General features: G+C 34.9%; 55 protein-coding genes and 1 pseudogene (1 of these 56 running past the window's edge). 7 read left to right on the top strand and 49 right to left on the bottom strand.

The window, feature by feature from the left end:
• The 18 genes from E4T68_RS00270 to E4T68_RS09890 form a co-directional block, all read right to left on the bottom strand.
• A protein-coding gene (locus E4T68_RS00270) for a cobalt-precorrin 5A hydrolase (RefSeq protein ID WP_228099192.1) crosses the window boundary here: on the bottom strand, positions 1 to 801 show its 5' portion. The gene continues 258 nt to the left of window position 1, outside the view; 801 of the gene's 1059 nt are visible here — the first part of the coding sequence; its start codon is at positions 799 to 801; its stop codon lies off the left edge, out of view.
• Positions 794 to 1564: a cobalt-precorrin-4 methyltransferase gene (locus E4T68_RS00265; protein ID WP_135122953.1), complete on the bottom strand. Its 771-nt coding sequence runs from the start codon at positions 1562 to 1564 to the stop codon at positions 794 to 796. The genes E4T68_RS00270 and E4T68_RS00265 overlap by 8 nt, the downstream gene beginning before the upstream one ends.
• Before the next feature lie 21 nt (positions 1565 to 1585).
• The gene (locus E4T68_RS00260; protein WP_135122951.1) at positions 1586 to 2146 is read right to left on the bottom strand and encodes a decarboxylating cobalt-precorrin-6B (C(15))-methyltransferase; all 561 of its coding nucleotides are present in this window, start codon (positions 2144 to 2146) and stop codon (positions 1586 to 1588) included.
• Positions 2136 to 2753 carry a cobalt-precorrin-7 (C(5))-methyltransferase gene (locus E4T68_RS00255; RefSeq protein WP_167753747.1) on the bottom strand — a complete coding sequence of 206 codons (618 nt, stop codon included), beginning with the start codon at positions 2751 to 2753 and terminating at the stop codon, positions 2136 to 2138. The genes E4T68_RS00260 and E4T68_RS00255 overlap by 11 nt, the downstream gene beginning before the upstream one ends.
• Positions 2744 to 3871 carry a cobalt-precorrin-5B (C(1))-methyltransferase CbiD gene (cbiD, locus tag E4T68_RS00250; protein ID WP_135122947.1) on the bottom strand — a complete coding sequence of 376 codons (1128 nt, stop codon included), beginning with the start codon at positions 3869 to 3871 and terminating at the stop codon, positions 2744 to 2746. The genes E4T68_RS00255 and cbiD overlap by 10 nt, the downstream gene beginning before the upstream one ends.
• 14 nt (positions 3872 to 3885) lie before the next feature.
• Positions 3886 to 4569: a cobalt-precorrin-8 methylmutase gene (locus E4T68_RS00245; RefSeq protein ID WP_135122945.1), complete on the bottom strand. Its 684-nt coding sequence runs from the start codon at positions 4567 to 4569 to the stop codon at positions 3886 to 3888.
• A gap of 29 nt (positions 4570 to 4598) precedes the next feature.
• Positions 4599 to 5282, bottom strand: a complete 684-nt coding sequence (locus E4T68_RS00240; protein ID WP_135122943.1) for a cobalt-precorrin-8 methylmutase — start codon at positions 5280 to 5282, stop codon at positions 4599 to 4601.
• Positions 5283 to 5293: 11 nt separating this feature from the next.
• On the bottom strand, positions 5294 to 6244 hold the full coding sequence (gene cbiB / locus E4T68_RS00235) for an adenosylcobinamide-phosphate synthase CbiB (protein ID WP_194185062.1): 951 nt from the start codon (positions 6242 to 6244) through the stop codon (positions 5294 to 5296).
• Positions 6244 to 7608, bottom strand: coding sequence for a cobyrinate a,c-diamide synthase (locus E4T68_RS00230; protein ID WP_135122939.1), 1365 nt, complete (start codon positions 7606 to 7608; stop codon positions 6244 to 6246). Before E4T68_RS00230 ends, cbiB begins: the two co-directional genes overlap by 1 nt.
• 644 nt (positions 7609 to 8252) lie before the next feature.
• A complete protein-coding gene (locus E4T68_RS00225; protein WP_135122937.1) occupies positions 8253 to 8693 on the bottom strand; it encodes a barstar family protein in 441 nt (146 codons plus the stop codon).
• Between the two features lie 60 nt (positions 8694 to 8753).
• Positions 8754 to 9191 carry a barstar family protein gene (locus E4T68_RS00220; RefSeq protein ID WP_135122935.1) on the bottom strand — a complete coding sequence of 146 codons (438 nt, stop codon included), beginning with the start codon at positions 9189 to 9191 and terminating at the stop codon, positions 8754 to 8756.
• A 60-nt stretch (positions 9192 to 9251) separates the two neighbouring features.
• Positions 9252 to 9692, bottom strand: coding sequence for a barstar family protein (locus E4T68_RS00215; protein WP_135122933.1), 441 nt, complete (start codon positions 9690 to 9692; stop codon positions 9252 to 9254).
• A gap of 14 nt (positions 9693 to 9706) precedes the next feature.
• A complete protein-coding gene (locus E4T68_RS00210) occupies positions 9707 to 12076 on the bottom strand; it encodes a LysM peptidoglycan-binding domain-containing protein (RefSeq protein ID WP_135122931.1) in 2370 nt (789 codons plus the stop codon).
• Between the two features lie 629 nt (positions 12077 to 12705).
• A complete protein-coding gene (locus tag E4T68_RS00205; protein ID WP_167753746.1) occupies positions 12706 to 13545 on the bottom strand; it encodes a LysM domain-containing protein in 840 nt (279 codons plus the stop codon).
• 1558 nt (positions 13546 to 15103) lie between these two features.
• Entirely contained in the window at positions 15104 to 15568 is a 465-nt protein-coding gene (locus E4T68_RS00200; protein WP_135122927.1) for a SprT family protein, read from the bottom strand.
• On the bottom strand, positions 15558 to 17771 hold the full coding sequence (locus tag E4T68_RS00195) for a Tex family protein (RefSeq protein ID WP_135122925.1): 2214 nt from the start codon (positions 17769 to 17771) through the stop codon (positions 15558 to 15560). The genes E4T68_RS00200 and E4T68_RS00195 overlap by 11 nt, the downstream gene beginning before the upstream one ends.
• Positions 17772 to 17802: 31 nt before the next feature.
• Positions 17803 to 18528, bottom strand: a complete 726-nt coding sequence (locus tag E4T68_RS00190) for a metallophosphoesterase family protein (protein ID WP_135122923.1) — start codon at positions 18526 to 18528, stop codon at positions 17803 to 17805.
• A gap of 287 nt (positions 18529 to 18815) precedes the next feature.
• Positions 18816 to 18950: a hypothetical protein gene (locus E4T68_RS09890; RefSeq protein ID WP_255518849.1), complete on the bottom strand. Its 135-nt coding sequence runs from the start codon at positions 18948 to 18950 to the stop codon at positions 18816 to 18818.
• Here E4T68_RS09890 and E4T68_RS00185 point away from each other — a divergent pair.
• The 3 genes from E4T68_RS00185 (at position 18939) to guaC (ending at position 21680) form a co-directional block, all read left to right on the top strand.
• Positions 18939 to 19436: a divergent PAP2 family protein gene (locus tag E4T68_RS00185; RefSeq protein WP_370543833.1), complete on the top strand. Its 498-nt coding sequence runs from the start codon at positions 18939 to 18941 to the stop codon at positions 19434 to 19436. The genes E4T68_RS09890 and E4T68_RS00185 overlap by 12 nt on opposite strands.
• 152 nt (positions 19437 to 19588) lie before the next feature.
• Positions 19589 to 20560 carry an NAD(P)/FAD-dependent oxidoreductase gene (locus E4T68_RS00180; protein WP_135122921.1) on the top strand — a complete coding sequence of 324 codons (972 nt, stop codon included), beginning with the start codon at positions 19589 to 19591 and terminating at the stop codon, positions 20558 to 20560.
• Positions 20561 to 20693: 133 nt separating this feature from the next.
• Positions 20694 to 21680 (top strand): GMP reductase, encoded by a 987-nt coding sequence (guaC, locus tag E4T68_RS00175; RefSeq protein ID WP_135122919.1) that lies wholly within the window; start codon positions 20694 to 20696, stop codon positions 21678 to 21680.
• 716 nt (positions 21681 to 22396) lie between these two features.
• On the opposite strand, the gene E4T68_RS00170 is transcribed toward guaC, so the two are convergent.
• The 5 genes from E4T68_RS00170 to E4T68_RS00150 form a co-directional block, all read right to left on the bottom strand.
• On the bottom strand, positions 22397 to 23884 hold the full coding sequence (locus E4T68_RS00170; protein ID WP_135122918.1) for an LCP family protein: 1488 nt from the start codon (positions 23882 to 23884) through the stop codon (positions 22397 to 22399).
• 21 nt (positions 23885 to 23905) lie between these two features.
• Complete coding sequence (deoC, locus tag E4T68_RS00165; RefSeq protein ID WP_135122917.1) at positions 23906 to 24574, bottom strand: deoxyribose-phosphate aldolase; 669 nt, start codon at positions 24572 to 24574, stop codon at positions 23906 to 23908.
• Positions 24575 to 24718: 144 nt separating this feature from the next.
• Positions 24719 to 25465: a 16S rRNA (uracil(1498)-N(3))-methyltransferase gene (locus E4T68_RS00160; RefSeq protein WP_135122915.1), complete on the bottom strand. Its 747-nt coding sequence runs from the start codon at positions 25463 to 25465 to the stop codon at positions 24719 to 24721.
• 13 nt (positions 25466 to 25478) lie between these two features.
• Complete coding sequence (gene prmA / locus E4T68_RS00155; protein WP_135122913.1) at positions 25479 to 26420, bottom strand: 50S ribosomal protein L11 methyltransferase; 942 nt, start codon at positions 26418 to 26420, stop codon at positions 25479 to 25481.
• 10 nt (positions 26421 to 26430) lie between these two features.
• Positions 26431 to 26865 carry a hypothetical protein gene (locus E4T68_RS00150; protein WP_135122911.1) on the bottom strand — a complete coding sequence of 145 codons (435 nt, stop codon included), beginning with the start codon at positions 26863 to 26865 and terminating at the stop codon, positions 26431 to 26433.
• Between the two features lie 569 nt (positions 26866 to 27434).
• On the opposite strand from E4T68_RS00150, the gene thrC reads away from it, so the two are divergent.
• A complete protein-coding gene (gene thrC, locus E4T68_RS00145; protein WP_135122909.1) occupies positions 27435 to 28910 on the top strand; it encodes a threonine synthase in 1476 nt (491 codons plus the stop codon).
• A gap of 133 nt (positions 28911 to 29043) precedes the next feature.
• On the opposite strand, the gene E4T68_RS00140 is transcribed toward thrC, so the two are convergent.
• The 5 genes from E4T68_RS00140 to E4T68_RS00120 form a co-directional block, all read right to left on the bottom strand.
• Positions 29044 to 29460, bottom strand: coding sequence for a hypothetical protein (locus tag E4T68_RS00140; RefSeq protein WP_135122907.1), 417 nt, complete (start codon positions 29458 to 29460; stop codon positions 29044 to 29046).
• A 24-nt stretch (positions 29461 to 29484) separates the two neighbouring features.
• A complete protein-coding gene (locus tag E4T68_RS00135) occupies positions 29485 to 30378 on the bottom strand; it encodes a haloacid dehalogenase-like hydrolase (protein WP_135122905.1) in 894 nt (297 codons plus the stop codon).
• On the bottom strand, positions 30375 to 31115 hold the full coding sequence (locus tag E4T68_RS00130) for a copper homeostasis protein CutC (protein WP_135122903.1): 741 nt from the start codon (positions 31113 to 31115) through the stop codon (positions 30375 to 30377). Before E4T68_RS00130 ends, E4T68_RS00135 begins: the two co-directional genes overlap by 4 nt.
• A 165-nt stretch (positions 31116 to 31280) precedes the next feature.
• Positions 31281 to 32087, bottom strand: coding sequence for a tRNA pseudouridine(38-40) synthase TruA (truA, locus tag E4T68_RS00125; protein ID WP_135122901.1), 807 nt, complete (start codon positions 32085 to 32087; stop codon positions 31281 to 31283).
• 230 nt (positions 32088 to 32317) lie between these two features.
• Entirely contained in the window at positions 32318 to 33631 is a 1314-nt protein-coding gene (locus E4T68_RS00120) for an FAD-containing oxidoreductase (RefSeq protein WP_135122899.1), read from the bottom strand.
• 708 nt (positions 33632 to 34339) lie between these two features.
• Between E4T68_RS00120 and E4T68_RS00115 the strand changes: the two genes are divergently transcribed.
• Positions 34340 to 34984: a hypothetical protein gene (locus E4T68_RS00115; RefSeq protein WP_135122898.1), complete on the top strand. Its 645-nt coding sequence runs from the start codon at positions 34340 to 34342 to the stop codon at positions 34982 to 34984.
• A 452-nt stretch (positions 34985 to 35436) separates the two neighbouring features.
• Here E4T68_RS00115 and proS read toward each other — a convergent pair whose 3' ends face one another.
• The 6 genes from proS to E4T68_RS00085 form a co-directional block, all read right to left on the bottom strand.
• Entirely contained in the window at positions 35437 to 36876 is a 1440-nt protein-coding gene (proS, locus tag E4T68_RS00110) for a proline--tRNA ligase (RefSeq protein ID WP_135122896.1), read from the bottom strand.
• A gap of 357 nt (positions 36877 to 37233) precedes the next feature.
• Entirely contained in the window at positions 37234 to 37875 is a 642-nt protein-coding gene (locus E4T68_RS00105; RefSeq protein ID WP_135122894.1) for a redox-sensing transcriptional repressor Rex, read from the bottom strand.
• Between the two features lie 824 nt (positions 37876 to 38699).
• Positions 38700 to 39560, bottom strand: coding sequence for a DNA damage-inducible protein D (gene dinD / locus E4T68_RS00100; protein WP_135123022.1), 861 nt, complete (start codon positions 39558 to 39560; stop codon positions 38700 to 38702).
• A gap of 46 nt (positions 39561 to 39606) precedes the next feature.
• Positions 39607 to 40284 (bottom strand): GIY-YIG nuclease family protein, encoded by a 678-nt coding sequence (locus E4T68_RS00095; protein WP_102889166.1) that lies wholly within the window; start codon positions 40282 to 40284, stop codon positions 39607 to 39609.
• Positions 40285 to 40329: 45 nt separating this feature from the next.
• Entirely contained in the window at positions 40330 to 43476 is a 3147-nt protein-coding gene (locus E4T68_RS00090) for a type I restriction endonuclease subunit R (RefSeq protein ID WP_135122892.1), read from the bottom strand.
• The gene (locus tag E4T68_RS00085) at positions 43476 to 44768 is read right to left on the bottom strand and encodes an FRG domain-containing protein (RefSeq protein ID WP_194185060.1); all 1293 of its coding nucleotides are present in this window, start codon (positions 44766 to 44768) and stop codon (positions 43476 to 43478) included. The genes E4T68_RS00090 and E4T68_RS00085 overlap by 1 nt, the downstream gene beginning before the upstream one ends.
• A 198-nt stretch (positions 44769 to 44966) precedes the next feature.
• Between E4T68_RS00085 and E4T68_RS00080 the strand changes: the two genes are divergently transcribed.
• Positions 44967 to 45506, top strand: coding sequence for a restriction endonuclease subunit S (locus E4T68_RS00080; protein WP_245175675.1), 540 nt, complete (start codon positions 44967 to 44969; stop codon positions 45504 to 45506).
• Here the strand turns inward: E4T68_RS00080 and E4T68_RS00075 are convergent.
• The 14 genes and pseudogenes from E4T68_RS00075 to E4T68_RS00015 all read right to left on the bottom strand — a co-directional run bounded on the left by E4T68_RS00075 (position 45503) and on the right by E4T68_RS00015 (position 56322).
• Entirely contained in the window at positions 45503 to 46051 is a 549-nt protein-coding gene (locus E4T68_RS00075) for a restriction endonuclease subunit S (RefSeq protein WP_135122888.1), read from the bottom strand. The genes E4T68_RS00080 and E4T68_RS00075 overlap by 4 nt on opposite strands.
• A gap of 14 nt (positions 46052 to 46065) precedes the next feature.
• A complete protein-coding gene (gene xerA, locus E4T68_RS00070) occupies positions 46066 to 47049 on the bottom strand; it encodes a site-specific tyrosine recombinase/integron integrase (RefSeq protein WP_135122887.1) in 984 nt (327 codons plus the stop codon).
• A gap of 118 nt (positions 47050 to 47167) precedes the next feature.
• Positions 47168 to 48397 (bottom strand): restriction endonuclease subunit S, encoded by a 1230-nt coding sequence (locus E4T68_RS09975; RefSeq protein ID WP_209305040.1) that lies wholly within the window; start codon positions 48395 to 48397, stop codon positions 47168 to 47170.
• On the bottom strand, positions 48387 to 49919 hold the full coding sequence (locus E4T68_RS00055) for a class I SAM-dependent DNA methyltransferase (RefSeq protein WP_135122885.1): 1533 nt from the start codon (positions 49917 to 49919) through the stop codon (positions 48387 to 48389). The genes E4T68_RS09975 and E4T68_RS00055 overlap by 11 nt, the downstream gene beginning before the upstream one ends.
• Positions 49920 to 49922: 3 nt before the next feature.
• Entirely contained in the window at positions 49923 to 50132 is a 210-nt protein-coding gene (locus tag E4T68_RS00050) for a helix-turn-helix transcriptional regulator (protein ID WP_135122883.1), read from the bottom strand.
• Positions 50133 to 50322: 190 nt separating this feature from the next.
• Positions 50323 to 51591, bottom strand: coding sequence for a relaxase/mobilization nuclease domain-containing protein (locus E4T68_RS00045; protein WP_209305041.1), 1269 nt, complete (start codon positions 51589 to 51591; stop codon positions 50323 to 50325).
• Positions 51592 to 51627: 36 nt separating this feature from the next.
• The gene (locus E4T68_RS09490) at positions 51628 to 51783 is read right to left on the bottom strand and encodes a hypothetical protein (RefSeq protein ID WP_209305039.1); all 156 of its coding nucleotides are present in this window, start codon (positions 51781 to 51783) and stop codon (positions 51628 to 51630) included.
• 538 nt (positions 51784 to 52321) lie between these two features.
• A pseudogene (locus tag E4T68_RS09715) lies at positions 52322 to 53326 on the bottom strand (VapE domain-containing protein).
• Positions 53327 to 53576: 250 nt separating this feature from the next.
• Entirely contained in the window at positions 53577 to 54509 is a 933-nt protein-coding gene (locus tag E4T68_RS00030; protein ID WP_135122881.1) for a DNA primase, read from the bottom strand.
• 107 nt (positions 54510 to 54616) lie between these two features.
• Entirely contained in the window at positions 54617 to 54862 is a 246-nt protein-coding gene (locus E4T68_RS09710; protein ID WP_371682783.1) for a hypothetical protein, read from the bottom strand.
• Positions 54863 to 54900: 38 nt separating this feature from the next.
• Entirely contained in the window at positions 54901 to 55062 is a 162-nt protein-coding gene (locus E4T68_RS09705) for a hypothetical protein (protein ID WP_228099188.1), read from the bottom strand.
• Positions 55034 to 55903, bottom strand: a complete 870-nt coding sequence (locus E4T68_RS00020) for a site-specific integrase (RefSeq protein WP_245175674.1) — start codon at positions 55901 to 55903, stop codon at positions 55034 to 55036. The genes E4T68_RS09705 and E4T68_RS00020 overlap by 29 nt, the downstream gene beginning before the upstream one ends.
• Complete coding sequence (locus E4T68_RS09700) at positions 55904 to 56137, bottom strand: Arm DNA-binding domain-containing protein (RefSeq protein ID WP_228099186.1); 234 nt, start codon at positions 56135 to 56137, stop codon at positions 55904 to 55906.
• Positions 56137 to 56322 carry a transcriptional regulator gene (locus E4T68_RS00015; RefSeq protein WP_066713487.1) on the bottom strand — a complete coding sequence of 62 codons (186 nt, stop codon included), beginning with the start codon at positions 56320 to 56322 and terminating at the stop codon, positions 56137 to 56139. The genes E4T68_RS09700 and E4T68_RS00015 overlap by 1 nt, the downstream gene beginning before the upstream one ends.
• A 177-nt stretch (positions 56323 to 56499) precedes the next feature.
• On the opposite strand from E4T68_RS00015, the gene E4T68_RS00010 reads away from it, so the two are divergent.
• On the top strand, positions 56500 to 57060 hold the full coding sequence (locus tag E4T68_RS00010; RefSeq protein WP_135122879.1) for a helix-turn-helix domain-containing protein: 561 nt from the start codon (positions 56500 to 56502) through the stop codon (positions 57058 to 57060).
• A 143-nt stretch (positions 57061 to 57203) separates the two neighbouring features.
• Here the strand turns inward: E4T68_RS00010 and E4T68_RS00005 are convergent.
• A partial coding sequence (locus E4T68_RS00005) for a transposase (protein WP_167753745.1) occupies positions 57204 to 57671 on the bottom strand: 468 nt, incomplete at its 5' end.

The following is a 57671-nucleotide window of genomic DNA, read 5'->3' as shown; positions in this document are numbered from 1 at the left end:
GCTGGCAATTAAGCCAATTTCTCGGGGACTAATTTTTTGTTGTTCACAAAACAGCTCAAAGTTTGCTTTGAACACTTGACTGTCAACCTGTTTGCGTGCTCCCACGCCTAAAACATACGGACGCGGGTATATCACCACCATGTTTTCACGATGCGCATGCTCTGATTGCGTAGTCAACATAATAAACGGTGCTCTGCTTTGGATAATGTTAGGAATATCTTCCTCTTGAATAATGCTCAATCCTCTAAAATCATTAACCCATGGCTTTTCTTGGTAAAAATAAACAGTTTGTTTCCCTGCTAAGTAGCCATTGAAAGCCAAAAGTAACGGTCTAAGTTCATCTCTCCACCCGTTAACAGACTTAGCAATCATATCTAAGGCTTGCACATCATGTACATCTGTAGCAGTCGTGATAACTGGATTAGCGTCCATCAGTGTGGCAATGTTTTGTGTGATTTGATTTGCTCCACCCATGTGTCCACTTAATAAACTAATCACATTTTTTGCACGTTCGTCCATAACAATAACTGCTGGATCAGCCAATTTATCGTGTACGGCAGGGGCTATAGAACGAATGACTATCCCCGTTGCCATAATACAAATAAGCACATCCACACTTTGAAATAACTCTCTTATGGCTTCAATCGTTTTCCCCTGTAAAGCAGTGACTTGATTATCTGCAATTTTAGCTGTCGTATAAACTGTACATCTTGCTTCGTTCAATCTGCTTTTCAGCGTTAAAGCAGTCTGCTTTCCATACTCTGTTAATGCTACAATAGCAATATTAGGACTATTAGTCATTTGACTCCACCTGTGTTCTATATTCATGAGAGAAACCTGCATGATATAATTTAGAATAATGGAATTCCTCGCCTAAAAAGTCACCAACTAAAATAAGTGCTGTCTTTGTAATTTGTGCTTCTCTCACACGTTCAGCAATAGTTTCTAATGTTCCAAATACTTTTTTCTCTTCTGGCCAAGTTGCCTTATAAATGACTGCTGCTGGCGTTGTTGCAGGGTATCCACCTGCGATTAATTCCTCTACAACTGCCTCAATACCATGTACTGACAAGAAGATGGCCATAGAGGTTTGATGTTGTGCATAACTACGTAATGATTCACGATCTGGAACTGGAGTACGCCCTGCCATACGTGTAACAATCACACTTTGAGATACTTCTGGTACAGTGTATTCAACACCTAAACTTGATGCAGCACCTAAAAATGAACTAACTCCTGGTGTACAATCAAACTCGATATGTCGCTTTGTCATTTCTTCAATTTGCTCACGAATTGAACCATAAATTGAAAAATCCCCTGTTTGCAAACGTACAACTTCTTTATTCTCTTTGACACCACGTTCCATAACATCTACAATTTCAGTTAAATGCATGCTTGCACTATTGTGTAATTCAACTCCCTCTTTACAATATTGCAATAAATCTGTATTAATTAATGAACCTGCATAAATGACAATATCAGCATCAGCCAACAGTTTATAGCCTTTCAATGTGATTAATTCAACATCTCCCGGTCCAGCACCTACAAAATGCACTTTAGTCATGATTTTCCTCTCCTTATCACTTTATAATGGTTTCTCACACGTTATAATAATTGTTGGATTTTGTGGTTTAAAGTAATGTCCTTTTCCTAATTTTGTCCAACGACCAGCTTGAACAGTAATCATATCTAACTCACCCCAGCCTAGATTTTCCAATAAAGGAGCTGCCTCTAAAGCATTTTCTAGTAAGATAAAGTTAAATACCATGCGTCCACCAGGTAATAAATGTTCATCACACCAATTGACAATATCTTCTAAATTACCTCCTGTTCCACCAACAAAAATGGCATCAAAGGTTTCGTTCAACTCAATCGGTGCATACCCTTTAATTAACTCGATATTCGATAAGTTGAAATGCTCGATATTTTGTTGCATAGCACCTACAGCATCTTCACTCCGTTCAATTGCTGTTATCTTTAAATTAGGATACGTAATCGCTGCTTGTAAACTTACACTACCTGTACCTGAACCAACATCTAACATATTTTTTGCTTGATGCAAACCTAGTTTGTCTAAACTAATAGCACGGACTTCTTCTTTAGTCATTGGAACTTTTTCTACTCTAATAAACTCATTATCCTTCATTTACAATCACCACCACATTCATTTCATATTGTCTATTCTCTACTTCACTTGCCTCTAATTGACTAATTCGCTCATCAGGATAGCTTAAATTCTCGCCAATATACACTGTGCGTTTCAAGCCTCGACGTATAATTTCTTGAGCAATTTGATATGGTCCAATTTGCTCATCAGTAACCATAAACACTTTATCTAATGACATAATTAAATCAAAGTTTGGGGTTTTAGCATGACTACTTGTCAAAAATGCATCATTCATCGGTAAAGCAATTTTACTTGCCATATATTGCATAGAACTAATGCCCGGCATTACTTGGACACAACCGGCAAATTTTTGACTCAACCATTTTCCTAACCCATAAATAAACGGATCGCCTGAAGCTAACAGCACCAATTCATCTTGGTTTACATCATACGAACGAATTAATGTTTCCAAATCTCCAAGTTTTTTTGGTGCAATCACACCTTTATGATGAAATTTTTCTGGAACACTTTCAATTTGACGTTGTGCACCAATAATTGCACATGCCTTTTCCATAACATCATCATTCCCACGTAACCCATATTTAACATCTCCTGGCCCAATGCCAATGACATATATCATGCCCATTCCTCCTTAATTTCCTCGAGGGTTTTGGTAGAGGCTAAATATTTTTCAGATGAAAACAATGCCACATCCACTTCAACTTGAGGTTGTCTATATTTTAATAATTTTTCACTACGTAATTTAATTTTATTGGCAATAATGGTATACAGTTCGTCATAGCCATTTTGTTCAATTAACTCTCCTGCCGATTCAGTCGTTAAACACCCATTAACTTGTTGTAACAATTCCAACGGTGCTCCCATTAACGCTAAATTAGCCACTAAAATTTCCATACGTGCATCGGCATCTTTACTGTGTGTTGAAAAAATACCTCCCGCCACTTTAACTAGCTTTCCTAAATGACCTACGATAAGCACTTTTGTAAATCCTATACGTTGAACTTCTTTTAAAACATGCCCAATAAAATTACTCATATTGACAATACGGTGTTTGGCAATCCCAATTGTATTTGTTGCAAAATCTTCACCAATATTGCCCGGTGCTAACACGACTGAACGGTATCCTTGATCATAACGCATAGATAATTCAATCGTAATGGCTGCTTTCCAGCTATCCTCTGACATTGGATTAACAATGCCTGTTGTGCCTAAAATAGAAATTCCTCCAACAATACCCAAACGAGGATTATACGTGAGTAACGCTCTATCTTCTCCTTCTGGTGCCCACACAATTACCTTAGCACCACAATTATCTCCAATCAACTCTCTAACAGATTGTTCAATCATACGTCTAGGTGTTGGATTAATAGCTGCCATGCCGATAGGATTTGCTAGTCCTTTTTGTGTCACACGTCCTATTCCACGTCCACCATCAATACTAATTTCCGTCTGTTCTGGTAACAAGGTAACGGTTGTATAAATCAACATGCCATGTGTTGCATCGGCATCATCCCCACCATCTTTAATAATAGCTGCAGTGGCTTCTAATTCAGAAAAAGACGCTTCTTGAACATCAAGAGTTAATTCTACACCAGAGGCAGTTTTAACAGTAACCTTTTCTTCTTCCTCTTGATTTAAAATCATTCTAACGGCTGCAACTGCTGCTGCAGTTGCACAAGTTCCTGTCGTGTATCCACGACGCATCTTCTTGCCGTTTACATAAGTATATTCTTCCAATGTCATGCCCCCTGTCTTAATTAGGCTTGACTTTCTGGAATAATATAGCGAGAATAATCATCTGTTTGCGGACATAATTGATATAAAATAGCATTCACAATCGCAGCAGCAACTGTACTGCCCCCTTTACGTCCTAAAGCTGAAATTGACGGAATATTGCTTTCATGCAATGCCAATTTTGATTCAGCAGCCCCAACAAACCCTACTGGTACACCAATAACTGCATCAGGTTGTAATTGCCCCTCTTCTACCATTTCTAATACTTTAAAAATAGATGTTGGAGCATTCCCAAATACAAACACTTTAGGGCCTTCCACTTTAGCTGAATATTCAACGGCTGCCATTGAACGTGTAATCCCTTTTTCTTTGGCTTCTTTGAATATTTCAGGTTCATTAACTAAACATCTATATTTGACACCCATATCGTCTAAAAGGCGTTTGTTAAATCCACCAATAACCATTGTTGTATCTGTAAAAATCGTGCCTTTATTTTTGATTACATGCACAATTTTATCAATCACATCATGTGAAAATTTAATATTGTATAAATAATCAAAATCAGCAATCGCAAACACAACACGTTTTAAAACAGCTTCTTCAATTGAGTTATTAAACACAATATCTGGATGCTCTGCATCAATAATTTCTTGAATTTTTTCAAAACTCGCTGTTTCTATATCTCCAGCATTTTTCATGTATGTCATACCAATATCACTTCTTTCTAACTAGGTTGTTATTTTTGAGTAGGCGTTGAATAACGAATATAATCATCTGTTGCAACATGCTTCAATTGATAAATAATTGCATTAATAATGCCTACAACAATTGTACTTCCACCTTTACGTCCCAATGTTACAATCGCAGGAACATCACTTTCAAATAAAACTTGTTTACATTCTTCAATACCAATAAACCCTACTGGTACACCAATAATCGCATCAACTTCAGCTTCTTTATGCTCAATCATTTCTAATAATCTTAATAAAGCACTTGGTGCTCCACCAAAAGCGAAGATTTTTGGGCCTTCTTCTTTTACAGCGTATTCAACAGCTGCCATTGAACGCGTAATCCCTTTTTCCTCAGCTAATTTGATGACATCTTCATCATCAATTAAGCATTTGTACTTCACACCCATTTGGTCCAATACACGTTTATTGATTCCATTCAATGTAATTGTAGAGTCTGTGAAAATTGTTCCACCTTGTACTAAAACATCAACAATTTTATTGACAACATCGTGTGTAAATCTTAAATTATACAAATAATCGAAATCACCTGATGTATGAATAGCACGTTTAATAATGGATTCTTCCATTTCTGTATTAAATGTATATCCTGCATGCTCCTCATCAATTACAGATTGAATAATTTTAAAACTTTTTTCTTCGATTGAAGAAGGATTTTTAATATATGACATCTTCTTTTCTCCTATTGTATAGTATGTATGACTAAACTCACTATTGAGCCTAATATGACGCTTAAACACGTAGCTATATATAACATGGTCACAGTATGCATAATATCAATTGTATCAACTTGTCTAGAATTGTCTCCAATGGTTTGTTTTTCAACTAACTCACCATGATACACGTGTACTCCACCTAATTGTATACGTAGTGCTGCAGCAACTACAGATTCAGGAAAGGCACTATTAGGACTAGCATGATTATATCTATCTCGCCAAGCTAAACGTGCAACCTGTTTAACGTCATACTGCAAAACATGTGTTGCTAGGAGTAGCATCACAAACGTTACTCTTGCTGGTACTAAATTGACAATATCGTCTATTTTGGCAGATGTAAATCCAATTTTATAATATCTTTCATGTTTGTAGCCAACCATTGAATCAAGCGTATTAATCGCTTTGTATCCCATTGCTAAAATAGGGCCTCCAATAAACAAACACATCAACGGCCCAATCACTCCGTCACTTGCATTTTCAGCAACCGTTTCGATAGTTGCTTTGCAAATCTCCTCTTTGCTCAACTGTGCTGTTTCTCTTCCGACAATCATGCCAACTTGTGTCCTTGCCTCATCAAGCGTGCCTTGCGTCAATTTTTGATAAACCTTTTTGGCTTCATACGCTAAACTACGTGTTGCTAAACTCGTATAAGCCATATATACCCATAATATCCAATATAAAATTGGATGAACTGTTGCACCAATATGTAATACTAATGCACTTATTCCAACTGTTAATCCTACAGTTGTTAACCATAATATAATTCCGATGATATACGGATTGATTTTCCATTTTTCTTTCAGTTTTAAAAACAACGTAATATAATGCCCTATTGCCTTAACAGGATGCGGCCAACTATATGGATCCCCTATACATAAATCCAAAACAAAAGCGATTAAAATAGCAATAATACCTATCATGATTGTTTCGCCTCTCTCAAACGATTTAACCATGCAAACACAAGCTCTTCATTTTGGTAGAAATGAATATGCAAATAACTTGCTAGTGTGTTTCCTACTTGATAGCCACCTGTCCACGTAGAAACGACTTGATTATCTCTTTTCTTTTCTAATTGAAACGTTGTAGGCAATTCTGTATCAAAAACAGAGTGATGAAACTCATGTCCTCTAATCACTGTCCCTGGCACACCAAATAATGTATGATCAACACTTGTCGCATAACAATAGCCAAAGTTCTTTAGCCTTTCCGTCATCACACTTTTTCCAGATAACACGCCTGTCATGTGATACACGTTATCAGACACCTCTAGTGTATCGCCTAAATACATCAATCCACCACACTCTGCATAAATTGGTTTATTTATATCATGAGCATTCTTTATTGCTTGACGCATACACACATTCTCTTCAAGCTCTTTTGCATAAATTTCTGGAAACCCTCCACCAATGTAGTAACCATCTGCTTTAGGTAAACTGGCATCCTTTAAAGGACTAAATGGAACTAATGTTACACCTAGTTGCTCTAAATAATCTAAGTTGTCTTTATAATAAAAATGGAAAGCATCATCCAATGCGTAAGCAATCGTCAAGTCACTGTAATCTTTTACAATTAAAGGACTTTCTATAAGATTTTCTGTAGCCTCACAAAGAGATAACAATTTATCTAAATCAATGTACTGTTCAGCTAATTCACCTAATGTATCAAACTTCTCAGCTAATCCGTCCATTTCTACATCTGGAACCAACCCTAAATGACGAGAAGGCATTTCAACGGATATATTTTTAGGCAAATACCCCAAAACAGGAACATCTGTATATCTCTCAATCGCTCCTTTTATCAGTTCATAGTGATTTTTAGAAGCTACACGGTTTATAATTACGCCTGCAAATTCAACCTCGTTGTCAAATTCTACAAACCCTTTTACAATAGCCGCAGCTGATGTAGACGTTGCCTTGCCATCAACAATAAGTACCACAGGAATATTTAACTTTTTAGCAACAGATGAGGAACTTGCACAATCTTTATCCGTTCCTAATCCGTCATATAATCCCATAACACCCTCAACAACTGCCACATCTACACCTTGAACAGCTTGTTCAAAAGACCATCGTAAATGTTTATCATCAGGAATCATAAATGTATCAATGTTGCGCGAGGCTCTGCCAACAACTCGTGTATGGTACGCCGTATCAATATAATCAGGTCCTACCTTATACGCTTGCACAGACAATCCTCGTTTAACAAGTGCTTTCAAAACACCTAACGTTAAAGTTGTTTTTCCAACACCACTACTAACACCAGCTAACATAAATCGCTTCATTATGACACCTCATTCATATTCTATGCTGAATATTCAATTTTCAATTACTCAATTTTTTCGGTATGCTCACATGATAACACGCTATAGGCATACGGTCAATGGGACGGCTTTTTATTATTTTTTTCACGAATTGTCCTAGATACCCCTTATTCATACCTTATATTTTCAAAACATTTCACTAAGTTTTTTTGATATGCTCTCCTTAATCTCTACTATGTCAAAAAAATATACTACCTTTTAACATAAACACAGAATATTCCTCTCTAAATGTCTACTCTATCCCATTCCACTGCTTACATGTCCAACTAGTCCGAATTTACACACCTTCCCCTCGATTTAATACTGGGGAAACGGTATACAAAGGGACTGGGAAAAAATAAAATTTTAGCCTTTCGATTAACATTTAAAAAATTGAAAACAGCTTAGAATCAACATTTCTGCTGACGTCATTATAAGCTGTTTTTTATTGTTAAGATTTTTTTCAGTCCCTCATTCTATTCAACACATTCCTTTTCACAATATGTCATTACTTATTGTAAATAGTAAAAATATTCAATGTTAATCAGTATAGCAAAGTACATTTATATTTTATATTTTCACCTACCACATATTATTGTAAAATAGATATATTTAGGTTGAAATATTTAATCAACTAAATAAATGTTAAATGCTTTAGTTTTCCATTCAACAGCTACTGTTAACACTTCCTCTTCCCAAAAATATAAAGTATTATTGAATATTCTCAATATTCTCTGTTTATTCTCTAAATCATCTTTTAGAAATTCATAAAAATGATAAATAATTAATACAAAACCCATATCATCTGGAAAACCACTTAATTCCGTCATCCTATCATCGAAGGCATCCCAATTTATCGTTTCAACTCCTTCAATTGACATATCACGATATCTATGACTATCTTGCAGTTTAAATTTCTCACGCATTTCATCAATGTAGCTAAACTTATCTTGGATATTTCTGCCGTCTAATTCAACAATAGTCGTATTTTCTTTGTTAATATGTATTAATTTTTCTTTTAATTCATTTTTTGTTATATGTATCATTTCGTTTTTTATGCTGCTCATATTTTCTCCTTTAGCTTATGTTTATACAAGAGTGACCTAGTCACTCTTGTATAAACAGATTTAGTCAACTAAATAAACACTAAATCCTCTAGTTTTCCCACCAACAGTTATTGTTAACACTTCCTCTTCCCAAAAGTATGCAATATCTTTAAACACATCCAAGACTATATTTTTACTTGCTAAATCATTTTTTAAAAATTCATGAAAATGATAAATGATTAGTACAAAATTCATATCATCTGGAAACCAACTTAATTCCGTCATTCTATCATCAAAAGCATTCCAATTTATTGTTTCTCCCCCCTCTCTTGACATACGATATCTATGTCTATCTGGAAGTTTAAACTTCTCACGCATTTCATCAATGTAGATAAATTTATCTTGAATATTTCTGCCATCTAATTCAACAATAGTCGTATTTTCTTTATTAACATTTAACAATTTTTCCTTTAACTCATTTTCATTTATTTGTATAACTTCATTTTTTATGCTGCTCATATATTCTCCTTTAGTTTATGTTTATAAGAGAGTGACCTAGTCACTCTCTTATAAACAAATTTAATCAACTAAGTAAACATTAAATGCTTTAGTGTCCCAACCAATAGCTACTTTTAACACTTCCTCTTCCCAGTAATGTGCCGTTTTTCTCAAAAAATATAATGCTGTTTCTCTGCTTTCAATATCCTTTTTCAAAAACTCACTAAAATGATAAATAATTAGTACAAAATTCATCTCATCTGGAAAGCCACTTAATTCTGTCATCCTATCATCGAAGGCATCCCAACTTATTGTTTCAACCCCCTCTCTTGACATACGACGATATCTATGACTATCTTGCAGTTTAAATTTCTCACGCATTTCATCAATAAAGATAAATTTATCTTGAATATTTCTGCCGTCTAATTCAACAATAGTCGTATTTTCTTTGTTAACATTTAACAGTTTTTCCTTTAACTCATTTTCATTTATTTGTATAACTTCATTTTTTACGCTACTCATTTCTAAAACCTGCCTTACTTAATTTTTATAAAATTTTTATAATGGTCTTTGGTGTAATAAACACTTCCATCACTTCCAACAATAAATCTTTCCGCATCTCTTCCTTGACCTTCTATTTTCTCATTGATATCAAATTTCTTATATTCAATGTGCTTTCCACAAGCATCTATAGTCGGTAGTTCTTTATCATTATTTTCATAATTTCCCCCTGCTTTAGTATTTTTCTGTCCTTTAAAATTCCCTCTCCACTTGACAGACTCATATCCTCTAAACGCTTTTTGTACATTTTCGGGTAAATCGTCTAAATAACCTAAAGTGACATGAGGTCCTAAATCTTCTGGCTTAGGCTGACATTCTCCTGTTTGACTAACAACTTGAGTATCTGTTTTGACATTATCCTTAGCGTCCTCTTTATCTTGAGCATTTGCTGCCGAAATAGACGATGGAACAGATTGTGGAATCACTAATGTTTGTCCAACATAGATAGTATCACTTGTTAACCCATTTGCTTGTTTTAGCTCATCTACTGTTACACCATTGCGATGTGAGATTCTCCATAATGTGTCACTCGGTTGAACTGTCACACTTTTTGGTGTGCTAACGGGTTTAGCCTCACTTGGCGTTGGCACAACTTGACTCGGACTTGACACACTCGGAGTTACTTTTGTCGGTATACGGAGCTGTTGTCCAACATAGATAGTATCACTCGTTAACCCATTTGCTTGTTTTAGCTCATCTACTGTTATACCATTGCGATGTGAGATTCTCCATAATGTGTCACCCGGTTGAACTGTCACACTTTTTGGTGTGCTAACGGGTTTAGCCTCACTTGGCGTTGGCACAACTTGACTCGGACTTGACACACTCGGAGTTACTTTTGTCGGTATACGCAGCTGTTGCCCAACATAGATAGTATCACTTGTTAACCCATTTACTTGTTTTAGCTCATCTACTGTGACACCATTGCGATGTGAGATTCCCCATAATGTGTCACCCGGTTGAACTGTTACACTTTTTGGTGTGCTAACGGGTTTAGCCTCACTTGGCGTTGGCACAACTTGACTCGAACTTGACACACTCGGAGCTACTTTTGTTGGTATACGGAGCTGTTGTCCAATATAAATAGTATCACTCGTTAACCCATTTGCTTGTTTTAGTTCATCTACTGTGACACCATTGCGATGTGAGATTCCCCATAATGTGTCGCCCGGCTGAACTGTCACACTTTTTGGTGTGCTAACGGGTTTAGTCTCACTTGGCGTTGGCACAACTTGACTCGAACTTGAAACACTCGGAGTTACTTTTGTCGGTATACGCAGCTGTTGCCCAACATAAATAGTATCACTCGTTAACCCATTTGCCTGTTTTAACGCTTCAACACTTAGTCCATGTTGAGTGGCTATCCGCCATAATGTTTGCCCAGCTTGGACAGTAATGGTTTGTTCATATCTAGTCACATGAGATGTGGTATCACGTGTCCGAATGATTTGCCCAATCACGATTAAATCAGACGTCAATCCATTAATCCGTTTTAATTCTGAAACACTCGTTTGATTAGCTCTAGCGATACTAAACAGTGTCATACCTTTAGTTACTGTAATGTGTTCAGCTATTGGTATTGACACAACAGGTGCTGTTGCTCCAATTGAGCTAATGTAGCTTGGACGGTACTCCTGTGGACTCACTACTGGAGTCGATTTACTTTTCTGGAGTCTTAAAATTTCCATATCCGCATCTAAAGCATCTTCTACATAACTCACTTGTGCACGTGTCACTGAGTTTATTCCTGATGAGGTTTTAGACGACATACTAGGCATACTATACTCAGGAGTCCATTTGATGATACTCACTAACCACCCTAGCAAATCAAAGGCTATTCCGCCACCACCTCCGCCACCTCCAAAACCAATTTGATCTTGTTCACTTAATATGCCAACACGTCTAAATGCAGTTGCAGACTGACGAGGTTTAGTATATTCTGTAGCATATGTGTCTTGTGTACTAATATTGACTAGTGTGACATGTACTTTCTCTTGATTGTCATCACTTTGATGGACATAAACTTGATATAGTTCTGAATCATGCCCTTGGTCCGTTTCCAAGGCAATGCCCATTATCATTTGTCCAGTTGCCTTATACAGTACTAGGTGGCTACTTAAAATCCCCTGTTCTGTAGCAGCAGACAGTTTCGTTGTGATTGTGATATCGTCTTCTACTTTAGTTTCTTTTTTCAAGGCATGAATCAGTTCACGAGCAATCTCTTGTTTTGTGCCTGAGATTCTATCAAATGCTTGTACAACTGTTTGACCAGAAAAGCTAGGCAATAAAAAGCCTACCCATATTAAGCTAATGCTTAACCATTTTTTCAGTGTTTTATATCCCATACATATTTCTCCTAACTATTACTTATATATTATGTAAAATACAGCTATTCCATCATATACTCATGTATATCCAGTTAACCCAATGCATACTCGCCATATCCTCATTGCTAGAACCTCCTTTTTTTGTCATCTAAATCTACGTTTCCCCTAACGTTATATCCTGATTATACGCCTTTTTATTCTTAACGTACACAACTTTGCAACCGATTTCCATGTTTATATCATACTTTTTTTCTTATAAAAAATGAACATAGAGTATATTAGTGTATATACTCTAATTATCGTATAAACGAACCAATAAAAAACTAAAGTTTTAGCCTTTCGATTAACATGTGAACAATTGAAAACAGCTTAGAATCAACGTTTCTGATGACGTCATTATAAGCTATTTTTAAGACTGTTCTCCAAGACCCACTATTCCTATTTAACGGCACTTGAAAGAGTCAACAGCATCTACTCCTACTCACGTTCACTCATATAAAACATGTTAAAAATAAAAAACGGCAATCCTTTTATTTAAAGATAGCCATTTTTATCATGTCATTGCTTATTTTCTGTGCATACTTAAAAACCAGTAAACTGTCTTAGGCTGTTAAGACATTTACTGGTTCTTTGATTATTTTGAAATATTAACGAATATACACATCAAAATGATTTCCTGATGTTCCTCTATCGTACACTTTTCCTTTAGCACCAAATGGTGTATCTATAACGGTTCCTAGAGGTGCACTATTAGCCAGTACGATATAACCATCTCCGTCTACAACATAGCCATTTTCGTTAACATGTCTACCTGGAATAACTAATCCTCCTCCAGGCAAGACAGATTGTGAATAATATGTGAATTTATACTGGCTCCAATAAATGATTCCACTATACATAAATTCACTTAATGCATACAAATGAGGGCTAGTCGAACTTATAGCTGGCAAGGACACAACCGCCGTAATTTCTTCAACAGATTGTTGTGTTTCCTCTTGAGAAGTTACGTCTTTTATTTCTTCACGTGTTTCCTCCTGAAGTACCTGCACATGTTGAGGTTGCTTTTCTTGCTCAATTTTTTCAATAGTTTGCTTTGGTGTAGGCACTTCATGTCCATCTACGACATTGAAACTTTGTACCAATACACCTTTTTCCTCTTGGCTAGCCACTGTAATGACTGTTTTATCCTCATTGAAATAAATGGTATTCCCCGTATGAATTAGGCGAATATTTTCAATATTATTTACTTTTGCAAGATGTTCTATTGACATATCTGTAGCTAATGAAATCGCATATAACGTATCTCCCCATTGTATTGTGTATGCATTTAAACCTGATTCATCACTTATTAAATCTGATTTAATTTGAGCAACACTTCTTGGTATCCACGTTTCCCGAGCAGATACTGCAGTCGTTAATAACGTGTTGCTAATAAGTGTCATAAATAGGGCTATCCCCATTATTTTTGTTAATTGTTTTTTATTCATAAAATGTTCTCCATCCTTGTATCGTTGCACCTTTCCCTTTTTCTTCCCTAGGCATGCTATAGCAACATCTAGCAAAACCCTGGGCATATACTAGCACTCCGTCTCCACTTTACAAATAGTAAATCGCTTTCTTTCATCTTTTCTTAACCACTTTGTTACATAAAAAGGGCTTTGTTACATATTTGTTACATATTTAATCGTTTTGACATCTTTTTTGTATCTATTTGATTAGTATGGAAAAGCTATTTTTTATCTCGTTCTAAAAGCTACTTTTCTAGTTTATTAGCGAATGAAATATAGTAAACAACCATATTTTCAATGTCGACAGAATTGTACAATAAAAAATAGTTATCATGCTTTAAAATGGTGTTGACGTCACGATGTAACCAATATACACTTGTTAATATAATAACAAGGAGGAATATTTTAAAAAAACAGTTGTTTGTGTACTGTATACTCTATGCCGATTAGTACCAATGTTTAAAAACCTTTCTGTCTTTTCAGATACATCTTCACATCAAAAAACAACCTTAACAGTAATTCTTATCCTACTTTAGAGCCTGTTGATAATACTCATCTAGGACGTGGTCAACCATGATAAAATTTCTTAAAAAACTTTTCTCCAAAAAAGACCATACCACTCAAAAAGATGTGGAAGCGATGTGGAAACAAGAAGTTTTAACACATCTAATCGCTTTAGAACAATCGTTTACAACAAACACTAGCCTGCTACAAACTAACTTACAACAGTAGCAGAAATTATTTCTGATTTAAGACGTGATAAAAATCTTGAAATGGCTAGTCGCCTCAATGTTAAACGATTATTAACGCGTATCAACCGCCATGAATATGATCATTTAATGACGTTAACTGCACAAAAAAACATATCGCTTCTCTTTCCAACATTAACACAAATGGAGATACGGGTGTTCTTGGTGGATTGACACGTTTTTAAACAAACTAGAGTTCCAAAACAATCACTTTAACGGTGTTATTTATCAGTGTACAAACTGATAATAGGTATTATTAGTCTGATGGTGTAAATCTATAAACCATACGTATAGTAAATACCCTATAAATGTCTATAATTTCAGATTTAAATAAAGAAGTTATTTAGAAAAACACTTTCCGAATAACACAACGGAACTGATAAAGAAGTCTTAAAAATAAAAAAACAGCTTATCATGACGTCATCAGAAACGTTAGTTCTAAGCTGTTTTCAATTTTTTAAATGTTCATCAAAAGACTAAAATTTTAGTTTTTGCTCACTCTCAACCGTTTTAAACATACCACTTCAGACAACGCTTGTTTTTTCCCTGTCTTAAAATATCGGGTGTACAATAAATATTTCAAAAAACGGCTTTAAGTCAAGGTGCGTCATTCCTTGATTTAAAGTCGTTTAAATTTATTGATAGATTTTGTCTAGCCCATTTAATATGCACCTAATATTATCTATTTTAATTTTTTTCAAAGTTTTGTCTTATCTTGCTCTGTTCGTTTCCCTAAAACAGTAATTCAACATCTCACTATTTCTCTGATGCATTCCATTAGTTATCAACTATGCAAAATCTTCTCGCTTGTGCCTACCAACATATACTAATGCTGATAAACAGTTTGCACATCTATAATATTTTATCTCTATTTTTCGTTTTCTAAATACTAAACATTCACAACAGGTGCATTGATAGACGTGAAACAATACATTATCATCAACGTTTTTGACGTATCGACTGCCACCCACTTGCTTTAGTAATACTTTAAAGTCCTTATCTTGATGACGATACCCTTTATGTTGAAGATGTAAATGATAATGGCACAATTCATGTTTGATAACCCCAACTAGTTCGTCTATGCCAAATCTATCCAAAACTTTTTTATTAACATCAATATGATGCGTCTTTATATGGTAACGTCCTCCTGTTGTTTTTAAACGCCGATTGAAAAAAGCTCGATGTAAAAAAGGACGTTTAAACCATTCCAGAGAAATCTGTTCAACAAGTTGCTGAAGTTGTTCATCGTTCATGAGGACCAACCATAGTTAATGCAATTCTTTTCTTCTCTAAATCAACTTGTTCAATCCAAACGGTCACAATATCGCCAACAGAAACGATGTCACTTGCCAGACGGACAAATTTTTTACTCATTTTTGATAAATGAACTAAGCCATCTTGCTTAACACCAATATCAACAAATGCACCAAAATCGACTACATTTCGCACCGTTCCTTGTAATTCCATGCCTACTTTTAAATCTTCCATACTTAAAACATCTTGGCGTAATAACGGTGAAGATATGCTTTCTCGAACATCTCTCCCCGGTTTTTCCAAGGCTTCCAATATATCTTGAATGGTTTGCTCACCTAAGTGGGTCAAAGCCTTTGCCTTTTCAAGCGTTAATCCGCTTAATTTTTGGTTTGCCTCCTCACTTCCCAACTCATCTACGGTTATATTTGCCACTTGCAATAATTGGAGCGTTTCAGCATAACTTTCTGGGTGAATAGCCGTATTATCCAACACGTTAGTCCCATTAATAATTCTTAAAAAGCCTATAGCTTGTTCAAATGCTTTCGGTCCTAAACGAGGCACTTTTTTTAATTCCATACGGTTTGTAAACATGCCATGTTCATTGCGGTACGTCACAATATTATTTGCAATCGTCTTGTTCATTCCAGAAACATGTTGTAAAAGGGTTGCACTGGCTGTATTTAAGTTAACGCCCACTTGGTTAACAACTGTTTCAACTACAAAATCTAGCTGACTTGTCAATGCTTTTTGTGACACATCATGCTGGTATTGCCCAACACCAACCGATTTAGGATCTATTTTAACAAGTTCTGCTAAAGGATCTTGTAAACGGCGTGCAATGCTGACTGCACTCCGTTCCTCAACTTGAAAGTCTGGAAATTCTTGACGAGCAATATCACTAGCAGAATAAACGGACGCACCGGCTTCATTAACAATCACATAATATACTGTACGCTCCAAATTTTTTAATTGTTCTGCCACAAATTGTTCAGATTCTCGACTTGCCGTTCCATTTCCAATGGCAACAATATTGACTTGATATTTTTCTATGAGTTGTTTTAATAAGTCGCCGGCACTCTTTCTTTTATGTTCAGGAGCTGGTTTATGTGGATAAATCACACCTTTATCTAAAACACGTCCCGTTTCATCTACAACGGCTAGTTTACACCCTGTACGATAAGCCGGATCCAAACCTAACACAATACTGTCTTTCATTGGTGGTTGCAATAATAAATGTTTTAAATTATCTCCAAATACTGCAATGGCTTGTTCATCAGCTTTTTCCGTTAATTCACGTCTAAGTTCTCGCTCAATACTTGGTGCAATAAACCGTTTATAACTATCCTCATAAGCTGCACTCACGTACATTGCACTAGAAAATGTAGAATTTACATGTAATTGTTTAGCCAAGTACTGAAATATCGCTTGCTCATCTATTTGAATAGCAACTTTCAATACTCCTTCATTTTCTCCACGATTAATGGCTAGTATTCTATGAGGTTTAATATGCTCAACTGCCTCTGAAAAATCATAATACATTTCGTAAACATGTTTTTCATCTTTTTGCACATCTTTTTCTTGAACAACCAACTGCCCATTTTTTCGAGTATACTGGCGAATCCATTCACGGTATTGTGCAACATCTCCAATCATTTCTGCTAAAATTTCATGCGCTCCTTGCAAAGCATCCGTTTCCGTTAAAATCTGATGTTCTTCTGATACATATTTTGATGCTTCTTGTAAAACATCTGCTTGCTCTTGCCCTTCAAACAACCAAAGTGCCAGAGGTTCTAGTCCTTTTTCTTTGGCAATTGTTGCTTTTGTTCGTCTTTTTTGTTTAAACGGACGATATAAATCTTCCACTTGTTGCATCTTGTCAGCTTCCAAAATAGCTTTGTGTAAATCCGGAGTTAACTTTCCTTGTTCATCAATCAAACGAATAACTTCTTCTTTACGTTTAGTTAAATTCTCCAAATAAGCAAATGTTTCAGAAATCTCACGAATTTGCACCTCATCTAAAGAACCTGTCATTTCCTTACGGTAGCGTGCAATAAACGGGATTGTATTCCCACTAGACAATAAATCTAGGACACTACCTACTTGCTTTTCTTTATATTGTGGCAACTGTTTGAGTGTTAAACGCAACGCCTCTTTGGCATGCGTGTCTACTTCTTGTTGTTCAAATTCTTCAACTGTATTCATTTTCATTACTCTCTTTCATTTATTCTTCACATTATTCCCAACGGTGTTGTGGGTGCATCACTTGATAATCTGCTTCAATCCCATTTTCCGATAATACTACACCGTGTAATGCACCATGATATACCGCACCGCCATCTATGCCAATCTTTTTATCTGAATACCATAGATGTGTATCCGTTAGTTTACTGTGTAAACTTTGTACTGGTGTGTGTCCAAACACAATGTATTTATCTAAAGTATTTTTTGCTTGATGAAATGGGTCACGTATCCAAATAAAATCTCTACGTGATGTATCTTTCCAATTCTCTAAAGCCAAATTAACACCTGCATGAACGCAAATACAGTACTCCGTTTCATAATACAGTGGTAATTCTTCAATAAATTCAATTAATTCAGCAAATCTTCCTTGAATAAGTTTTGCCATATCAAGAGGGCTTTCCTCCTCCATTACTCCTGGGTATAACAAACTTTCAAGGGTTGCCTGCCCACCATTTCGTAAGTACCAATCGAAATTGTCTTGCGGTTCTGCTAGCCATTTCAGTAAAATATCTTCATGATTCCCACTTAAACAAATAGCTTGCTCATTTTCAACCAGTTGTTTAACCAACAAAAAACATTGTTTACTTTTTGGTCCTCTATCCGCTAAATCGCCTAGAAAAACCAGTTGTTCTTCTTCCTTATTCCATAATGTCAACAATTTTTTGAGTAAATCATACTCACCATGCACATCGCCAACAATAAATAATTTACTTTTCATAGAAGCCTCCTACATCGGACTTGTCTTTTTCTATTATACAAAAAAACACATACAAAAAAAAGCGTATTGTTAAAAAATGCATTTTTACATATTGCTTGTATATCTACTCAAAAAAATTGCACCTTGCAAAAATATAAACTCATGCTATGTCTATTTATGTGAGGTTATATCCTTTTTTTCACTGACAATACATTACCACGACTTTACCATGCCAAAAATTTTATTTTCTTTAGTTTTTTCTGTGCCTAAGTCTTATTTTTATGAATTTCACACACTTGCATTTCATCTTATCTTGTCAACTCTCTATCATTTCCATTTAATATTTTCACATACACAAAGCTATTTATCGCAATACTGACAACATCATGGTATAATGTTAGCGTGATGACATGATGAAAGGAGTCTATCTTTTGATAATACATAATTTCCCTCTAATTGCCTCTTTGAGTGCTATTTTGGTTGCTCAACTTATTAAAATTCCTATTGCTTATTTTTCAAAAAGTCATCGAGCGTCTATAAAATTAGCCGTTTCTACTGGCGGAATGCCTAGCTCTCATTCGGCTGCTGTTAGTGCGTTAATTACTGCTGTGTCTATTCGCTACGGTATTGAATCTCCTTATGCAGCGATTGCTATTACATTTGGTGTGATTATTATGTTTGATGCCATGGGGGTACGTAGACAAAGTGGTGAACAAGGTATTGTCCTTGAACACCTTATTCATGAATTAGAAAAAACACATGTTATTTCTCCTCTACACTTCAAAGACCCTGATGATAATGATGATTTACAATTAAAAGAAATGATTATTAAAAAATATTTAGGGCATAAACCTACTGAAGTGTTTGCTGGATTATTTACAGGTATTATTTCCACAATTATTTTAGATATTTTATTATTCCGTATTTAGTGTCAATTTTTAATTCGTCAGTACCTATTTGGGTGGTATTCAATGACTACACATTTCACCCCTCATTCTTGCTTATTTTACAGATTAAACATGTTCAGTAAGACTGTTGTGCCGTTTTGCCAGCAGTCTTATTCATCAAAAGGAGTTACTATATGACAGATTTATATGATATTACAATTATAGGCGGTGGTCCTGTCGGGCTATTTGCTGCGTTTTACGCACATTTAAGACAAGCCAAAGTAAAGATTATTGATTCTTTACATCAATTAGGTGGGCAACCGGCTATGTTATACCCTGAAAAGACGATTTTGGACGTCCCTGCTTTCATGCATGTTAGTGGACAAGAGTTAATTGAGTATCTAAAACAGCAATTATCTCCATTTGACACAACTGTATGTCTAAATGAAACGGTAGAAGCTATTCATCAATCAGAAAATTTTTTCAACATACAAACATCAACGTCCTCTCATGTCAGCAAAACCGTCATCATCGCCATGGGTTTGGGTGCCTTTAAACCACGTACATTAGACTTGGACGGTATCCACACCTTTAAAAACATTTATTACCATGTGCAAAACCAACAACAATTTGCCAATCAACATGTTGTTGTACTAGGCGGTGGAGATTCAGCAGTGGATTGGGCGCTTTCTTTTGAAAAAACGACTCGTTCAATAACTCTTATTCATCGCCGTGAGGAATTTAGAGCCTTAGAGCATAGCGTGCAAACTCTACATAACTCTAGCGTATCTGTTTACACCCCTTATTTACCAACACGTCTAATTGGGAAAGGTGACACTCTCACACATCTAGAATTAACTAAAGTAAGAACAACAGACACCCTCACTATCCCTGTAGATAGCTTGTTTGTCAATTATGGATTTCATTCCTCAATAGGCAATTTAAAAGACTGGGGACTCACATTAAACCGTCATAAAATTTGTGTGAATACAAAACAAGAAACATCTATTCCAGGGATTTATGCTATTGGCGATTGTTGTACATACGATGGCAAAATTGATTTAATCGCAACTGGACTTGGAGAAGCACCGACAGCTGTAAGTAATGCATTGCACTTCATTAATCCTAAATCACGCATACAACCTATGCATAGCACAAGTTTATAATCATTTAGTAAGATAGACGATAAACTATCTTACTTTTTTTTGTTTTCAAACTGAATTATTTTGTATTCCCATTAAAACATGGTATGATAGCTGAGGATACTTTTTCCCTAGTCATGAAATGAGGAGTGATAATATGGAACAAGTTACTGTTTTTGATTACGAGGATATTCAGTTAATTCCTAACAAATGCATTGTGAATAGTCGATCAGAATGCGATACAACTGTAACGTTAGGAAATCATCAATTTAAGTTACCCGTTGTCCCTGCAAATATGCAGACCATTATTGATGAAACATTAGCTGAAACCTTAGCACGTGAAGGGTATTTTTATGTGATGCATCGTTTTGATGAAGACTCACGACTGCCTTTCATTAAATATATGGCAAACAAACAACTTATCTCATCTATTAGTGTTGGCGTTAAACCTCAAGAATATGAGTTTATTTGCCAATTAGAAGCAGAGCAGGCTATTCCGGACTATATTACAATTGATATTGCTCATGGACATTCCAATGCTGTTATTCAGATGATTCAACATATTAAAAAACATTTGCCAACAACATTTGTGATTGCAGGAAACGTTGGCACACCCGAAGCTGTTCGTGAGCTAGAAAATGCAGGAGCTGATGCCACTAAAGTTGGTATAGGTCCTGGGAAAGTATGTATCACAAAACTTAAAACAGGTTTTGGTACTGGTGGCTGGCAACTAGCTGCATTGCGCTGGTGTGCAAAAGCTGCACGTAAGCCTTTAATTGCTGACGGTGGTATTCGCACAAATGGAGATATTGCAAAATCTATTCGCTTTGGAGCAACCATGGTCATGATAGGCTCCCTATTTGCTGGGCATGAGGAATCTCCAGGACATACAGTAACCATTGATGGCAAACAAATGAAAGAATATTTCGGTAGTGCTTCAGAATTTCAAAAAGGTGAAAAGAAAAACGTTGAGGGCAAAAAAATGTTAGTCCATTACAAAGGTAGTATTATTGATACATTAGTTGAAATGCAACAAGACCTACAATCTTCTATCTCTTATGCAGGAGGTAAAGATTTAGAAGCTATACGCCGTGTAGATTATGTTATCGTTAAAAACTCTATTTTTAATGGCGATGCACATTAATAGAATAAAGGGCTGGCAAAAAGCCAGCCCTTTATTCTATTAATATCCAGTTTAAAATATACCATATTCAACTATAATAAGGCTGAAAAAGTATCTAAATAACAAAAACTTTGGGAAATCTTCGTCTATAAACATTGATTTATCGCAACTTTAGATAGACCACTTCAGACGATGTTTAATTTTTTCAGTACAATTATTTGGATATAAAAAGAAAATGAATTGTTTAGCACCTAGGACAAATAAAAACAGGTAAAAATTTATAAATGGAGTTTACATTAAAGCACTGGCACACCACAATTTACCTCTGCGATTTAATCTTTTACCACCATCTACTAAACTATTATCTTGATTATACCATTTTTAATGTAAATTATTTTATACATTATTGTACGCATTCTAGCAAACAATAGAAAACGAACAATGCCTCATACTGCAATAATCCCTATACCTTAACATATAAAACGATTAAAAAAACTGCTAACATCGTTGTTACTTTGTCAACAGTTTGATTGTACTGGCTGCCAACATGACCAATTATTTTATACATGCTTATATTTACAAAACGTTAAAACTGTATGATACCCTCACATAAGAAAGTGTTGATACCATACAGTTTTTGTCAGCGTCAATAGTCCTATATCTTAATAACAACTATTTATCCACGAGAGTACCTCGTGATTACATCTCACTTCTCACTAATTTTCAATATACTAAAATTACTCTCCATTAATGACACTTTGAACAGCCGCTTTAACATTCGCTAAACTATCATCATCAACAACACCCATATATAAATCGTAGCCTGGCATTGCATAAGACGGTAAGCCCATTGTTCCATGTGTTAACAGTGCTTGACTGTCAACTTTATACTGTCCACCAGAATCTAATTGTCCATTGGCTAATAACATAATCGTTTCAAATGGCATGTTTGTTTGTAGAGAAGATGATAATTGTTGTAAAATAGAATTCATATTAACCAAATTACCTGGTTGTGTAAGTTTTCCAATAATGGCTGCAATGACTTTTTGCTGATTTGCTGCCCTGTCAGCATCGCCATTTGGTAAGTTATAGCGTTCACGTACAAATGCTAAGGCTCTATCTGAATCTAAATGGATTGTTCCACTCTCAAAATACACACCCTCAGATGATGTAAAGTCTGCTGGATTATAAACATCTACTCCACCAACTAAATCAATTAATTTTAAAAATGATGTAAAGTTTATACGTGCATAATAATCTAAATTAATATCATATAGATTTTCTAATGTATGCACAGATGCTTCAACACCATAAATTCCTGCATGCGTAAGTTTATCGTATTGGTTGTTTCCTCCGTCTGCAATACGCACATAACTATCACGTGGCGTTGTTGTTAACAATACTTTCTTCGTATTTGTATTCACCGTCATAATAATATTCACATCTGAACGTGAAACCGTTGAAATACTTCCATAAGTATCAATCCCACTGACATACACATTAAACACACGTCCGTCTGAACTTGTTTTCACTTTATTCTCGTCTTGAACAACTTCCTTAGTCACAGTATATTCATAAATTTTCTTGATCTTTGAAGCATATTCCTTATCTGCATTTTCAAGCAGCGTTTCATACGAACTATTTAAAATCATAGCTTTTACCTCGCCAGAAATCAACTGTTGATATGCTTTTGCATAAGAATCTACTTGTCCCAAAGATAACTCTGTTTTCGTTTTTTCCTTGATATGAGTCAGCAAAGATTGAATATTATCATTATCCATATTAGTCGGTGCTGGAACAGTTTGTCCAGATAAATCATGAACATCATTAATTGGACTATTAGCTAGTACAACAACACTCATCGTTTCAGTCTTTGTCTTTGTAGATTTTGATAAATTAGAAAATGCACCTAATCCATTAAAAATAGAATATGCTGTATAGCCAAAGATTAGAGCAAATACCAAAGATAACGTCAAAGCTGTTTTTTTTGCACGTTTTGTAAAAATGAAAATCAGCAACAGGAAAATAACGAATGCAATAACACCGTATACAATATAATTTAGTGACCTAAAATTTAATATATTATAACGTACCATGGCATATACAACATAAGCTGAAGATAGTATTGCCATTAGTGCAAGTAAGCACGTTAACACATAAATAAATCCCGTGTTTTTTTGTTTTTGTTGCTTAAAACGCTGCGCTCTTGTTCTTCTACTTTCCATAACAATCTCCTTTAACCGTTATTAATATTCTTCTTGAGAAACCAATCCTTGACAAATCGCTACACCACTTGAAGCACCTAAACGGTTTGCACCTGCCTCAATCATTGCTAATGCATCTTCTTTAGAACGCACACCACCACTAGCTTTGACACCTAAATCTTGACCTACGCTCTCTCTCATCAAAGCAATATCATGAACGTTTGCTCCTCCTGTTGAAAAACCTGTAGATGTTTTAACAAAATCTGCTCCAACTTCTTTACAAATTTGGCAGACTTTTATTTTTTCTTCATCAGTCAACAAACATGTTTCTAAAATAACTTTACTCACTACATGATGTTCTTTTGCAACATCAACAACACCTTGAATATCTTCTTTAACCAATGCCCAATTTCCAGACTTAACAGCTCCAATGTTGATAACCATATCTACTTCGTCTGCTCCGTTTTCAATAGCCTGTTGTGTTTCAAACGATTTAACACGTGGGTCATTTGCTCCATGTGGAAACCCAATAACCGTACAAACTTTAACAATTGAATCTTTTAATTGTTCTGTGGCATAACTTACCCAAGTAGGTTGTACACATACAGACATAAATTCATATTGTTTTGCTTCTTGGCACAATGTAGCAATATTCTCTTGTGTAGCATCTGGTTTCAAATTTGTATGATCAATATAACGATTTAATTTCATAATAAAACTCCTTATGTCATTAGTTTTTAACAGGTTAACATTACCCAAATTGACTTAAAATTTATCTCTTATTATAGCACAAAAATAAGAAAACGACTGTCTATAGTAAAATTCTTATAAAAAGAATAGATTTATCATAGTATTTTAACGAAGCTCCAATTCATACGAGCATGCCGCCAATACATACATGGGGGCAGTTTCTGCTCGCATAATGCGGGGGCCTAATCCACACAATATCGCTTGCTTATCAACCAATTGTTTAATTTCTGAATCAGACAGACCTCCCTCAGAACCAAAAATTATTAATACTTTATCTTTAGGATTAAGTGTTGATATAATTTGTCTAAATTGCTGTTTTTCTTGTGTTTTAGCTGATTCTTCATAAGCAACTAATACATGTGTGTATTGAGAAAAAGTGTGTAAAAGTTTTTGAAAAGACAGCACATCATGTACAATTGGCACATGTGAGCGATGACTTTGTTCGGCAGCTTCTCGTGCAATTTTCTGTAATCTTTCCTTTTTCTTTTCTTTCTTTTTAAAATCCCACTTCACAACAGACCAGTCACTTTCAAATGGTTGTATAGCAAATGCACCTAATTCAGTTGTTTTTTGTACAACCCAGTCTAACTTATCTCCCTTAGGAATACCTAAGGCAACTGTTACCTGAATAGGCATTTCAGATGATATTAAGACATCTTCAATCCACTTTGTCCGAACACAACTCTCTGTTATTTCTGATAATTCAACAACAACAGTGCTTTCATCAGGCAATACCACATAGACACGATCGCCAACTTTCATACGCATAACACGAACAATATGATGATAATGTTCATCTTCAAACACAATACACTGTTTATCTAGCATATCCTGTAAAAAATAACGTTGCATACCTATTCTCCTCTTACTCTATTATTGGTTTAAGGCAAATAAGTGATACCCAATCCTTGATTTTATTTTCTTGTTCAATCTCAAATCCTTTAGCACGCAATTTATCTACTAAGCTATCTCGCTTAGATTGAATAATCCCCGCCAAAATAAAGTATCCTCCATCTTTCAAATTTGCCCACGCATCATCAATCAAACGTTCTAATATTTCAGCCAAAATATTGGCTACAATCACATCTGCTTGTGTCTTAATACCTGACAACAAATCATTTTCACGTACCACAATATCTTGTGCAAAAGGATTTAATGCAATATTTTCACGTGCAATCTGCGTTGCTTTTTCATCCAAGTCAAACGCTTCTACACGAGCGGCACCCAAAACTTTAGCTGCAATACTCAATACACCTGATCCAGTCCCAACATCTAACACATACTCTCCTCCACGTAAGACCATTTCTAAGGCTTGTAAAGATAAACGTGTTGTTGGGTGAGTGCCTGTCCCAAATGCCATGCCAGGATCTAACTCAATAATATTCTCGCCTTCAATAGCCTGATAATTTTCCCAACTTGGCACTACTGTTAAATAACGAGAAATACGAACTGGATGATAATATGTTTTCCACGCATTTGCCCAATCCTCTTCGGATACACTTGTCAAAATGACTTCATTTTTTCCTAAATCCAACCCATAATGCTCTGCTTCATGTAATTTTTCTTGAATAGACATCTGAATTTCAACAATGTTTTTTGTATTAGGAAAATAACCAGATACAAACACTTCTTCACTTTGATATAATTCCGATTTTTCTGGTTTTAACTGACCAAATCCATCATCTAATGTATCAAAATCAAACGGATCTTCAATAGCTACGCCATTAGACCCCGCTTCAATTAAAATTGCAGCAATCATTTCGCTTGCTTGATGTGTTGTTGATATTTTCAATTCATTCCACTGCATAATGTTCTCTCTACTTTCTTATGATATACGGGATAATATTTTCCTTATATTTTCCCAACTGTTTATAAGTGTCTAAATATGTTTGAAAAAGCGTGGCATCACTTCGCCACTGCCAAATTCCCTCTTGTCTATAATCAGAAATCATCTGTTGAGCACACTGTCTAATGTATCCTAGCCACACTTCAAGATGTCCCTCTGTTACACCATAATCCTTATGAAAAGACAGCTCACATGCAAACTGATTTGCATCTAATCGACTATACTTTGGATCATGTATTAATACATTCACTAGTGGAGCTTCTTTAGCGCTTTGAATAATAATGTCTATTCTTGCCTGTTCTACAATATCATGAATTGCCCACTCGAATGTACAATACGTTGTCAAATAGGAAATAATATACTCTAAAATTGTTTTATCATACAAACTTGCCTTATGTTTATTCATTTCATGCTTACTCCCAATCATATTCTGCTATTCTTGCAAAAAATATCTTTTACTAATCAATAGTTAGAACGCTATACTCTCACATACTTGTCCTAACTTATTTTTAGGCTATCCCTTATTCAATTCATTTATAGTTTCTATACACACGACATATTATTGCTTCGTCACCAACAATATGTGCTAAAAACAGACTCACTCAACAATACCACTAATATAGTCATTCACTTTTATTATTGTATACTTTACATTTAATTCTATCCCTAAACATGCCTATTAATAGATTTTCCATAATTTCCAATCATCTCTTTAAACATATTCCTTAATCGTTCCCCACGAACATGTATCCTAACCACTACCATAAAAAACATTCCATGAAACAGTTTGTTATTCATGTTACACTAGTCACTCTATTTTTATCTTATAACACCTTTGCCTGTTTCATAGCTCAACGGCTACGGCAATTATACCACTTTTCGCTTAAAACTGACAGAAATACATTTATTTATATAGTCATCTCGTCAAAAAATTGCTATAATGCTATTATCTTTACAGAAAGCAGGTACGTCCTAATGATTTATCAAAGCACACGACATAACCATGAAACAGCTACAGCTAGCCAAGCTATTTTAAGAGGAATTGCTCCTGATGGTGGGTTATACACACCAACATCTATTCCAAGCCTAAATGTTCCTCTACACGAATTAGCAACAATGAGCTATCAAGAGGTCGCTTTTATTGTGTTACGTGCGTTTTTAACCGATTTTACAGACGATGAACTTAAAGAGTGTATCACACAAGCGTATTCACAACATAATTTTGATACACCAGATATTACACCAATCCACTCTATTGGCAATAAACACTATTTGGAACTTTTCCACGGACAAACGATTGCTTTTAAAGATATGGCACTATCCATTTTACCGTATTTAATGACCGTTGCAGCACGAAAAAACAACTCTAATAAAAAAATCCTTATCTTAACTGCAACATCTGGAGATACAGGAAAAGCTGCCATGGCAGGATTTGCTGATGTTCCAAACACAAAAATTATTGTATTCTATCCAAAAGGTGGCGTTAGCCCTATACAAGAAAAACAAATGGTCACACAAACAGGTGAAAATACTCATGTTATTGGCATTACAGGGAACTTTGATGATGCACAAAGTGCCGTTAAACGTATGTTTACAGATACTCAACTTGCTGAAACTATCTCTGAAAAAGGCTATCAATTTTCAAGTGCCAACTCTATTAATATAGGGCGTTTAACACCTCAAATCGCTTATTATGTTTATGCTTACGCACAACTTATTAAAAGCGGAAAAATTCAAGCAGGCGATCCTATCAATATTGCAGTACCAACTGGAAACTTTGGAAATATTTTAGCCGCATACTATGCTAAAGAAATGGGATTACCGATTAGCACATTAATCTGTGCATCTAATAAAAATAATGTATTAACAGAATTTTTCCAAACGAGAAGATACGATAAAAACAGACCGTTTTACGTTACAAATTCTCCGTCAATGGATATTGTGCTTTCTAGCAATTTAGAGCGTCTAGTATTCCATGCTACTGGGAATGATGCTGAAAAAACGGCTGAACTGATGAATGAATTAGCACATCATGGCTGTTATACTATAGATGAACAAATCGCCCATCATTTCTCAAATATTTTTGCCGACTATGCAGATGAATCTGATATTTTATCATCTATAAAACATTCCTTTGATACACATCACTATGTTATTGATCCACACACAGCAGTTGCTGACATCGTAACCGACCGCTACATACAAAAAACGCAAGATGCAACACCAATTATCATTGCCTCAACAGCTAGTCCATATAAGTTTCCTAGAAGTGTTATGGACGCACTTGGAGAAAATGACACAACTGATGACCTAATATTAGTGGATAAACTTGAAGCATACTCACATATCTCTCAACCTCAAGCTGTTTTAGCTATCAAAGATGCACCTATACGCCATCAAAGCGTTATATCTGTTGAAGATATGGAAAAAAGTGTCTTGAATTGCCTATAATCTTAATAGCGTGCTGGTAAACTCTCAAATTTACCAACACGCTATTTTATTATCTTTGCAAAATAGTAACTGATAGCTAGACGTATGGTCTAGCTATCAGTTACTATTTACTTCCTTTAATTACTCTGCTCAATTATGGATTTTTCGTCACTATTTCACTTAAAATACGTTCAATTTTTTGTCTATCCTCTGGATAAGTTAACATCAGCTCTGTTGCCTTATTATATGCAGCAGATGTTGCCGATTGTCCAAAATAATGATCATCATCCGCTTGCATAGTGACAATATACGCTTGTTGTTGTTCGATAGCTTGCATAATCAGTTGTCTATACTCTTCCTCACTTAATGTCTTTTTACGAGTAGTAGACGTCAATCCATTTTTCGTATGTGATTGATTAAGAGAACGTGATGCACTCTCTTGTTGTGAATCCCTCGTTGTTAATGTATGGTTTACTGTAGACTCTGCACGCTTATCACTTTGAAACTGACAGGCACATAATATCATGAGTACACACCCTAACATACTCCATAATTCCCAATTTTTTAACATAATCAACCTCTCCTCACTATATCATTATCGTGTAACAGATGTGGCTACACGATTAATTGTGTGTCGCATTCCTCTAATTGCCACAGACAACGCAAAAATATTTTCAACCGTTGCCAAACTTCCATAACCAGCATCTCCAATATGTTGAATATCTACACCAGCAATTTTGTTACGTAGCGCAATCTGTTCAATCACTTCTCTACTAGACGTTTCTTGGCTTGTTCCAATAGCGGATAATACAAGCGTGTCATTTTGATGTGCCATTTTTACAATTTGGATTAATTCCTCATCTGTAAACCCTGGAACTGTTCCAACAGCTGGCACCAAAATAATATCAGCCCCTGCATCAATAAATGATTTTGCCACATCCACTGTACATACCGGCTCCTTAGCTCCTGAGCCATGCATTTTACCAGCAATAATCAAACCAGAAAAATTTGCTTTTCCAACTTGAATAGCTTTAATAATCTCTTGATTAGTCACACCTGTTGCAGGATTGCCTGTTAAACAAACAAAATCTGCTCCAAGTTCCTCTGCTTTTCTAAACGTTTCCGCCGAACTCATACGCCCTTTTGAGATAACAAGACGTTCTTCAAGCATATCCGCCTGTACGTCAACTGGTTCTAAATTAATGCCTACCGGTCTACCTACCAAACGTTTAACTTGACGAATAGCGTCTTCTTGACTGGATAATCCATGCACTGACGGATTAAAGCAATCAAACCCATTCATCAGCATTAAATCTGCTCCAAAAGCACGTGCAATTTCTGCATGCGTTAATCCTGCATCAATCGCCCAACGTGACACAACCATTTCAGAGCATACTGTCCGTCCCTCTCCAGCCAAAATTGCTTGTTTAAGCTGTTCAGCCGTATATTGTTCAAAATCTTTTGTATGGCAATCTAAAATTCTCTTCATACATTTACTCCTTTAAGTGTATTCATAAATAATTTCAATACATTAGCATCAACACCGTCATAACAATCTCCTTTACCATACCTGTAATGAACTTGATGACCTGTTGTTGTCTTATCTTCAAACCACCCTTTAAATGAACCATGACACTGTTTAATGCCTGTTTCTTGCATTAGTGTAATGATATTGTCTTGATTAATGCCTGCCCCCATACACATTTCTATATGTTGTCCATACTGTTGGTGTAATCTTTTCAACATGGTTCTGCCTTCCCATGCACTTTCGTGCAGTCCACTCGTTAAGAGACGATTAACACCTAAATCAATTAACGTTTCCATACCTTCATGTGCATCATATAAACAATCAAAAGCTCTATGGAACACAACATCTTTTTTGTATGCATGCACTAGACGAATCATTTCTCTTGAAAAGGGAATATCAATCTTTCTTTCTGATGTTAAACACCCAAAAACAATACCGTCCGCACCGTATTTCAATAGCCATTCTGCTTCTTTTAGCATTAACGCCTTTTCATTGTTATTGTAACAAAATCCTGCTCCTCTAGGTCGTACCATACACACAACTGGAATACTCACACGTTGCTTTACTTCATCTAGGAGTGCTACACTGGCACTTAATCCACCTAAAGCAATAGCCGTATTCAATTCAATACGATGCGCATTACACTCTTGTGCAATTAAACAGTCTTGTAAACTCCCCGCACATACTTCTACAATCATATTATCTTCCTTTTCAGCTTTACACTTTCTTTTCCATAATTTTTTATTCTAAATAGCTCTGTATCTTTCACAAGAAAACATAAATTTCCAGAATTCTTCATTCTATGACTTGATGAGCTGCAAACAAGATTTTACCATTACAACCGTATGTCATAACCTACAGGCTTAATCATTGTATCCTATCCGTTTATTCTCCTCGTACGTCTGAAACCAATACTCTGGGGCTTTATAATCAACACGCATCAAATATAATCCGTGTGCTAGTGCCGTTGGCCCGGCTTGACGTCTATCTTTAGCCTCGAGTAAACGTCTTAATTCATGGACTGGCTTTAATCCATCTCCAATTTGTAACGTTGTCCCGACCAAAATACGTACCATATTATAAAGAAAACCATCTCCTATAAACACAAATACCAATTCATTATGCTCCTCATCATACTCAACACTAGCGTGTTTGATACACCGGACTTTATTATCTTTATCTGATTTTGTTGAACAAAAACTTGTAAAGTCATGCTCTCCAATAATATCTCCTAAAGCCTCATTCATTTTTGAAATATCTACACTATAGCGATGATGTAAAGCATATCGACTCAAGAAAGGTGACTGAACATCTCCCAGACTAACACGGTAATGATACATTTTTTGACACGTATGATAACGTGCATGGAATAATTGACTTACTTTTTCCACTAGACATATTCTAATATCACTAGGTAGTAAACTGTTTAATGCCTGTTTTAGAGAGTGTTCTTCAAGTTGGCAAGGGTAATCAAAGTGAATGACTTGCCCTTTGGCATGCACTCCGGAATCTGTTCTCCCAGAAGCAACTATAGCAATAGATAAACCTTTTGTCATTTTCTTCAACGCTTTTTCAATCTCAGCTTGAATACTATTTCCATTAATTTGCCGTTGAAATCCAACATAATTTGTGCCGTCATAAGCAAGTGTCACTTTATATCTCTGTTTCATATCCTGCTCCTTTCCTATAATATATTATACCAAATTACACATTATTTACATAGCACTCTCAACTATTTTTTATGTTCTTTCCATACCAAAAAAGGCTAGGCAAAAAATCTATGTGTTTTACACCATGTCCAAATGATGTTGAACACATGGTTTCACAGTGTACCCATCATCTTTGCACATTCAGACTTTTTGCTCTAGCCTTCCTATTCCAATAAACTATTTACATTACTTTAAAAAGAAAATACATCATTAAAATTTTCTGACATCGTTGGATGCGTAAATAATTGTGTTGCTAAATACGTATATGGAATATGATTATCCATAGCCATAGTAATTAAGTTAATCAATTCATGAGATTGACTACCCAATAATGTTGCACCTAAAATCTCTTTAGTATCTTTATTTACAACAACTTTAAATACTCCTCTTAAGTCCCCATTAACATGTGCTCTAGGCATATTTGCTACCAATAATTCTTTAGTAGCATAAGGTAATTGTTGCGCTTTTGCTTGTTCTTCACTCAAGCCTACCATAGACAAAGGTGGTTGAATGAATACTGTATTCGGCACGTTTTTACGTTGAGATAATGTATATTGTCCGTTGCCATTTAAGTAGTTAAACACCACTCTAAAATCATCTAGAGAAATATATGTGAACTGTAACCCACCATTAACGTCCCCTACTGCAAAAACATTTTTAACAGTCGTTTGACAATGTTCATCCACTTTAATAGCTCCACGTTCTGTTAATTCAATAGACGTGTTTTCTAAGCCTAATCCTTGTGTATTTGGCTTTCTTCCTGTTGCATACAACAACGCATCAAAAGAATATGCGTTGTTATTCGCATGAACAACAACAGTGTCGTCCTCATTATCCACACGTGTAATAGATGCATTTAAATAGAATGTAATTCCTGATTGTTCCATGTACTCTTTTGCCAATGTTCTAGCAACTTCTTCATAGCGACCAAGTATTGTACTACCTGCCTCAAACACACTCACATCAACACCCATACTAGCGTACAGACTGGCAAATTCTAATCCAATATTTCCACCACCAATAATTCCTAGACGTTGTGGTAACTTATCTAAGTGTTGTATACCGGTACTATCATATACAAACTTCGCACTTGTTAGCCCATCAATTGGCAACACATTAGACACTGCACCTGTATTAATGATAATAATCTCTGCATGTAAATGCTCAATCTCATCTCCTACTTGAATAGCAATCACTTTATTATCCACAAAAGACGCATGTGCCACAAAAATATCAACATGTGCGTCTAACATTGCAAAATTTTTAGCTCTTAGACGCTCTACAACTGCCGTTTTATCTTGCATAGCCTCATCAAAAGATAGCCCTTTTTCAGCAGCGTGAATAAGTGTCTTAGTCGGAATACAACCAATATTAATACACGTTCCACCATACATTTTTGTGTTTTCTTCAATCAAAGCAACTTTTTTACCTTGATTAGCCAATTTGGCAGCTAATGTTTTTCCTGCCTTACCAAATCCAATGACAATAACATCATAGTTTTTCATTTTATAATCCACTCCATTCATAAAAACAATCAGCATTGTTCAAAACGGTTACATTTTTAAACACCTTACGTTTATCGTCCTAACAATACATCATCTTAATAGCATTAGCTTAATACAATTAAACTCTTTTTCTCAATACATTTGCTCAAAATTGCATTTTTTCTTATTTTATTTTAAAGACTTAACAATACCACACAGAAAAAGAGGGTAAAAGACTTTAATTTAAGCCTTTACAAAATGTGATTTAAAGTCATTTTTTAATGTTTATTTAATATTTTTAAAAGACTCAATCTTGTTGCCTATTCATAGCAATTTTTACCAGTCTATTTTCTTATGTATACATCACTTTACTACGCAACTCTAATTCCAATATCCAACCTTAACTCACTGTCTCTTATTAGTGATTAATGCCTATGTAAAATTTTCATACTGAACCTATGTTTTATATTGTATCTACTTTTACAAACATGTTCAAACTTCTGTTAATCTCAATATAATAAAGCTATATATTGACATATATAATTTAAGTTTGATAAAATCTAAATAAAGTAGGAAATACAAGAATGCTAAATACTATTTCAGACGAAAAATGGCGTCATTTTTATGTTGATAAAAGACATACAGTTTAAATATTTTTTGTGAAAAATCTAGCTATAACACATATAAAATGCGTCCATTATCTCATACTACAAATAAGGGGAGTTGCTTATGTTATACGAAAATATTTTTGAAATCAGCAAAACATTACGTTTTGAATTAAAACCTTATGAGAAAACATTACATCATTTAGAACGAAACAACATTTTAACTGATGATACATTAAAATTTGACAAAAGAGAATATATGCAATCACTATTTGATGACGATTTTAAAAAACTTATTGATGAAACATTAGCTCTTATATCATTAGACCAAGATTTATTGACAGAAGTTTTTTCAGAAGATACCTCTATAAAAGAGCGTGCAAGTGAACAATTAAAAAATTATATCAAATCTTTTTTTGACACGTCATCACCACTATTTTCACCTGATAAACACTTGAAACTACTCGAACAATCCTATCCAACAGATGATACGATTCGTCTTTTTAAGGGATTCTCAACATATTTCAAGAAATTTTTTGACACTAGAAAACGTATATTTTCAGAAATTACTCATGGAACAATTGCTTATCGTCTAATAGATGAAAATTTAGTCATATTCAAGAAAAATATCGACAAATTTAATATGCTTCCAGATGAATTAAAACAGCAACTCCTATCAATAGGGGGACATAAAATAAACGCACTACATCTTTACTCATCTTATCTAACATCATATAACATTGTGAAATACAGGTTCTATGTCAAATAGGGTTAATGAATTTTTTTCATCAACCCTATTTATTATAGAACCAAAATATACACTCTCAAAAATCTGACATCATGCCTTAAACGATTAAACAACATAACAAAATAGCTTTATTGATAGAAAGAACACCTACACTATTCCACCCTTGCCTCATACCACAACACCATTTAGCGTTCAAACGGCATATTAATAGCTAGTTTTTATTCATTCCCCTTTACAATGTACACAATAAATCGTGATGGCGAACAGACGTTAACCATCACGATTATTTTTATAAATTCTATACATAATACGGCAAAATTCTTATGTTCTAGTACCGTACGTCATGCACTAATCATTTGAAAAATAATTACATTTGCTCTAATTTAATACACTATCGTTTTCAAACTGTGTATCCTCTTTGCCCTAAAGAAAAATTGACAAGCACTTGATTTTGCTTGTCAATCTTCCTTAGGTTAATACGCTCTAGCAATCCAAACAGTATGTTTAGCAGGTTTTCCACTCACTAAGCACACATCTTTTTGCATTGGTGGAGCAAAAGGTATGTTTCGTGTTGTAAAGCCTGTTTCTTCTTTAATTTTAGCTTCCGTTTCTTCTGTTCCATCCCAACCGATTAAGACCCAGCCTGGAACTTCTCCATTCGCTTTTTTAGTGTCAATATGCGTTTTTAATTCATCTAATGTGTTGATGTGCGTGTATTCATGTGTAGCACGATTCGCTTTAGCACTTTCCAATAGACGAGTTTGCATAGTGTCTAGCTCTTGTAAAATAAACGGCACCAAATCATCTAAAGATACGGCTACTTTGTCTTGTGCATCACGCATTTTTGTCATCACTTGGTTGTTTTCTAAATCACGTGGCCCACACTCCACTCGCATTGGTACACCTTTCAACTCCCACTCATTGAACTTAAATCCCGGAGAGTTATCGCTATCGTCTAATTTAACACGAATGCCTTTAGCTTTTAATTGTGCAAAAATATCGTCCAACTTCTCGATGATTGCCGGATTTTTCTTCCAAGGTCCTACCGGAATAAGCACGACTTGCGTTGGAGCAATACGAGGTGGCAGCACTAATCCTTGTTCATCGCCATGCGTCATAATTGTTGCACCAATTAGTCGAGTTGATACACCAAATGACGTAGTATGTGCATATACATGTTGATTGTTTTTATCTAAATATTTAATGTCAAAAGCCTCGGCAAATTTTGTTCCCATATAATGACTTGTTCCCGCTTGTACTGCTTTTCCGTCTTTCATCATTGCTTCAATGGAATACGTTGACACAGCACCTGCAAAACGCTCTGAAGGTGTTTTTTCTCCGTCATACACAGGAATTGCCAATAAACTTTCAACAACTTCCTTATAAATAACTAAACTACGCATAGTTCGTCTACGTGCATCTTCCTCATCAACATGTGCAGTATGACCTTCTTGCCATAAAAATTCTGATGTACGTAAAAATGGTAAAGTTTTCTTTTCCCAACGGAATACATTTGCCCATTGGTTAATTTCTAATGGCAAATCACGATATGAGTTAATCCATTGGCTAAATGCATATCCTATCATCGTTTCTGAAGTTGGGCGTAAGGCTAGTTTTTCTTCTAATATTTCTCCAGCTGCCTCTGTAACAAACGGCAATTCTGGACTGAACCCTTCGATATGATCTTTTTCTTTAGCAAAAAATGATTCTGGAATAAGCATTGGGAAATAAGCATTTCTTATCCCTTCTTCTTGAAAACGACGGTTCATTTCTGCTTGGATATGTTCCCATAATTCGTATCCATCTGGTTTAAAAATCATACACCCTCTAACTGGAGAGTAATCCATTAAATCTGCTTGTTGAATGGTTTGAATATACCATTTAGAAAAATCTTGTTTTTGTAATTCACTCATCTGTATTCTCCTTTATTTATACTGTTTAATCACACTACACTAGATACTCACTTTCTATGTGCTGTTGTTTTATCATACGATACTATATGTTGCCTCTATCACCAAAAACACTTTTCATGTTCTTGTACTTACTATAAAAAAGACCACAACACAAAATCACCCAAAGGACGACTGTGCCGTGGTACCACCTTATTTTATACTCATACGTTGCTAACGAAGACTTCTCCGATTATCTTTCCACAATAGTAGGTTCCTTATGTCAGTGGGGCAAATGTTCCAGCAAATCATCTGCTCTCTTAAGCCATAATCACAAGTACTAGTCTATCGGGTGTATACTATCATATATAGCAATAGTCATTAATTTTTAGCATTAGTATTTAAGAAATATACTAATGTTTGTAATTCATTTGTTAAGTCAACATTTTGAACACGAATATCTTCCGGTACTGATAAACGTAATGGTGTAAAGTTCAAAATAGCTTTAACACCGGCTTCAACTGCTTGTTCAACAGTTTCTTGAGCCACTTCCTGAGGAACTGTTAAAATAGCAACATCAATATGTTGTAAGCGTAATTGCTCAACCATTTCCTCAACAGAGTATACAGGTACTCCTGATTGAATGGTACCAATAATAGACGGTTCAATATCAAACGCTGCACTAATTCTAACACTATTATTTTGTTGGAAACGATAATTCAAAAGGGCTTGTCCTAAATGTCCAACTCCAATTAATGCTACATTTGTTAATTTATCTTGATTTAAAATTTTACTAAAAAATGTTAATAATGCTTCCACATCATAACCATATCCTCGTTTACCTAATTCCCCAAAATGAGAGAAATCACGGCGAATTGTAGCACTATCTACTTTTGTTGCTTCACTTAATTCTGCTGAGGAAATACGATACTTCCCAGCATCAAATAATAAACGTAAATATCTGTGGTATAATGGTAAACGTCTAGCAGTTGCTCTTGGAATTTTGTTTACTTGCTCTTTCATGTTCACCTCTCCTTATCTATATTTTATCTATATTGTTTAGTATATCATTAATTGACTTATCAATAAACCCCTATCGCTCATATTTTGCAAAAAATTAATATTTTTTTACCCTTTTCATAAAATTAATCATTATCTCTAAACATTTCAAATAATTTTTTTATAAAAGCAGGACATAAAAAGCATAAATTTGCACTTTTAGTCATGAAAATTCATAACTATTCTATTATAATCGCAAAAAACTACGCTTTTTATTTAGTTAGACTATTTAAAAACATTAGAAATATCCATATTTAGCACATTTATCCGAACATTCTTTATGAAAAATATATTATTCCCAATAAAATATGTAAAAATCTAACTATAAAGTTTTTTGGAACAAAACAAATGACAAATTGTATCGCTTTATACCACATTATAACACTAAAAAACATTATTATTTCTTTATACTTTGTAAACAACCATTCAAAATCCTTTCTAATTCTTATAGCATGTTGTGGGCTTACGATAAATAGGGGCGACGCTTGTTTTACGCATCGCCCCTATTTATCGAACCTTTCAGTCTTTTTTAAATCTTTACCCAATTTTGTTCCAGTTGCTTACTCTAATCAAGATAAAAAATTACTTTAATCCATGTCTAAACCTGTTTACTCTATTCCCACTCGATAATTACCATATCATATTTGTTTCTTCAATTCTATATCAGTATCTTTTTAGTTTCCGTTTTTGGCTATTTTTATTCCTATTATATGTGGTTTTAGAGTTTTTTAGTATCAAAACAGTATCAAGAGTGATACTACAGTAAGAGCGATTTCTATTGGTAAACATTATTCATCCAACATCAACTTACCTTTTTTAGCTTTATCTTTTAAACGCTTCATCTGTTCTTTTTCTATCTGTTGAATACTTTTCTCCGGAACAGGCAAGTCTTCCGGCATAGTGCCACCAATTTTTTCAATAGCACTTCTTACTTCTTTTCCTACTAAGTAGTGAACCTTTGTTGCAGCTTCTGCACCTTCAACTTTGTCTTTTCTTAGCTTTTCTTCGGTCTGTGAAATTCTAAATAAATTAGCAATCAATTCGGTGCTTCCCATATAGTCCAGAATTTTTTGTCTTGCGGTTAAGCCTTTTCTGTTGTGTATATCTTCTACATCTAACCCACCATACAATCCCATGTAGCCTGCGTTCTGAAATATAGCAAACTCTTCATTTGTAATGACTCCTGCATCATGTGCTGTTTCTACCAAAAGCTGATTCCATTGTTTAATATCTCCACGAACAACAAGCCTTCTTCTATCTTCATCAAGCTGATTAAAATGGTCAGCTATTTCTTGACGATATGTCTGTATGGCAAAATAGGTTTGTCCAAGTGCAATAACCTCTTTTCTCGGATCACCGTTTTGCACAATCAAATAGCAAGCATATCTTGTAAGTTCATAATCTTTAATAGACTTGCTTGTAGCACCTGCTTCCACGATTTTGCTGACCTCAGCAAAATCGTATTCTACCTCATGACCGCTGTTCTCACAAGCAATCATCGCTCTATCAATTACCTTTTGAAAATTTCTCCACTGAGAATAATCAAGTACATCAGCAAGTTCTCTTGCACTCCAATACTCGCTTCCGTCTTTTCTGACATACTTAATATCTTCAAATTTTTTATATTCTTTTGCTTTTAAATTTGGCATACACATACCTCTCGTTATTTTCCATAATAGATAGCTTATATATCGACTACTCTTCTTTATCTCTATATTTTTCAATAAGGTTCCCTTGTAAGTCTTTCCATTCTACCCATCCATTATTAGATTTACCAATAACTATCCAACCGGCACTTGATGGATTCATACATACAATATCTTCTTGTAAGATATTATCTTTTATTTTCGCATTTCTTCTAATAGACGGTATATAACCTTTTCCGGTATTGCCACAAAAACTTCCTTTTAACACCGTGAATACTCCATCTTTAACTATGGCTTTCCCATTTACTTTCCCAAAACCTTTTATGTTACGATTTAATACATACTCTCCATCTGGAACAAATCCAACCTCAGTTTTAAGTTTTATTTCTTCTGTGGATTCTTTGAATACTTCTTTTTTACTTTTATCTTTAGGATAAATTTGTTTACCATCTAAAGAAGATAATAATGATTTTGCCACCTCTATATCTAACGCAAACAGTTCAGTACCTACAATTCTACTTTTGCTAAAGATGTCATGAATAAGTTTTTCTTTCTCATCATATCCATCTACTTCTATAGCAAACTCCCTTTTTAGTCCTGTAATATTCGCATATCCATTGCTTTCTAAAAATCTCATTCTATTTTCAAATTGCTCATTTCCCGTCTTGCCAATCTTGATAAGCCCAGAAACAACTGTAGTCATTAAATATATTATTCCTTTTGCCATAATTTGTCCTCTTTCACCATACAGGTTTACAAAGAATAAAACTAATTAATTATATTTGCCCTTTTCTTCTGCAACCAAAGATAGATTTTCATTTGTAAAATTAGTATTAAAATAAACCTTGTAATCTTCTTCAAAGTTGAAATTATCTGTCCAAAGTTCGCACTGTGTCATAACAGTCTGAACGGCATCATCCATTCCTTCAGGCGGATATTTATGTTTTTTCAAAAGTTTCTTTATCAGCATACGCATTTTAGCTCTCGCTGATTCACGCTTCTGCCAATCAATAGTCTTATTCTTACGTAGAGTATCGGCTAATTCTTTTGTTATTGCAATCAGCTCGTCGTTTTCATAAAAGTCCTTGATTGCCTGTGGTTTTGTTAAGGCATCATAAAAAGCAAGTTCATCAGCAGTCAACCCTAATCTGTCTCCCTCTTGATGTGCTGCTGCAATCTGTTTTGCCAACTTTAACATTTCTTCTATAATTTCTTCATTGGTAAGCATACCGTTAAGATAAGCATTCAGAGAACGCTGCATAATCTCGCTGAACTTTTCAGATTTTACAATATTTGTTCTGCGATAAACAGAAACCTGTTCTGCAATTAATTTTTTCAATAGTTCAACTGCAAGATTTTTCTCTTTCATATTTGCAACATCTTGAAGAAATTTGGGGTCAAACAAAGAAAACTCCTCTTTGATATCTGAAAATAAATTTATTACCCCATCACTTTTAATACTCTGTTTCAAAAGTTCATTTATTCTTGCATTCATTTCCGGTAAGGAAATCTTTTTACCAACACCGGTATTGGTAAGTCTGAGAACAAGAACTCGAACAGCCTCAAAGAATGCTGCTTCAAATCTACTATCTTCATCAACCAAAGAAGAACAAAGAGAAAGAGCCTGATGAAGCATAAGAGCTTCTTTTACGAAAGAATCTTTATCATCAACTTTTTCTCTGCTGATAATAAAATTTACAGCACCACTGATAGTTTTTGCTCTCTCAAGATCTGTACCATTAATAAACTTTGTATAATCATATCCATGAAACTTATCACGGCAAACTGATAATTTCTCCAAGAATTTCGGATATGCAACCTTTCCGACATCAGTATCACCATAGTTCTTTTTATCACGAGATGTATAGTCGTTCATCGCCTGTTTCAAAGCAGTCGCAATTCCAACATAGTCAACAACAAGCCCGCCTTCTTTATCACGAAATACACGGTTTACACGAGCAATTGCTTGCATGAGATTGTGCCCGGACATAGGCTTGTATACATACATCGTAGCAAGAGAAGGAACATCAAACCCTGTTAACCACATATCAACAACAATCGCAATCTTCATAGTACTGTCGTTATCTTTGAATTTCTTTGCAATCTCATTCTTATGGTGTTTATTACCAATAATCTGTCTCCATTCTTCTGGATCATTGTTGCCGGAGGTCATAACAACACCTACTTTTTCAGTCCAATCCGGACGAAGTTCTAATATTCGCTTGTAAATTTTCATGGCAATAGGGCGAGAATACGCAACAATCATAGCCTTACCTGTAAGCAGATTCTCTCTATTATTTTCATAATGATCAAGAATATCACAAACAAGGGAATTTATAGTGTTATCATTACCAAGAACCGCTTCTATCTGACCCAGCTCTCTCTTACTCTTTGCGATAACTTCCTCATCAGCATTAAGAGCCATCAAATCATATTCTGCATCAATTAATTTCAAGGTAGTTTCATCAAGATTTAGCTTAATTACACGGCTCTCATAATAAACCGGACGTGTTGCACCATCTTCAACCGCTTGCGTCATATCGTAGATGTCAATATAATCACCAAACACTTCACGAGTGCTACGATCTTTTGATGAAATAGGTGTTCCTGTAAATCCTATATATGTGGCATTCGGAAGCGTATTACGAATGATTCTTGCTGTGCCGATAACACGCTTTGCTACTTCATCACCATCTTCATTTTTTGTAATCTTTATCTTTTCGGCAAGTCCATACTGCCCTCTATGTGCTTCGTCCGCCATAACAACAATATTATTTCGTTCGGACAGTGGTTCATCGGACTCCTCAAATTTCTGCATTGTGGTAAAGATAATACCATTTGCTTGTCTGCCAGTAAGCAAAGTTTTCAGGTTTTCACGACTTTCAGCGTGCATAGGCTCTTGCCTTAAAAAGTCTTTACACTTTGCAAACTGTCCGTAAAGTTGGTCGTCAAGGTCGTTTCTATCTGTAAGTACAACGATAGTAGGGCTATTCAATGCTTCCTGCAATAAATGAGCATAGAACACCATCGAAAGCGATTTACCACTTCCTTGTGTATGCCAGAAAACACCTCCTTTACCGTCAGTAATAGTGGCGTGCTTTGTAGATTCAATCGCTTTTCTTACCGCAAAATACTGATGATACCCGGCAAGAATTTTAAAGGTATCAATCCCCTCATTTGAAAAGCAAATAAAGTTCTTGATAATATCAAGCAGTCTTTCTTTTTGAAACATTCCCTCAAAGAAAGTGTCAAACTGAGCATACTGTGTATTTTCGTAATTCCCATCCTTTGTTTTCCACTCCATAAAACGGTCTTCACCGGAAGTGATAGTACCAGCTTTAGATGTCAATTGATCGCTCATAACGCAAATAGCATTATAAATAAACATGGACGGAATTTCCTGCATATAGTTACGGAGCTGCCTGTAAGCTTCTGAAGCATCAGTTTCTTCACGAGAAGGAGCCTTTAGTTCCACTAATACAACTGGTAAACCATTTAAGAACAAAATTATATCAGGACGTTTATTACTATTTTCAATAAATGTCCATTGATTAGCAACAACAAAGGAGTTGTTTTCGGGATTTTTGTAGTCAACAAGATAGATGATAGAAGAACGCTCTTCACCATCAACAAAATATCTGACAGAAATACCACTTTGCAGATAGTCCATAAATATAGCGTTTTTCTGCACAAGCTCCCCATTTTCAAAATTTTTGAGTTTATATAGTGCTTCTTGAATAGCATCATCCGGTACTCCTCTATTCAAACGATATAGAGATTCAATCAGAATGTCTTCATATAATGGGCTATAAAAGTCTCTTTCAATATCCGGACCGTATACATACTCGTATCCTAAATCAGTCTGAAATAATTCAATTATTGAGTTTTCATAATCTGCTTCTATAAAAAATTCCGACACTATTCTTCACTCCTCTTCGATAATTCAGTTGCTATCTTTATAATTTTATCACTAATATACTCAGATTCATTCTTTGCATGTTCTTTATCAAATTCATTTTTCAGTAAGACTTTTTGAACGCTCACCCTAAATCTACTTAATATAGACTCTTGTCTATTCCAATCAACTATTGAAACCCATTCTTCCACTAATTCCCATATTTCTTGTATATCGAAATGATATTTTTCGCTTAAATCTTTAATGACAGTATCTTTGAAACTCTCATCTTTTATTATGTTTCCACTTATTTCAATATCTGTTTTTATTATTTGTTGGTTTATATCATTAGAATCAAATTTTATAAATTCTGATGAAGCCTTTGTTTTAACATTCTTTTTATTTTTTATATAGCTCAATTGATGCTCTAATTCAGGAAATAAAGTTGCCTCATTTATATTATAAGTATCTAATTCTTCTAATATTTCTTTCTTCTTCTCTCCAGGAATATAGAAAAACTTTCTATCAAATTCATCTCGTAAATCTTTATATCCTTTTTCTATACTGGACTCACTGATTGACTCGGTATAAACAAAATTAAAGCATCCTGCCAATAAAAACATTCCGCATTGCCTTGATAATCTTTCATTATTGTATGGAGGTATAACAATATAATTATTCTGAATAATATTTATAAATTCTTCGAAATGTTCTCTTGATTTCCATCTTTCTTCTAACTCTTGTGAGATAGCTTGCCGTTCTGTAAGTTTTCTCAATATGGATTCAAGGGTATTATCATTTGATAAATCTATCTGAGATAAAGAGGATATAACTTTTATATTTATCTCATTTGTAGATACAGAGTATTTTTTATTAAAAAATATTACACCGTTCGCTTCTTGTCTTTTAGTGTCTTCTTCATTTTCAATTCCCTTATAACAGACATCACCATATTCTTCACAAGCAAAGTATAGAGCCACTAACGGATTCGTAGTTAAATCTAACAATCTTGTGCACATTCCATAATGTTGGTATTTTGTCATAATTTCAAAATCATTATTTATAGAAATAAATTCATAAGGTGCTTTTAATAGAGGAACCTGCATTAATGTATGTTCTACACTTAAAAAATCACCTCTAAAAATGCTTGGAATAACATCCCAGAAATCAGTTTTTTGCCCTCTGAAAAATAATTCCTCATTGCTCCCATACAAAGCATCTTTTAACCTATTTACTTCATCAATGAAAGAGCTTACAGAAGTTATCTCTATTCCATAATTTTCCATTTCATCTTTATTAAATATTATTTCTTCCATATTTACGACTCCTTCTGTAATATAAACAATAATTTATTTGAACAAATCAAAACAATATGCACCGCTTGGCTTTCTGATTATAAACCTTTTGATGGTGTTATGCCTTCCGATTGGGTAGAAACACCTTTGTCAGACATAGCTGAGTTCATTAGTGGATACTCATACAAAGGAACTGAACTTACCGATTCCTCAATAGCTATGGCAACAATAAAGAACTTTGACCGTAAAGGCGGATTCAAGTTGGATGGTTATAAAGAAATTATTCCATCGTCAAAATTAAAAGAATCTCAACACGCTGAATTGTTTGATACTTTAGTTGCTCATACAGACTTAACTCAAAATGCCGAAGTTATCGGTAATGCAGAACTAATAATGAGCAAATCAGGGTATGATGATATTATTTTCTCTATGGATTTGGTAAAAGTTCTTCCTAAAAAGGACAGTGTTTCCAGATTCCTCATTGCCACAATTCTTCAAGACAAGAAATTCAAGTCTCATTGTTTGGGATACGTAAATGGTACAACAGTTCTACATTTAAGTAAAAAGGCTTTGCCTGAATACAAGCTGTTCCTACCAAGTGACTTTTCAACATTGAAACCGTTAGATGAGGTTGTAACTGCATTATATAAACAAATTTCATCTAACATCTCCGAAAATACATATCTTGAAGAATTGAGAGAGTCCTTATTGCCTAAGCTGATGTCCGGCGAGCTTGATGTACCAGACACGAACCTTTAAGCCGCTAAATTATTGTTTATTTCATTATTTTGTTTTATTTTCTTATCCATTGAACTAAGAATAGCTACAATCTTTTCCTGTGTTTTTCTATCAGGAAGAAGAAGCTCTAAATTTTCAATATCTGAAGGCTTAATAGAAGGATAAGCTGACACGCTCTGTTCTGCAATCGCTTGTAGATGTTCTGTAACTTTCTTTTGCGTCAAAACATAATAAATGTAATCTGGAACTGCTTTCTCAAAATCGACATCAATTACCGCAAATCCTGTTGATACTAAAAAATTGTCAGGCTGTTCTTTAATAATTCCATAGTGCAACTGATTAGGTCTTACAGTTGAGTAAATGATACTATTCAATTTTACTTTTCTTCTTGCTCTGCTCGGCAACTTGTCCGTTGAAGTGTTTATATACTGTATTTCATCAACTCGATTCATCGTAATATTTCCAGTATCTAAATAGTTTACAAATTGCCAATCTTCTTTTGGAGAATAAGTGCTTTGATTTGTTGAAACTATCTTATCAAGTCTAATTGTCTCCCATACAGCCATATCCGTTCTCCTTTCTATCCAATATATTTTCGATGAGCAATCTTAACATTACTCTGTTTGACCATTGCGTACTGCAAGGTCGTATCTATTTTCCTATGCCCCAAGAGCTGTTGCAATTGCTCAATAGGCATTCCTTTATCTATTGCCATAGTTGCAAGCGTACGCCTGAATTTATGTGGGTGTACCTTTTGCAAACCTAATTTCTTTCCGTATTCCCTTAATCTCACTTCAACCCCGCCGATTTTCAATCTTTTGTGAGGTAATTTCAAGGATACGAACAGTGCCGGATTATCATCTGTTCTGCTTTTCAAGTAATTCTGCAAATGTATCTTTGTTCTTGCATCAAAGTAAACAACCCGTTCTTTACTGCCCTTACCGAAAACAATACATTCTCTCTCATTGAAATCAATATCATTACGATTAAGCAGCACCATTTCTCCTACACGCATACCGGTAGAAGCGAGCATATCTATAATTGCCAAATCTCTCAGTTCTGTGCAGTTATCCCTCATAAGCTCCAACGCTTCATCAGAATAGGTTTCCTTTATATTTGTGCCAGTTTTAACTTTGTGTATACGTCGTACCGGACTTTTCAGTATATAGTCCTCATCTTCCAACCACGAGAAGAAACTTGAAAGAATACGGCGTATATTGTCTATTGTAACTTTACTTGACTTTTTCTTTTCTTGATACTCTGTCAGATATCCTCTTATATCATCTGTAACTATGCGTTTGACATCTTTTTTGAGTTCATCAAGCATAGCTTCAATAGTAGATTTGTAGTATTTGAGGGATTTCTCGGAACACCCTTCTATACGTTTTGCCGATAAGAACAATTCTATAAAGTTCTGCTCCGAAATTTTCTCTTGTTGCTTGTTTTCTGTTACATCATAATTTGCAAGGGTATATTGCAAAACTTCTCGTAACTTCTCATTTTGTGCGTTGTTCAAGTATGGTAACATTCCTTGGACAACATCTTTGATTAAATCTTGTTTCACAGTCAATCCTCCTTATTTATTTTTAGAGAACGACTATGGGGCGGAAGTCCCCTGATATTAACTTCTGCCACCCACAGAAGTTATGGATATATTATATGCTAAACAATAATTTAGCGGCTTAGAGGTCCGTGTCTGGTACATCAAGCTCGCCGGACATAAGTTTGGGCAAAAGGGTATCTCGAAGCACAGCAAGATGTTCGTTTTGTTTACCATTAGCAAAGACTTGATTAAAAATGGATTTACAATAATTGTCAAATGCTATAACTTGATCTGCTGGTGGAATTAAAATAGTTTCTGTTTCAATAAAGCCTGAAAAGTCAAGGTTTTTAATTCCCGTTGTGCCATTTTCATAAGAGAAAAAGACACCTTTGCTATACAGGTATTGCCAATAATAGTAGATAAACAGACTGTATCCTTCTTTAGGCTTTATTGCCTTACAGAAATTTGTGCAAACCATACCGCTATCATAACGGTCAAGTAATGATTGAGTTATGGCTGTGCATCTTCCGGTTGATTGAGTAGGACTACCTCCTGAAATTTCAACAACAATGTCCCCGGCTGTAAGTTGCTTTGTGACAAAGTTTTTAGGAAGAATATATCTTGTGGGCATTTTGCCTTTATTGCCTGCTTTAACTTCGGGAATATCTGCACCTCTAATACAGTAAACCTTTTCAATGTTATTGCCTGTCGGTGTTTCTTTTCCCCAATCACCATTTAAGGTTGAGTTAATAAGTTCAGAGAATGTTCCTGTTGACCATTTATTGTTTTCGGGATTGTCAATAAACCATTCTTTGAATATTGCCTGAGCTTGCTGCTCTAAATTATTGTTTATCGCATTATTCAACGCTATTTTGTCATCAAGAGCCCTTAGTATACTTCCTATTTTCCTTTGCTCTTTGATATTAGGCAACTCTATATCCAAATTAACAACTACATCAGTTTGTACTCTTTGGCGATCCGATGATCCCACCATAGATTTAATTGCTGGATTACGAACCAATGGGCTACAAATCAAATAATACAGAAAATCAGCATCACTAACACCTTCAATAGCACGAAAAACAATGTATTCAGTTGATCCAAAACCAACTTCATCATCATCCAAAATAGAAACCTTTGAAATTTTTCCATTCTCCAAACAAGGTGTTATTCTTGCCATTATCGTGTCACCATTTCTAAATTTAGCTCCACCCTTATACTCTTCCAAAATGAATTCTGGAATATCCCTACAAAACGGTTGCAATTTATCCATTGGTACTTTTTTTGCCATGATTCCTTTACCAATACTTTCTTTGGGATTGATATGAGCAATTTCGGATAGTTTTTTTATACACCAATTACATTTCATAACCAATCTCCCCCAGTTTCTTTCTGATTTCCTCTTCAAGTTCATGAGATTTCTCAAACATATCCGAAAGCTCTGAGGTCAGTCTTGTCATCTTTTCCTCAAAAGGCTCGCCGTCATCTTCTTGCTCTTCAATGCCTACATATCGACCGGGAGTTAATATATAATCTTGTTTTGCTATATCTTCTATTGACGCTATGGCAGAAAATCCCTTTTTCTCCTCTAATTCTCCATTTTGAAAATCTTCAAAGGTTTTCGCTAATACGTCAATATCTCCAAGACTTCCGTCTTCTTGTATACCTTCCGTAAAATCTCTATGTTTTCTATCAACCATATATCCCATTTTTCTGGCATCAATAAATAGAGTCTTTCCTTTCTGTTTTTTATTTTTTGTAATAAACCATAATGTCACTGGAATAGTAACGCTATAAAACAGTTGTGTCGGCAAAGCTACAATCCCTTCAACTAGATCATCTTCTATAATCTTTTTCCTTATTTCTCCCTCGCCTGAAGATTGGGATGATAATGCTCCATTAGCAAGTACTAAACCTATTTTCCCATTAGGTGCCAAGTGGTGAATCATATGTTGTATCCACGCATAGTTCGCATTTCCCGATGGCGGAGTTCCATATTTCCACCGAACATCATCCTTTAATTTGTCTGCACCCCAATTGGAAAGATTAAACGGTGGATTTGCCATAATGAAATCCGATTTTAATGTTTTATGGATGTCATTAAAAAATGTATCGGCATGATAAGAACCAAAATTGGCATCAATTCCTCTTATTGCCATATTCATTTTCGCCATCTTCCATGTGTCTGCATTAGATTCCTGTCCATAAACAGAAATATTCCCTCGATTGTCGCTATGAGCCTGTACGAATTTTTCACTTTGTACAAACATACCACCACTGCCGCAACAAGGATCATACACTCGGCAATTATTGAAAGGTTTTAGTATTGCAACGATTGTTTTTACAATACTTGAAGGCGTATAAAATTCTCCACCCTTTGTTCCTTCATAGGAAGCAAACTGAGCAATACAATACTCATATGTCCTACCCAATAAATCTTTACTTACCTCTGTTCCATCCATTTTTACTTCGTTAGTAAATAAGTCAACGACTTCCCCTAATACTCTTTTATCCAAATCAGGGCTGGCATAGTTCTTAGGCAAAACATTCTTTAAGCTCGTATTTTCTTTTTCAATTGCCCTCATGGCGTCATCAATTACTGTGCCAATTTCAGGTGTGTGCGCAGCGGAGGAAATCTTGCTCCAACGAGCTTCTTCCGGCACAAAGAAAATATTTTCTTCTGCATATGCATCCCTATCGTTTTCAAAGCCATCGCCTTCTTTTAAAAGTTCCTCATAGCGTTTTTCAAAGGCACTGGATATATAACGAAGAAAAATAAGTCCAACAATTACTTTTCTATATTCAGCAGCAGGAATATGTCCCCAAAGAACACAAGCTGCGTCCCAAATTTGTTTTTCAAAACCTATATTTGCATTGTTTTTTCCAGCCATTCTTTATTCACCATCCTCTTCAAATTCCATAATATCGTCTAATGTACAATCCAAAGCTTTGCAAATCTTCCCTAAAACTTCAACCGTTACATTATCGTTCTTATTAAGTTTGTTGATAGTATATGTACTAACTCCGGCTATGTGAGCTAACTCTTTCTTTTTCATATCTCTATCCAATAAAATATGCCACAATCTTTTATAATTAGCTTTCATTAAATTTCCTCACTTTCTATGAGTTCCTAAATCTAATTTAGAATATTATACCATATTTAGGCACTTAAATATAGCGTTCTCTCTGTTTTAATTTTAGATTTTATAAATTTCTATATTTTTCCAACGTAAATATACGAACTCATAAAATACAAGAAGTCGGCGTCGTCATAAAACCACACCGACCATAAGTTTATCTCTCAGCTTCTTTGCTTGCTTCTTTCTTTTCTTTTAGCTTTTCCTTATCTTCAGCCTGATGCCTTTTAATTGCTCCAATAATGGATTTCTTTTTCTCCTCCGTTTTATCCCTACCAAGATAATCATTCATATTAACTTTCAAATGTCTCAATTCATCATGCTCTGCTGCTAATGAATTATGTTTCTTTGCAATCGCCTCTTGTTTAACTTGTAATTCTTTAGAATGCTCATTTAATTTCCTAAAAAGATTTTCACTTGATTTTGTCTTTAACTCTCCTACTACAGTATGTCTTAAGTGTGGAAATTGCTTAAGAAAAATATCTATTTCCTCATAAGACTTCTGATAGGCTTCTACATTTTTTCGATTCATCATCATATAAATTTTATCGTTCGGATTTCTGCGATGACCCTCATAATGTTCTCTTTTGCTTATACAGATTTGAATATGCTTTACTACTTCCTTTATCCTCTTTTGCTCCCATAACAGCTTATCAAATTCCTGTCTTAGTTCATTCTTTTCATTGGATATTCGACTAATGCCACGCTCCAATTCTTCCATTGACCTAAAGCCTTTGCTTCTAATCTCAACCAGCGTTGAAGCCGCTGTTTGAAGATTATGCTTTGTCGCCCAACGCTCATATCCTCTACTTGACTTTGCTTTATCGTTGTTCTTAATATCTACGATATTGCCAATCTCTCTATCTTTATTCAGGATTCGTTCCTTAATTCTTTCTTCGATATAGTTAGCTCCTATGGTCTTTGCTCTGGTAAATCTCTGCTGATTTTTACTTCTAAAAGCTATGTGTTTACCAATCTTAATTTCATAACCACAGCTTTCCATTTTAGATAGAAAGTCCTGCCAATTGATTGACTGCTTTATAGTCCTATCAATATCAAATTGAAGCCTTGATTTATAGCTGATGCCTTTTTTATCTTCATTCCAGTCGTACCAATTCACAAATTTTCTTCGCTTAATTTCGTTGATTTCTTTTTCTGTTTCTTGGTCGATGACAGATAAATTATACTCCTTGCAAAGCTTGTCGCTCTGATTTCGAATATTCATATAGGAGCCGTAACAAGAGTGGTACACCTTACCCTCATCAACATCTATGGAATTAAAGATTATATGATTATGAATATGATCTTTATCGATATGTGTCGCTAAAACATAATCATAGTTCCCACCTAAAATCTTTTCACATAACTCCATTCCAACTTGATGTGCTTCTTCAAAACTGACTTCTTCCGGAACAAAGGATTGGATTAGATGATGTGCTAAAGTCTTAGTTCTTGAGCCAAATTATTTCTTGGTAAGTTCAAACTCTTTGTGAGCATTTTCTCTACTGCAAAGGTGTGTTGTAACATAGATTTCATCATCTGTTTTATCTCCGTTACAGATATAGTCTATCGCCTTTTTCAGTGTTGTTTTAATCGGATGTATCTTCGTAACCGCCATCAGCCAATCACCTCATTGATGATATAGTCGGAAACTTTTTCTCTAAATTCTGATAGGAAAAGTAGTTCTCCTTGCAAGGCTTTTTTGATACTTTCAATGCCATTTTTCATCACTCCTTTCTTCTTCGGGGTCTTAGGGTTCTCCCTAAACTCTTTAAGCTGAATTGTCAGCTTACAAGCCTACTTTTATGACTGTGGTCAAAAAGTATATGCTTGCTATCTCACCGAAAATAATACTTTTACTAATAATCTCTTATAACTATCACAGAAAAATAGTGGGGTTCTGTCTTTAGAAAAGCTTCTCAATATTTCCTCTGCTTTTTATGAAAGTTTGAAAGTTGTCGCTACCACTACCGCACTACCTTGTCATACGAGTAGCAAAGTAGCGGTAGCGGACTTTTTCAAAACTCTTAGAATGGTATGTCCATAGAATCAACCTCAATAAAATCAGTATTTTCATTTCTCTTATAGAATTTCTTACTTACCCTTACCACACCGTCAATTCTCACCTTCTTACTTTTGACAGACGGCTCCAATTTCTACTCGCCCAACATTTCATTTGCCATAAGTTCCGAAAAAACTTTTTCATTTGTTTCAGGATACCTGCTCGTAAACTCGGCAGAACATAACAAGTTCGGTGTATCGGATTTTGTAGTTTTCCATTCCATGAAGTCAAAGAAGTTTTGGACATGCCTGTTATCGCTCTTGTGTGTTTGGATAACAAAATCCAAATCCGAACGCAACTCTTTCGGTAAATAGAAATCGCGAAGTTTGTTTTCATAAAGATATACTGCTTCTGCGATCGCTCCTTCAAAATCCTGTTTCATGATTTCCTCATGCTCTTTTCTTGTGATAGTTTCCAATATCGGATATTTTTCAGGATCATACATTAACGGGATTTGTATATTCTCAGCATTAACCTTTACAGGTAAATATCTTCTTTCCCCGGAAAAATCACTTAAAAATGTTGCATCATTTGTAGTCGCAATCAGTATGCAAGTTCGTTTAACATCCGTTGAAAACCTTTCATAGGGAAGTCTTACTGTACTTGTTCTTGCAGATATAAAAAGCTTAGCTTCATCGGCACTTTTCGCATTTCTAAGAGCAACAAATTCTTCAAGTTCAACAACAATCTTTCCTACCAAATTGCTGACGGCATCTTTCCCTTTTATATTGTTTAGCGAACAATACCATTCGGGAAGTAATGCGAGTTTTTCTATAAAAGAGGTCTTGCCTACACCTTAAATTCCTGTAAGAACCATCAGTTCATCAAATTTACAACCGGGATTAAAAACTCTCTTTACCATACCGACTAAAACATGCTTCATAATCCAAGAATTTAATACCGTGTCATCTGCTCCAAGATATTTTGGTAGAAGCTTTTTAATATATTCTTTTCCGTCATAACTTAATGATTTCATATACATAGCCGGCAAATTAACGGTTTTCTTATGTGCAACAAAGGTAATGGCATCTTCCATTCGATTCTTAGCGTATTTGATTCCAAATTCTCTTTCAATTTCAGCCCCAAGCACATTAGTCATATGGTCATTCCATTTTCTTATCTCAAATTCCGAATAATTTTCTCCTTTTAGTCGCCCATAAAACTGAATCGTCTTGCTGCATGAATCAAAGAATAAATTTCCTGATATAATGGATTGTTCTTTACAGAAAGAGGGATTAACTAACACAGTAATTAGATTGGTTGCTGTACTTTTGACTTGTCCTTTGTCTATGATTTCAAGCTCACGGTTCAAATAATCGTTAAGCTCCACATCATCAAATTTAAGCCAATTATTCAAGAGCATAACCTCCTTTATTTTTGTAATAGTTATGGTCCCAATACTGCCCACAGCCTTTCTTTATCGCTTTGTTGATACTCTCATCTAAATATCTAAGATAACCTTCTTCAGTTCTTCTTTTGCTTCGATCATCAATTCTATTAAGAGCCGATTGTAGAAAGATTTCTTTTATCATTTCCTCATTCCCATGTGTAAAGCTGTTCAAGAAAAAAATCAGCCCGAAATCGTCTTTACTTGCATCACCGCTTGTATAGGAGCCTTCAAATAACGCCTTTGCCTTTGCGTTATATCTGCACATAGTTTCTAAAACCGTATCACTATCAGGAACACATTCAGCAGCTTCCTGATATTTTCTAATAACTTCTCTGACACTTTTTTTGGGGGAAAATAGCTTGTAGTATTTATCCAACTCCTTTTGTTTCAAGAGAACTTTGTTTGCAACAAAATCATTAAATTTGTAGACATTACCTGTCATGGCAATACATCTGTTTTCTTGATACATTTCAACTTTCTCAAGCTGGTTATTAAAGTTCTTTTCTATTTTCCCCTTTACAAAAATGTGTAACCCTCTTCCGGATTGTGATATTTCGATATAAGTATCGTTAAAGTCCGTTATAAATATCTCAAGTTTTTTATTATCCACATTGTCCAAGTCGATACACACAAGCGGATCATCTTTGCTTAGTACAAAAGACAATCCGTCACAGCCACTACTTTTCATATTATTAACTGCCGTTTCAAAATCTGCCCAATTTTCTTTTTGATTCCAAAAATTCGATTTCAATGTTATCGGGCTTACTGGTATCTTTATGACTTTTTCCATTCCGTGCTTGTCAACATTTACTATTCTTTTAAACCATAACCATTGACTATGGTTTTTTAAGTCTTGCGGAATATTTTCAATATATTTCTCACTGTTTATCATCGTAACCTCCTATCTTTTTATTGCTGATAGAAGTACAACCTGATAAAATGATCTTGTCAATGATGAAATACCAAGTTGTACTTTCATCTTGCCTTTGGTCTTTATGGCTAAAGGCTTTTTTCTTGTATTGCTGCATCTATTATTTCAACAATCATCCTAAGCTCATGTCTATAATTAGCATCCAGTTCTCCATATTCTTTCACTCGTTTCAGTTCCGATAAAATTTCCTGTAACTCACTTTTACAACTATCTATGACATTTCTTGTAGCAAACACCTTTATAGGAGCATTAAGAATTGCATTTGTCATATAATCCTGTCTGCTCAGTCCGGACATTGCAATCTTATTGAAAATAAGCTCTCTGTCTTTTTGATTTGTTCTAAATGCTATAGTTACATCTTTCTGTGACCTGCAAATCGCTTGCCTTTATCCCTTTCCTTTTGCTTTCTCTCTTCTTCCAACGCTTGCCACTCTTCTTTACTCAGCAAATTTTGAGTCTTTTTCTTTTTACGATTGACAGCTTCATCATAGCTTGGAAATTTCGGTGCTTTCACTGTACTCTCCCTCCTTATTAAGCTTATCTGCCATATCCAACTGTTTGTTCGGGAACATATGACTGTAATCCATCAAAACCTTAATACTTTCATGCCCTGTTCTCGCTGCAATATCTACCGGTGTAAAGCCCATTTCTATAAGCAGCGATATATGACTGTGTCTTAGTGCATGAAGCTTAATTTTCTTTACTCCCAACTTCTTTATTCCTCTTTCCATTTCCTTATTAAAATATGTTTTACATTTAGGGAAAATCTGCTCATCCTCTGAAAAGTATCCGATTTTAAGGAAGTAATCCTGTAGCTCTCTGATTAAAAAATCAGGAAGCATTATTGTTCTCTTGCTTTTAGGGGTTTTCGGGTCTGTTATAACTTCTTCTCCGTTAATTCTCTGTGCTGATTTACTGATTCGCATTGTCTTTTTATCAAAGTCAAAATCCCCTTTTGTCAATGCTCTGAGTTTTCCTAAACGAATCCCTGTCCAATAAAGAATTTCAAAAGCATAAAATGAAATATCCTTATCTTTAACAGCTTCAATAAATTGCAGATATTCATCTTTAGTCCAGAATTCCACTTCCTCATCACTCTTTTGCTTTCTGATTCTACCTGTAACCTTACAAGGATTTTGTCTTAGTCCGTAATACTTAACAGCATGGTTGAACATACAGATTAGTTGTGCGTGAATTGACTTAAGATAAGTCGGCTTATATGCTTCTCCTTCCGCATTTTCAATGTTTAAGAGTACATTATGCCACTTCTTTACTACAACAGGCTTAATCTCACTCATTTTCATGCCACTGAAAAACGGTAAAATCTTTGTCCTTATCATGTGTTCTTTTGTCATTCATGTATTAAGGCGAATGGTTCCTATAACATCGGCTTTATAGAGTTCAAAGTAATCCTCAAAAAGTATATTGAGTGAACCGGACATTTTAACTGTAAAATTTCTTTCATAGGCAACCACCTCTTTCTTTATTTCAAATCCTCTTTTTAGCTTCTTTCTACTTTGTCCCTCCCAATCCTTGTAGTAGAACGAAACGAACCATTTTCCATTTTTTTCGTCCTTATATGCAGGCATTATTCTCCCTCCTTTGATTTGTAGATTTGTTCCATAAAATATTTCTTATTGATTCTTCCCCTTAGGATAAGAAAGCCGTGTTCAGCCAGCTGCTTATTCATATCTCGGATAATTTTGTAAGCTTGTTGCTGCGATATATTTAGTAAATCGGCAACTTCATTTGAAGTAAGAAATAATTTCTCCATCGTACTTTCCTCCTTTCTTTTCAGAAACTTATTTATTTCTGTTTATATTTTAGATTATAAGTAGCTTTTTTGTTTCTGTTAATATTTTTTCTAAATTTCATTTTTCTATTGTATTTTTTCTATTTTCGATTATATTATTAAAAGAGAAACAAATTTGCTCCTAAGGAGGTGTTAAAATTGAGTTTGGGTAAAATAATTAAGAAGTTCCGTGAATTACGGAGAATTACTCAAAAAGCATTAGGAGACAGAACACATTTAGATGATGTCAGAATCAGACAATACGAACTTGATATTCGTACTCCTAAAGATGATGTCTTAGAAAATATTTCCGCTGCACTTCATGTAAATAAAGATTATCTGAAAGAACCTGCCTATCCGTACACGGAACATGACCTTATGCGATTCTTATTTAAGCTTGATGACAGTATTGAAGTTAATATAAGACAGGTTATTATGAATGACGAAGATCCCGGATACACTACCACAGGCATATATTTCGGCAGTGAAGCTATCTTAAGAATCCGTAATATGCTTGAAGAATGGCAGAAAATGAAACAAAAGTATGAAAATAACGAAATTACTAAAGAAGCTTTGCAGGATTGGAAAGCTAACTATCCTGAAAGCCTGAAAAAAGATTATGTTCCTTTTGAGGAAAGCAATGTAAAATTCTATAAAAGCGGTATAAATGCCAAAGTCCCGCCGGATTTAAAATGGCTCTTCGTCAAATTATGTTGGTAAGTAAAAATTCCAGCAAATATTAAGTTGTTTTTTCTTAATAGGGCTAATTGTTTCTTTTCGAATCGGTATGCAGTTGTCAAGGTTTATAGCGTGAGCGTGCCTTGACAATAAGCATACTGATTTGATAGACTTTTCAGCCCATATTAAGATTGTTTAAATAATTTTTCTTGCACTAAAAATACTCGAGTTCGTAAATATGTAAAATATTTAAACCCATAACTCATGCGATTTAATAATTTTATTTTTCGATTTATCCCCTCAATAACACCGTTAGAATACTCAACTTGAAACGCTATTTTTATTGACTTTGCATACTTTATAAAAATATTAAACTTTTGTCTAAATAATTTTCTAGTGGATTTAGTGCCTTCTTTTATAAGATTATAAAATTCTGTATAATTTCGTTGTCTGTAATATGTTAATAACTCTCTTGTATATTCATACGCTTCTTTTAATTCTTCATCATATAATAATATCTCGTTAACAATCATCGTTTCCGTCAGCTCTGTCTTAAACAGATAATGATACACGTACTTTTTATCATCCAAATCTTCTTCATACTTCATCAATAATCGTCCATATCTCTTCATTCGTCTACCCATCTTTTGTTG

Origin of the sequence: Granulicatella sp. WM01 (genome assembly GCF_004570605.1) — a bacterium.
In the GTDB taxonomy this organism is placed as follows: domain Bacteria; phylum Bacillota; class Bacilli; order Lactobacillales; family Aerococcaceae; genus WM01.
Note: the sequence above shows the minus strand (reverse complement) of the source record. Positions and strands in the feature narration are given on the sequence as shown.

Bases quoted from the DNA above. Each gene is read 5' to 3' on its own strand.
- E4T68_RS00265 (WP_135122953.1), bottom strand. From the start codon at position 1,564: ATGACTAAAGTGCATTTTGTAGGTGCTGGACCGGGAGATGTTGAATTA.
- E4T68_RS00260 (WP_135122951.1), bottom strand. From the start codon at position 2,146: ATGAAGGATAATGAGTTTATTAGAGTAGAAAAAGTTCCAATGACTAAA.
- E4T68_RS00255 (WP_167753747.1), bottom strand. From the start codon at position 2,753: ATGGGCATGATATATGTCATTGGCATTGGGCCAGGAGATGTTAAATAT.
- cbiD (WP_135122947.1), bottom strand. From the start codon at position 3,871: ATGACATTGGAAGAATATACTTATGTAAACGGCAAGAAGATGCGTCGT.
- E4T68_RS00245 (WP_135122945.1), bottom strand. From the start codon at position 4,569: ATGACATACATGAAAAATGCTGGAGATATAGAAACAGCGAGTTTTGAA.
- E4T68_RS00240 (WP_135122943.1), bottom strand. From the start codon at position 5,282: ATGTCATATATTAAAAATCCTTCTTCAATCGAAGAAAAAAGTTTTAAA.
- E4T68_RS00230 (WP_135122939.1), bottom strand. From the start codon at position 7,608: ATGAAGCGATTTATGTTAGCTGGTGTTAGTAGTGGTGTTGGAAAAACA.
- E4T68_RS00225 (WP_135122937.1), bottom strand. From the start codon at position 8,693: ATGAGCAGCATAAAAAACGAAATGATACATATAACAAAAAATGAATTA.
- E4T68_RS00220 (WP_135122935.1), bottom strand. From the start codon at position 9,191: ATGAGCAGCATAAAAAATGAAGTTATACAAATAAATGAAAATGAGTTA.
- E4T68_RS00215 (WP_135122933.1), bottom strand. From the start codon at position 9,692: ATGAGTAGCGTAAAAAATGAAGTTATACAAATAAATGAAAATGAGTTA.
- E4T68_RS00210 (WP_135122931.1), bottom strand. From the start codon at position 12,076: ATGGGATATAAAACACTGAAAAAATGGTTAAGCATTAGCTTAATATGG.
- E4T68_RS00205 (WP_167753746.1), bottom strand. From the start codon at position 13,545: ATGAATAAAAAACAATTAACAAAAATAATGGGGATAGCCCTATTTATG.
- E4T68_RS00200 (WP_135122927.1), bottom strand. From the start codon at position 15,568: ATGAACGATGAACAACTTCAGCAACTTGTTGAACAGATTTCTCTGGAA.
- E4T68_RS00195 (WP_135122925.1), bottom strand. From the start codon at position 17,771: ATGAATACAGTTGAAGAATTTGAACAACAAGAAGTAGACACGCATGCC.
- E4T68_RS00190 (WP_135122923.1), bottom strand. From the start codon at position 18,528: ATGAAAAGTAAATTATTTATTGTTGGCGATGTGCATGGTGAGTATGAT.
- E4T68_RS09890 (WP_255518849.1), bottom strand. From the start codon at position 18,950: ATGTATTATCAAAAGATAGACTCCTTTCATCATGTCATCACGCTAACA.
- E4T68_RS00180 (WP_135122921.1), top strand. From the start codon at position 19,589: ATGACAGATTTATATGATATTACAATTATAGGCGGTGGTCCTGTCGGG.
- guaC (WP_135122919.1), top strand. From the start codon at position 20,694: ATGGAACAAGTTACTGTTTTTGATTACGAGGATATTCAGTTAATTCCT.
- E4T68_RS00170 (WP_135122918.1), bottom strand. From the start codon at position 23,884: ATGGAAAGTAGAAGAACAAGAGCGCAGCGTTTTAAGCAACAAAAACAA.
- deoC (WP_135122917.1), bottom strand. From the start codon at position 24,574: ATGAAATTAAATCGTTATATTGATCATACAAATTTGAAACCAGATGCT.
- E4T68_RS00160 (WP_135122915.1), bottom strand. From the start codon at position 25,465: ATGCAACGTTATTTTTTACAGGATATGCTAGATAAACAGTGTATTGTG.
- prmA (WP_135122913.1), bottom strand. From the start codon at position 26,420: ATGCAGTGGAATGAATTGAAAATATCAACAACACATCAAGCAAGCGAA.
- E4T68_RS00150 (WP_135122911.1), bottom strand. From the start codon at position 26,865: ATGAATAAACATAAGGCAAGTTTGTATGATAAAACAATTTTAGAGTAT.
- thrC (WP_135122909.1), top strand. From the start codon at position 27,435: ATGATTTATCAAAGCACACGACATAACCATGAAACAGCTACAGCTAGC.
- E4T68_RS00140 (WP_135122907.1), bottom strand. From the start codon at position 29,460: ATGTTAAAAAATTGGGAATTATGGAGTATGTTAGGGTGTGTACTCATG.
- E4T68_RS00135 (WP_135122905.1), bottom strand. From the start codon at position 30,378: ATGAAGAGAATTTTAGATTGCCATACAAAAGATTTTGAACAATATACG.
- E4T68_RS00130 (WP_135122903.1), bottom strand. From the start codon at position 31,115: ATGATTGTAGAAGTATGTGCGGGGAGTTTACAAGACTGTTTAATTGCA.
- truA (WP_135122901.1), bottom strand. From the start codon at position 32,087: ATGAAACAGAGATATAAAGTGACACTTGCTTATGACGGCACAAATTAT.
- E4T68_RS00120 (WP_135122899.1), bottom strand. From the start codon at position 33,631: ATGAAAAACTATGATGTTATTGTCATTGGATTTGGTAAGGCAGGAAAA.
- E4T68_RS00115 (WP_135122898.1), top strand. From the start codon at position 34,340: ATGTTATACGAAAATATTTTTGAAATCAGCAAAACATTACGTTTTGAA.
- proS (WP_135122896.1), bottom strand. From the start codon at position 36,876: ATGAGTGAATTACAAAAACAAGATTTTTCTAAATGGTATATTCAAACC.
- E4T68_RS00105 (WP_135122894.1), bottom strand. From the start codon at position 37,875: ATGAAAGAGCAAGTAAACAAAATTCCAAGAGCAACTGCTAGACGTTTA.
- dinD (WP_135123022.1), bottom strand. From the start codon at position 39,560: ATGCCAAATTTAAAAGCAAAAGAATATAAAAAATTTGAAGATATTAAG.
- E4T68_RS00095 (WP_102889166.1), bottom strand. From the start codon at position 40,284: ATGGCAAAAGGAATAATATATTTAATGACTACAGTTGTTTCTGGGCTT.
- E4T68_RS00085 (WP_194185060.1), bottom strand. From the start codon at position 44,768: ATGGAAGAAATAATATTTAATAAAGATGAAATGGAAAATTATGGAATA.
- E4T68_RS00080 (WP_245175675.1), top strand. From the start codon at position 44,967: ATGGCAACAATAAAGAACTTTGACCGTAAAGGCGGATTCAAGTTGGAT.
- E4T68_RS00075 (WP_135122888.1), bottom strand. From the start codon at position 46,051: ATGGCTGTATGGGAGACAATTAGACTTGATAAGATAGTTTCAACAAAT.
- E4T68_RS09975 (WP_209305040.1), bottom strand. From the start codon at position 48,397: ATGAAATGTAATTGGTGTATAAAAAAACTATCCGAAATTGCTCATATC.
- E4T68_RS00055 (WP_135122885.1), bottom strand. From the start codon at position 49,919: ATGGCTGGAAAAAACAATGCAAATATAGGTTTTGAAAAACAAATTTGG.
- E4T68_RS00050 (WP_135122883.1), bottom strand. From the start codon at position 50,132: ATGAAAGCTAATTATAAAAGATTGTGGCATATTTTATTGGATAGAGAT.
- E4T68_RS09490 (WP_209305039.1), bottom strand. From the start codon at position 51,783: ATGGCGGTTACGAAGATACATCCGATTAAAACAACACTGAAAAAGGCG.
- E4T68_RS00030 (WP_135122881.1), bottom strand. From the start codon at position 54,509: ATGATAAACAGTGAGAAATATATTGAAAATATTCCGCAAGACTTAAAA.
- E4T68_RS00020 (WP_245175674.1), bottom strand. From the start codon at position 55,903: ATGACAAAAGAACACATGATAAGGACAAAGATTTTACCGTTTTTCAGT.
- E4T68_RS09700 (WP_228099186.1), bottom strand. From the start codon at position 56,137: ATGCCTGCATATAAGGACGAAAAAAATGGAAAATGGTTCGTTTCGTTC.
- E4T68_RS00015 (WP_066713487.1), bottom strand. From the start codon at position 56,322: ATGGAGAAATTATTTCTTACTTCAAATGAAGTTGCCGATTTACTAAAT.